This is a genomic window from Cyanobium sp. BA5m-21 (genome assembly GCF_024346235.1).
Classification (GTDB): Bacteria; Cyanobacteriota; Cyanobacteriia; order PCC-6307; family Cyanobiaceae; genus Cyanobium_A; species Cyanobium_A usitatum.
The window spans coordinates 1-55,107 of sequence record NZ_JAGQCO010000005.1 but is presented as its reverse complement, the minus strand read 5'-3'; the positions used below and the strand labels follow the sequence as shown (position 1 = coordinate 55,107).

Annotated in this window: 55 protein-coding genes and 4 pseudogenes (1 of these 59 only partly in view); 28 read left to right on the top strand and 31 right to left on the bottom strand. The window is 62.2% G+C overall.

All coding sequences use genetic code 11. The features are described from left to right. Positions 1–160, top strand: partial view of a cell division protein SepF gene (locus KBY72_RS02755; RefSeq protein WP_106501508.1) — the 3' portion only. 113 nt of this gene lie to the left of the window's left edge; 160 of the gene's 273 nt are visible here — the last part of the coding sequence; the start codon falls outside the window, past its left edge; the stop codon is at positions 158–160. 55 nt (positions 161–215) lie between these two features. Next, on the top strand, positions 216–1,067 hold the full coding sequence (locus KBY72_RS02750) for an acyl-CoA desaturase (RefSeq protein ID WP_254959582.1): 852 nt from the start codon (positions 216–218) through the stop codon (positions 1,065–1,067). On the opposite strand, the gene KBY72_RS02745 is transcribed toward KBY72_RS02750, so the two are convergent. The 3 genes from KBY72_RS02745 to KBY72_RS02735 all read right to left on the bottom strand — a co-directional run bounded on the left by KBY72_RS02745 (position 1,064) and on the right by KBY72_RS02735 (position 2,442). Beyond that, positions 1,064–1,285, bottom strand: coding sequence for a hypothetical protein (locus KBY72_RS02745; RefSeq protein ID WP_254959581.1), 222 nt, complete (start codon positions 1,283–1,285; stop codon positions 1,064–1,066). The genes KBY72_RS02750 and KBY72_RS02745 overlap by 4 nt on opposite strands. 98 nt (positions 1,286–1,383) lie before the next feature. Then, positions 1,384–1,980 (bottom strand): esterase/lipase family protein, encoded by a 597-nt coding sequence (locus KBY72_RS02740; protein ID WP_254959580.1) that lies wholly within the window; start codon positions 1,978–1,980, stop codon positions 1,384–1,386. 105 nt (positions 1,981–2,085) lie between these two features. Beyond that, entirely contained in the window at positions 2,086–2,442 is a 357-nt protein-coding gene (locus tag KBY72_RS02735) for an RNA recognition motif domain-containing protein (RefSeq protein WP_254959579.1), read from the bottom strand. A gap of 207 nt (positions 2,443–2,649) precedes the next feature. On the opposite strand from KBY72_RS02735, the gene KBY72_RS02730 reads away from it, so the two are divergent. After that, a complete protein-coding gene (locus tag KBY72_RS02730) occupies positions 2,650–2,814 on the top strand; it encodes a Nif11-like leader peptide family natural product precursor (protein ID WP_106501513.1) in 165 nt (54 codons plus the stop codon). A 16-nt stretch (positions 2,815–2,830) separates the two neighbouring features. Here the strand turns inward: KBY72_RS02730 and KBY72_RS02725 are convergent, their stop codons facing one another. Continuing rightward, positions 2,831–3,214 (bottom strand): hypothetical protein, encoded by a 384-nt coding sequence (locus KBY72_RS02725; protein WP_254993026.1) that lies wholly within the window; start codon positions 3,212–3,214, stop codon positions 2,831–2,833. Between the two features lie 169 nt (positions 3,215–3,383). Here KBY72_RS02725 and KBY72_RS02720 point away from each other — a divergent pair, with 169 nt between their 5' ends. Next, positions 3,384–3,602 carry a CP12 domain-containing protein gene (locus tag KBY72_RS02720; protein ID WP_106501514.1) on the top strand — a complete coding sequence of 73 codons (219 nt, stop codon included), beginning with the start codon at positions 3,384–3,386 and terminating at the stop codon, positions 3,600–3,602. Positions 3,603–3,639: 37 nt separating this feature from the next. Here the strand turns inward: KBY72_RS02720 and KBY72_RS02715 are convergent, their stop codons facing one another. Beyond that, on the bottom strand, positions 3,640–4,773 hold the full coding sequence (locus KBY72_RS02715) for a potassium channel family protein (protein WP_254959577.1): 1,134 nt from the start codon (positions 4,771–4,773) through the stop codon (positions 3,640–3,642). A 183-nt stretch (positions 4,774–4,956) separates the two neighbouring features. Here KBY72_RS02715 and KBY72_RS02710 point away from each other — a divergent pair, with 183 nt between their 5' ends. From KBY72_RS02710 to KBY72_RS02695, 4 genes are all read left to right on the top strand, one after another. Continuing rightward, a complete protein-coding gene (locus KBY72_RS02710) occupies positions 4,957–6,219 on the top strand; it encodes a ferredoxin:protochlorophyllide reductase (ATP-dependent) subunit N (protein ID WP_254993040.1) in 1,263 nt (420 codons plus the stop codon). A gap of 22 nt (positions 6,220–6,241) precedes the next feature. Continuing rightward, the gene (locus KBY72_RS02705; RefSeq protein WP_254959575.1) at positions 6,242–7,870 is read left to right on the top strand and encodes a ferredoxin:protochlorophyllide reductase (ATP-dependent) subunit B; all 1,629 of its coding nucleotides are present in this window, start codon (positions 6,242–6,244) and stop codon (positions 7,868–7,870) included. 146 nt (positions 7,871–8,016) lie between these two features. After that, positions 8,017–8,916 (top strand): ferredoxin:protochlorophyllide reductase (ATP-dependent) iron-sulfur ATP-binding protein, encoded by a 900-nt coding sequence (bchL, locus tag KBY72_RS02700; protein WP_254959574.1) that lies wholly within the window; start codon positions 8,017–8,019, stop codon positions 8,914–8,916. After that, the gene (locus KBY72_RS02695) at positions 8,916–9,626 is read left to right on the top strand and encodes a potassium channel family protein (RefSeq protein WP_254959573.1); all 711 of its coding nucleotides are present in this window, start codon (positions 8,916–8,918) and stop codon (positions 9,624–9,626) included. The genes bchL and KBY72_RS02695 overlap by 1 nt, the downstream gene beginning before the upstream one ends. Here the strand turns inward: KBY72_RS02695 and KBY72_RS02690 are convergent. From KBY72_RS02690 to pyrC, 8 genes and pseudogenes are all read right to left on the bottom strand, one after another. Further along, entirely contained in the window at positions 9,598–12,732 is a 3,135-nt protein-coding gene (locus tag KBY72_RS02690) for an efflux RND transporter permease subunit (RefSeq protein WP_254959572.1), read from the bottom strand. The two genes, KBY72_RS02695 and KBY72_RS02690, sit on opposite strands and share 29 nt — an antisense overlap. A gap of 40 nt (positions 12,733–12,772) precedes the next feature. Continuing rightward, positions 12,773–12,988 carry a DUF3136 domain-containing protein gene (locus tag KBY72_RS02685; protein ID WP_094561403.1) on the bottom strand — a complete coding sequence of 72 codons (216 nt, stop codon included), beginning with the start codon at positions 12,986–12,988 and terminating at the stop codon, positions 12,773–12,775. A 39-nt stretch (positions 12,989–13,027) separates the two neighbouring features. After that, positions 13,028–14,389 carry a cation:proton antiporter gene (locus tag KBY72_RS02680; RefSeq protein WP_254930624.1) on the bottom strand — a complete coding sequence of 454 codons (1,362 nt, stop codon included), beginning with the start codon at positions 14,387–14,389 and terminating at the stop codon, positions 13,028–13,030. After that, positions 14,386–15,879, bottom strand: coding sequence for a bifunctional orotidine-5'-phosphate decarboxylase/orotate phosphoribosyltransferase (locus KBY72_RS02675; protein ID WP_254959570.1), 1,494 nt, complete (start codon positions 15,877–15,879; stop codon positions 14,386–14,388). The genes KBY72_RS02680 and KBY72_RS02675 overlap by 4 nt, the downstream gene beginning before the upstream one ends. 26 nt (positions 15,880–15,905) lie before the next feature. Next, positions 15,906–16,172: pseudogene (locus KBY72_RS14385) on the bottom strand (acetate kinase); the annotation flags it as partial. Between the two features lie 83 nt (positions 16,173–16,255). Then, positions 16,256–16,300 (bottom strand): annotated as a pseudogene (locus KBY72_RS14380) (hypothetical protein); the annotation flags it as partial. 70 nt (positions 16,301–16,370) lie between these two features. Then, positions 16,371–16,958, bottom strand: a pseudogene (locus KBY72_RS14375) (acetate kinase); the annotation flags it as partial. A 131-nt stretch (positions 16,959–17,089) separates the two neighbouring features. After that, on the bottom strand, positions 17,090–18,148 hold the full coding sequence (pyrC, locus tag KBY72_RS02665) for a dihydroorotase (RefSeq protein ID WP_254930622.1): 1,059 nt from the start codon (positions 18,146–18,148) through the stop codon (positions 17,090–17,092). 141 nt (positions 18,149–18,289) lie between these two features. Here pyrC and KBY72_RS02660 point away from each other — a divergent pair, with 141 nt between their 5' ends. Together KBY72_RS02660 and KBY72_RS02655 are read left to right on the top strand one after the other, a co-directional pair. Then, the gene (locus tag KBY72_RS02660; protein ID WP_254930621.1) at positions 18,290–18,514 is read left to right on the top strand and encodes a DUF3136 domain-containing protein; all 225 of its coding nucleotides are present in this window, start codon (positions 18,290–18,292) and stop codon (positions 18,512–18,514) included. A 100-nt stretch (positions 18,515–18,614) separates the two neighbouring features. Next, positions 18,615–19,847, top strand: a complete 1,233-nt coding sequence (locus tag KBY72_RS02655; RefSeq protein ID WP_254959569.1) for an FAD/NAD(P)-binding oxidoreductase — start codon at positions 18,615–18,617, stop codon at positions 19,845–19,847. On the opposite strand, the gene KBY72_RS02650 is transcribed toward KBY72_RS02655, so the two are convergent. Beyond that, positions 19,844–20,863 carry a helix-turn-helix transcriptional regulator gene (locus KBY72_RS02650; RefSeq protein ID WP_254959568.1) on the bottom strand — a complete coding sequence of 340 codons (1,020 nt, stop codon included), beginning with the start codon at positions 20,861–20,863 and terminating at the stop codon, positions 19,844–19,846. The genes KBY72_RS02655 and KBY72_RS02650 overlap by 4 nt on opposite strands. An 89-nt stretch (positions 20,864–20,952) precedes the next feature. Further along, positions 20,953–21,171: a hypothetical protein gene (locus KBY72_RS02645; RefSeq protein ID WP_254959567.1), complete on the bottom strand. Its 219-nt coding sequence runs from the start codon at positions 21,169–21,171 to the stop codon at positions 20,953–20,955. A 323-nt stretch (positions 21,172–21,494) separates the two neighbouring features. Between KBY72_RS02645 and KBY72_RS02640 the strand changes: the two genes are divergently transcribed. The 5 genes from KBY72_RS02640 (at position 21,495) to pstS (ending at position 27,687) form a co-directional block, all read left to right on the top strand. Continuing rightward, positions 21,495–22,595, top strand: a complete 1,101-nt coding sequence (locus KBY72_RS02640; protein WP_254993025.1) for a magnesium and cobalt transport protein CorA — start codon at positions 21,495–21,497, stop codon at positions 22,593–22,595. 105 nt (positions 22,596–22,700) lie between these two features. Continuing rightward, positions 22,701–23,684 carry a PstS family phosphate ABC transporter substrate-binding protein gene (locus KBY72_RS02635; RefSeq protein ID WP_254993024.1) on the top strand — a complete coding sequence of 328 codons (984 nt, stop codon included), beginning with the start codon at positions 22,701–22,703 and terminating at the stop codon, positions 23,682–23,684. A 10-nt stretch (positions 23,685–23,694) separates the two neighbouring features. Next, positions 23,695–24,666, top strand: a complete 972-nt coding sequence (locus tag KBY72_RS02630) for a CHAD domain-containing protein (protein ID WP_254993023.1) — start codon at positions 23,695–23,697, stop codon at positions 24,664–24,666. 166 nt (positions 24,667–24,832) lie between these two features. Then, on the top strand, positions 24,833–26,503 hold the full coding sequence (locus KBY72_RS02625) for an iron uptake porin (protein WP_254993022.1): 1,671 nt from the start codon (positions 24,833–24,835) through the stop codon (positions 26,501–26,503). 209 nt (positions 26,504–26,712) lie between these two features. Continuing rightward, a complete protein-coding gene (gene pstS, locus KBY72_RS02620; RefSeq protein WP_254993021.1) occupies positions 26,713–27,687 on the top strand; it encodes a phosphate ABC transporter substrate-binding protein PstS in 975 nt (324 codons plus the stop codon). Positions 27,688–28,194: 507 nt separating this feature from the next. Here the strand turns inward: pstS and arsJ are convergent. Continuing rightward, complete coding sequence (gene arsJ / locus KBY72_RS02615; protein ID WP_254960664.1) at positions 28,195–29,451, bottom strand: organoarsenical effux MFS transporter ArsJ; 1,257 nt, start codon at positions 29,449–29,451, stop codon at positions 28,195–28,197. A 9-nt stretch (positions 29,452–29,460) separates the two neighbouring features. Then, positions 29,461–30,486, bottom strand: coding sequence for an ArsJ-associated glyceraldehyde-3-phosphate dehydrogenase (locus KBY72_RS02610; RefSeq protein WP_254960662.1), 1,026 nt, complete (start codon positions 30,484–30,486; stop codon positions 29,461–29,463). 78 nt (positions 30,487–30,564) lie between these two features. Here KBY72_RS02610 and KBY72_RS02605 point away from each other — a divergent pair, with 78 nt between their 5' ends. From KBY72_RS02605 to KBY72_RS02590, 4 genes are all read left to right on the top strand, one after another. Further along, a complete protein-coding gene (locus tag KBY72_RS02605; protein WP_254993020.1) occupies positions 30,565–30,891 on the top strand; it encodes an ArsR/SmtB family transcription factor in 327 nt (108 codons plus the stop codon). Beyond that, complete coding sequence (gene arsB, locus KBY72_RS02600) at positions 30,888–31,955, top strand: ACR3 family arsenite efflux transporter (protein ID WP_254960658.1); 1,068 nt, start codon at positions 30,888–30,890, stop codon at positions 31,953–31,955. The genes KBY72_RS02605 and arsB overlap by 4 nt, the downstream gene beginning before the upstream one ends. Positions 31,956–32,047: 92 nt before the next feature. Further along, positions 32,048–32,287, top strand: a complete 240-nt coding sequence (locus KBY72_RS02595) for a hypothetical protein (RefSeq protein ID WP_254993019.1) — start codon at positions 32,048–32,050, stop codon at positions 32,285–32,287. Positions 32,288–32,355: 68 nt separating this feature from the next. Continuing rightward, positions 32,356–33,033 (top strand): CPP1-like family protein, encoded by a 678-nt coding sequence (locus tag KBY72_RS02590; protein WP_254960656.1) that lies wholly within the window; start codon positions 32,356–32,358, stop codon positions 33,031–33,033. 60 nt (positions 33,034–33,093) lie between these two features. Here KBY72_RS02590 and hslO read toward each other — a convergent pair whose 3' ends face one another. Further along, a complete protein-coding gene (gene hslO / locus KBY72_RS02585; RefSeq protein ID WP_254960655.1) occupies positions 33,094–34,011 on the bottom strand; it encodes an Hsp33 family molecular chaperone HslO in 918 nt (305 codons plus the stop codon). After that, on the bottom strand, positions 34,008–34,688 hold the full coding sequence (locus tag KBY72_RS02580; RefSeq protein ID WP_254960654.1) for an ABC transporter ATP-binding protein: 681 nt from the start codon (positions 34,686–34,688) through the stop codon (positions 34,008–34,010). The genes hslO and KBY72_RS02580 overlap by 4 nt, the downstream gene beginning before the upstream one ends. Positions 34,689–34,749: 61 nt before the next feature. Between KBY72_RS02580 and KBY72_RS02575 the strand changes: the two are divergent. Both KBY72_RS02575 and KBY72_RS02570 read left to right on the top strand, forming a co-directional pair. Next, positions 34,750–35,193: pseudogene (locus tag KBY72_RS02575) on the top strand (DUF3531 family protein); the annotation flags it as partial. Between the two features lie 119 nt (positions 35,194–35,312). Then, positions 35,313–36,083, top strand: coding sequence for a 16S rRNA (uracil(1498)-N(3))-methyltransferase (locus KBY72_RS02570; RefSeq protein ID WP_254960653.1), 771 nt, complete (start codon positions 35,313–35,315; stop codon positions 36,081–36,083). Here KBY72_RS02570 and KBY72_RS02565 read toward each other — a convergent pair. Continuing rightward, positions 36,080–36,535 carry a hypothetical protein gene (locus KBY72_RS02565; protein WP_254960652.1) on the bottom strand — a complete coding sequence of 152 codons (456 nt, stop codon included), beginning with the start codon at positions 36,533–36,535 and terminating at the stop codon, positions 36,080–36,082. The genes KBY72_RS02570 and KBY72_RS02565 overlap by 4 nt on opposite strands. A 43-nt stretch (positions 36,536–36,578) precedes the next feature. Here KBY72_RS02565 and KBY72_RS02560 point away from each other — a divergent pair, with 43 nt between their 5' ends. Beyond that, positions 36,579–37,352, top strand: coding sequence for a DUF92 domain-containing protein (locus KBY72_RS02560; protein ID WP_254960651.1), 774 nt, complete (start codon positions 36,579–36,581; stop codon positions 37,350–37,352). Here KBY72_RS02560 and KBY72_RS02555 read toward each other — a convergent pair. The 5 genes from KBY72_RS02555 to KBY72_RS02535 all read right to left on the bottom strand — a co-directional run bounded on the left by KBY72_RS02555 (position 37,310) and on the right by KBY72_RS02535 (position 41,544). Further along, complete coding sequence (locus tag KBY72_RS02555; protein WP_254960650.1) at positions 37,310–38,209, bottom strand: sigma-70 family RNA polymerase sigma factor; 900 nt, start codon at positions 38,207–38,209, stop codon at positions 37,310–37,312. The two genes, KBY72_RS02560 and KBY72_RS02555, sit on opposite strands and share 43 nt — an antisense overlap. 105 nt (positions 38,210–38,314) lie before the next feature. Beyond that, the gene (locus tag KBY72_RS02550; RefSeq protein ID WP_254960649.1) at positions 38,315–38,995 is read right to left on the bottom strand and encodes a GDSL-type esterase/lipase family protein; all 681 of its coding nucleotides are present in this window, start codon (positions 38,993–38,995) and stop codon (positions 38,315–38,317) included. Further along, positions 38,952–40,538 (bottom strand): PhnE/PtxC family ABC transporter permease, encoded by a 1,587-nt coding sequence (locus KBY72_RS02545; RefSeq protein WP_254960647.1) that lies wholly within the window; start codon positions 40,536–40,538, stop codon positions 38,952–38,954. Before KBY72_RS02545 ends, KBY72_RS02550 begins: the two co-directional genes overlap by 44 nt. Then, complete coding sequence (locus KBY72_RS02540; protein ID WP_254960646.1) at positions 40,535–41,281, bottom strand: ATP-binding cassette domain-containing protein; 747 nt, start codon at positions 41,279–41,281, stop codon at positions 40,535–40,537. Before KBY72_RS02540 ends, KBY72_RS02545 begins: the two co-directional genes overlap by 4 nt. Positions 41,282–41,313: 32 nt before the next feature. Continuing rightward, a complete protein-coding gene (locus KBY72_RS02535) occupies positions 41,314–41,544 on the bottom strand; it encodes a hypothetical protein (RefSeq protein WP_254960645.1) in 231 nt (76 codons plus the stop codon). A gap of 173 nt (positions 41,545–41,717) precedes the next feature. Between KBY72_RS02535 and KBY72_RS02530 the strand changes: the two genes are divergently transcribed. Together KBY72_RS02530 and KBY72_RS02525 are read left to right on the top strand one after the other, a co-directional pair. After that, entirely contained in the window at positions 41,718–43,199 is a 1,482-nt protein-coding gene (locus KBY72_RS02530; RefSeq protein WP_254960644.1) for an arginase family protein, read from the top strand. Between the two features lie 46 nt (positions 43,200–43,245). Further along, positions 43,246–44,841 (top strand): urea transporter, encoded by a 1,596-nt coding sequence (locus KBY72_RS02525; protein ID WP_254993018.1) that lies wholly within the window; start codon positions 43,246–43,248, stop codon positions 44,839–44,841. Between the two features lie 121 nt (positions 44,842–44,962). On the opposite strand, the gene KBY72_RS02520 is transcribed toward KBY72_RS02525, so the two are convergent. The 3 genes from KBY72_RS02520 to KBY72_RS02510 form a co-directional block, all read right to left on the bottom strand. Next, on the bottom strand, positions 44,963–45,178 hold the full coding sequence (locus KBY72_RS02520) for a hypothetical protein (protein WP_261352332.1): 216 nt from the start codon (positions 45,176–45,178) through the stop codon (positions 44,963–44,965). A 70-nt stretch (positions 45,179–45,248) separates the two neighbouring features. Further along, a complete protein-coding gene (locus KBY72_RS02515) occupies positions 45,249–46,175 on the bottom strand; it encodes a putative selenate ABC transporter substrate-binding protein (RefSeq protein WP_254960642.1) in 927 nt (308 codons plus the stop codon). Positions 46,176–46,195: 20 nt separating this feature from the next. Then, a complete protein-coding gene (locus tag KBY72_RS02510; protein ID WP_254960641.1) occupies positions 46,196–47,386 on the bottom strand; it encodes a pyridoxal phosphate-dependent aminotransferase in 1,191 nt (396 codons plus the stop codon). A 122-nt stretch (positions 47,387–47,508) separates the two neighbouring features. Between KBY72_RS02510 and KBY72_RS02505 the strand changes: the two genes are divergently transcribed. The 3 genes from KBY72_RS02505 (at position 47,509) to KBY72_RS02495 (ending at position 50,886) form a co-directional block, all read left to right on the top strand. After that, positions 47,509–48,165 carry a uracil-DNA glycosylase family protein gene (locus KBY72_RS02505; RefSeq protein ID WP_254960640.1) on the top strand — a complete coding sequence of 219 codons (657 nt, stop codon included), beginning with the start codon at positions 47,509–47,511 and terminating at the stop codon, positions 48,163–48,165. 51 nt (positions 48,166–48,216) lie between these two features. Further along, positions 48,217–49,446: a (E)-4-hydroxy-3-methylbut-2-enyl-diphosphate synthase gene (ispG, locus tag KBY72_RS02500; protein WP_254960639.1), complete on the top strand. Its 1,230-nt coding sequence runs from the start codon at positions 48,217–48,219 to the stop codon at positions 49,444–49,446. A 93-nt stretch (positions 49,447–49,539) separates the two neighbouring features. Beyond that, entirely contained in the window at positions 49,540–50,886 is a 1,347-nt protein-coding gene (locus tag KBY72_RS02495; RefSeq protein WP_254960638.1) for a S41 family peptidase, read from the top strand. Here KBY72_RS02495 and KBY72_RS02490 read toward each other — a convergent pair. Then, the gene (locus tag KBY72_RS02490; protein ID WP_254960637.1) at positions 50,823–51,497 is read right to left on the bottom strand and encodes a DUF3598 family protein; all 675 of its coding nucleotides are present in this window, start codon (positions 51,495–51,497) and stop codon (positions 50,823–50,825) included. The genes KBY72_RS02495 and KBY72_RS02490 overlap by 64 nt on opposite strands. On the opposite strand from KBY72_RS02490, the gene KBY72_RS02485 reads away from it, so the two are divergent. Further along, positions 51,485–51,772: a DUF6737 family protein gene (locus KBY72_RS02485; protein WP_315859515.1), complete on the top strand. Its 288-nt coding sequence runs from the start codon at positions 51,485–51,487 to the stop codon at positions 51,770–51,772. The genes KBY72_RS02490 and KBY72_RS02485 overlap by 13 nt on opposite strands. A 35-nt stretch (positions 51,773–51,807) precedes the next feature. On the opposite strand, the gene KBY72_RS02480 is transcribed toward KBY72_RS02485, so the two are convergent. Further along, positions 51,808–51,981: a hypothetical protein gene (locus tag KBY72_RS02480; protein WP_254931841.1), complete on the bottom strand. Its 174-nt coding sequence runs from the start codon at positions 51,979–51,981 to the stop codon at positions 51,808–51,810. 98 nt (positions 51,982–52,079) lie between these two features. Beyond that, positions 52,080–55,107, bottom strand: a 3,028-nt coding sequence (gene mfd, locus KBY72_RS02475; RefSeq protein ID WP_254993016.1) for a transcription-repair coupling factor, incomplete at its 5' end; no start/stop codon positions are given.

Sequence of the window (55,107 nt, the reverse complement as noted above, 5' to 3'; positions counted from 1 at the left end):
GCACGCCGGGGCGATGGAGCGCAGCGAGGCCCAGCGGTTGATTGATTTCGTGGCGGGTGGTGTCAGCGCTATCGATGGACAGGCCGAATGCCTCGACGAGCTCACCTTCGTTTTCGTCCCAGAGATGGTGGCCTTGCGGCGGGATCCCGCACCGCCGTGATCCAGGCTGCACCGCTCTGCCTCCTAGGCTCAAATCCATTCTGGGAGTGGGCTGAGTGCCCCGTCTACGTCGCTTTCTGTACTCCCTCGGCCCCGTCCTGACGATCGCGGCCCACCTCGGCTGCCTGCTGCTCTTTTGGACCGGTCTCAGCCTCGGTGCGGCCCTTTGGGCTTTGGGGCTCTACTTGGTGCGCATGCTGGCCACCACAGCCATCTATCACCGCCTGATCACCCACTCCAGCTATAAGGCGCCCCGTCCCGTTGCCTGGATCGGTGCCTTTGTGGGGGCTTCGGCAGGTCAGATGGGCCCTAGCTGGTGGAAGGCCCACCACCAAACCCATCACCGCCACGTCGACACTTGCTCCGACCCCCACACCCCCCTTGCTCCTTCAGCGGGATGGCGGGGCCTGTGGCGCTCCCAGGTTGGTTGGGTGTTGTCTTCAAGTTTTTTCCCCACAACCCTGCCGGCCGATGTGGAGGCCGATCCGGTGTTGCGCCTGATCGACAGGCTCCATTTTGTGCCGGTGCTGCTGCTGGCCTGCCTGTCTTGGCAGCTGGGCGGACTGCCTTGGCTGGCGGCCTTCTGCCTAAGCACAACTGTGCTTTATCACGGGGTGGCCAGCGTTAATTCCCTGGCCCACCTGCAAGGCGATCAGCCCTTCGCCACCGGAGATGCCAGCCGCAACAACCTGTTTGTGGCCGTGATCACCCTGGGCGAGGGCTGGCACAATCTTCACCACGCTTTCCAAGCTTCGGTGCGTCAGGGAATCACCCTGCGGCAAGGGCGAGTGCGTCTATTGCCAGATCCCACCTACCGCTTTATTCGCCTGCTGGAGCGTTGTGGCTTGGCCTGGGATCTAAGGATCCCCAGTAATCACGCCCTGCTTGCTCGCGGCGCTGAGAGCTAAAAAGCGCAGGCCACAAGGCTCAACTGCAGCCAGCAACCTCCTGGAGCCAGCTTTTCCACAACCACATTCTGGTGCCGATCGTGGGCTACCAAATGGGCGAAGGTTTCTGCGTCGTCTCTGGTGTTGAAGCGAGCTGCCTGCACCTGCAGCGGCACGCTTTGCTCGCGCTCTACGGCAGCGCGTACGCGATAACGACCCGAAGCGATGGGATCATCCATAGGTGGATTCTGGATCCAATTGCTGGAAATTGCGCCAACCTTCAGAGTTTCAGAGAAATTGATGGCTGGGGTGAGTAAGCCAGGGTGTGTAAGCCAGTTCAGGGGCGCAGCAATTCGGCAACCAGTGGCTCCAGCGCTGCGGGATGTTGCAGCAGCTGCTGGTGGGTGCGCACGGGCAAGGGCTGCCGCGGGCCCAGCGGTAATACGGCGCGCCAACCAGGCAGCACCATCAGGTCGGCAGCGCAGTAAAAGCTGCAGCATTGCACGCTGTCTAGCCCCTCGAGATTTGTGTTGAGCTGGCGCAGCAGCGGGCTGCCCCATTTCATGTCGGCAATGCCAGCCAGCAGCCAGCTTGGCCAGGGCTGAGCTGTGAGAGTGCCCTGCTGGGGGCTACCGACGCTGATGAAGCGGCGGGTGCGCGATCGGCCGCCCTGAAGTTGGATCCAGGTACGGCCGATCACGCCACCCATTGAGAAGCCCAGCAGGTCTATTTGGGTGTGGGGACCAAAGGTTGCTTCGATTTGTCGGCCCAGCCGGTGAGCTAACTCCAGGATCGGAGTGGCACCGAGGCGATTGGGTAGGTAGGGGATAAGCAGTGGAGATCGCCGCTCATCCAGCTGGATTTTGAGGCGATCAAACAGACGTGGCGTGTCCCACAGACCGTGCACCAGCACCAAGGGGGGAGCGCTTGCCATGGGCTCAGGCTAAGAAGCTGGTTGGTTTGCATCAAAAAGCCGCCCCCGAAGGGACGGCCAATGGATCACCGGAGTGACCCGAAAATCAGCTTTTGCTAGCGGAGCTCAGTAGCGGCTGCCGCCACCGCCGTAGCCACCACCGTTGTAGCCACCGCCACCGCCGAAGTCGCGGCGACCGCCGCCACCACCACCGCCGCCGCCGCCACCGCCACCACCGCTGCCGCGGGGCTCAGCTTTGTTGACGCGGATGGCGCGACCCATCCACTCAACATCCTGGAGATCTTCAATTGCCTTGGTCTCTTCTGCCTCGTTGGCCATTTCGACAAAGGCGAAACCGCGCTTGCGGCCGGTGTCGCGGTCGAGGGGGAGGCTGCACTTGCTCACCTGTCCGTACTGGCTGAACAGATGCTGGACATCTTCCGCTTCCGCATCGAAGGAAAGATTGCCGACGTAAATGGTCATGAACTCAGAGACTATGAATTGATCCTTCGACGGCCCAACAGAAAGTGGTCAGCTCGCTAGAGAGAAATCTTTGAATCACTTGGCACCATACACGGCCGCCTAACGCTTCGGTCGAAACCGCCCCGCCTGGGATGTGCCTTGACCAGCGGTGTGATGCCAAATCATCAAACCCTGGCTAGGGATGGTTGTTCCAAGCCTTGCATCGCCATGTCGAAAGCCCAGCTCACAGCCTTTATGGTCAAGGTTGATGCCGATACGGCCCTAAGGGCCCGGGTTGATGCCGCCGACAGTGTCGACGCGGTCGTGGCGATTGCCCTGGAGCAGGGCCATGCCTTTTCTCCAGCCTCCTGGTCCCGCGCCCAGCGTCCCTGAGCGCAGTCGCGCCTGCTTAGGGCCAGGGCGTGAAGGCGGCGGGCTGGTATTTGACGATGCCGATCCGCCAGCGCCGCTGGGCCAGTTGCTTCAGGTTGGCTAGCAACTCTTCAGTTGTGCCACCGGCGATCCAGTCAGCCTTGATCAATGGCAACCGCTCGCTCATCACTTCGAGCGGCATCTCCAACAGCAACAGGCTGTCTTCACCAACGGCCCGCCGCAGGGCACCCTCGTCACTGCGCTGCCACAGCCTCAGCAGCAGCTCCAGGGCAAGGGTGCGGCCTGCTTCGCCGGGTTCGCCGCCGCTGTCTTCCCTCTGGGACTTGCCGGTTAGGGGCAGGGCCCGCTTGCCATCGAGTTCGACTAGGGCCAGGGCCACCAGATATGGAGCGTCTGCCACGGAAATTTCTTTGAGTTGCCACACCATGGCGAGGGGCGCGGATTCAGTGTGGAAACTGACACGTATTAGGTCTTCTGTTGCCGTTGGCGGATGGGGCTGCCCCACAGGCATTTGCCGGGACTAAATTCTCAGCCGTTCGTTTACAACTCCTTTCCAGGGAGCCAGCGCCATGTCGAGCATTGTTGACCAGTTGGTGACCTATCGCTCAGCTCTGGCGGAGGCCACGGAGCGGGGAGATCAGGCCGTTGCCCGCAAGATCGAGCAGCAGATCAAGGAGCTGCAGGATTTTCAGGTGCGCCATCCGGAGGAAACCGAGGCTCCAACACCGTTTGAGGTGTTCTGTGACCTCAACCCATCGGATGTCAATTGCCTCGTCTACGACGATTGAGCCCTGGCTAAGTTGTTCGTTTTTGTAGATCTAACGGTTAGGTAGACATCACGTCCACACTTTTAAGGGCGGTGCCAAGCAGCCTCGTGAATAGGTCCAGCTGCTCTTGACTGCCCATCACAACAAGCATCTGGCCCGGGGCCAGGCGAGTGTCGCTACCGGGATTTGCCAGCAACTCCGGCCGCTGTTGGGAGTATTGGGAGCCCCGGTACTGCCTCGGCACATCGTTGGCTGCAGGCTGGGGCGGCACGATCGCCAGCACTAGGGCACCAGAGCGCGAGCCGAGCTGGAGCTCCGCCAGGGATGCTCCATTGAGGCTGCCCAGGTCGGCTGGGTCGCTACTCAGCAGAAATTCCTCCACCTCGCAGCCAGAGCCAGCCAAAAGATCCATGAAGGTCACCGCCAGGGGGCGTAGGGCGGTGGCGGCCATGGTGCGCCCCCCACTGACGTACGGGCTCACCACTTGATCTGCGCCCGCTAGGCGCAGCTTGCGTTCCGCTTCCTCGCTATCGGAACGGGCTATGAGCCGGCAGTTGGGCGCCATCCCCCGGGCGCTCAGCACCACGTAGAGGTTGGATGCGTTGTTGGGCAGGGCCGCCACCAGGGCACGGCAGCGGTGGATGCCTGCATCCAGCAGGGTTTCGTCGAGGGTTGCGTCGGCCATCAGCACGGCCAGCCCCCGTTCTTCGGCGGCCTCCCGCCGTTCTACATCCATCTCCACCACCAGCAGGGGAACGTTCTCTCGGGTGAGTTGTTCGGCGATTTCACGGCCGATGCGGCCATAGCCGCAAAGGATCACATGGTTATGCATGGTGGATAGCCAACTGCGGAATCGGCGCTCGCGCAGGCGCCGGAAGTACCCGGATTCAGACAGACCCAGCACCGCTTGGATACTGATCTGCACCACCACCAGGCCGCCAAGTATCAGCAGGGTGGTGACGACACGCCCGCTGGCGCTAAGAGTCTGGGTGTCCCCATCACTGAACCCCAGGGTGCTGAGCGTGATCAGCACCATCCAGTAGCAATCCCCCCAGTCCCAACCCTCACTGAGGTGGTAGCCGATGGCGCCAGCATTCACCAGCATTGCCAGCGACAGGGGAGCTCGCCAGGATTTGCGCGCTCGCCGAGAGGGTGGTCGTCTGGGGACTATTGACAGGAAGGGCTTAGGCATGGGACCTGGACCCGGTGCTCCAGATCACGAATCCCAGATTATCGGCTGCAATTAGTTACGGCCTGTGGGCTGATCCCGAACATTTGTAGTCGTTGTCGACAGTTGGCCTGCCAGCTCCGTTAACCCTTAAAGGTTCTTTCCGCAGGGGTCGCCTGGATGGGCGCGTCTTCGGTGATTGGTGACATGACAACTGGTTTGGCTGAGCAGCCGCCCCTACAGCTGTTTAAGGAGAGCGGTCAGCGGGAGGTGTTCTGCGGACTCACCTCGATTGTCTGGCTGCACCGGCGCATGCCGGATGCCTTTTTTCTAGTGGTGGGCTCCCGCACCTGCGCCCACCTAGTTCAGAGCGCCGCCGGCGTGATGATCTTTGCCGAACCCCGCTTCGGCACTGCGATTCTGGGGGAGCGTGATCTGGCCGGCCTGGCCGATGCCAATGATGAGCTCGACCGGCTGGTGAAGGATCTGCTGGAGCGGCGCCCCGAAATCCGCACCTTGTTTCTGGTGGGCTCCTGCCCCAGCGAGGTGATCAAGCTGGATCTCGCTAAGGCTGCCGAGCGGCTCAGTACCCAGCTAGCCGGCCGGGTGATGGTGCTGAACTACAGCGGCAGCGGCATCGAAACCACCTTCACCCAGGGGGAGGACCAAGCCCTGCTGGCGATGGTTCCCCTGATGCCCAGCAGCGAGGTCGATCAGCTTTTGATCGTCGGCACCTTGGCCGATGCGGTGGAAGACCGGCTGGTGCAGCTTTTTGGTCGCCTGGGTATTCCGGTGGTCACGAGCCTGCCGCCGCGGCGCTCCACCGAGCTGCCCCCGATTGGTCCCGGCACCCGGGTGCTGCTGGCCCAGCCCTTCCTCTCGGCCACGGCAAGGGCCCTGGTGAGCCGCGGCGGCCAGCTGCTTACGGCTCCCTATCCGTTTGGGGTGGAGGGCAGTCGGACCTGGATGGCGGCGGGCGCCGCTGCCTTCGGGGTGGCCCCGGCCCTGGTGGCCGAGGTGCTCGATCCGCTGGTGGAGCGGGGCCAGCGTGCCATCGCTCCCCACCGGGAGCTGCTGGCTGGTAAGCGGCTTTTTCTGCTGCCCGATTCCCAGCTGGAGCTCTCCTTGGCGAGGTTCCTGCAGCGCGAGTGCGGCATGGAGCTGGTGGAGGTGGGCACGCCCTACCTCGATCGCCAGCTGCTCGATGCGGAGCTGGCCCTGTTGCCACCTGGCACCCGTATTACCGAGGGGCAAGACGTGGAACGCCAGCTGGAGCGGGTCCGCGCTGAGCGGCCAGATCTTGTGGTGTGTGGCCTCGGGCTGGCCAATCCCCTGGAGGCCGAGGGCATCGCCACCAAGTGGTCGATTGAGCTGGTATTCAGCCCCATCCACGGTTGCGACCAGGCCGGCGATCTGGCCGAATTGTTTGCCCGCTCCCTGCGCCGCCGCGCCGCACTCTCCTTTTCCTGACCACCCGTCCCATTAATCAGTCATGGAACTCACCCTCTGGACCTACGAAGGCCCCCCCCACGTGGGTGCCATGCGCATAGCCGCCTCGATGGAAGGGGTGCACTATGTGCTGCACGCTCCCCAGGGCGACACCTATGCCGATCTGCTGTTCACGATGATTGAGCGGCGCGACCGGCGCCCGCCCGTTACCTACACCACCTTCCAGGCCCGCGACCTGGGTGGCGACACCGCCGAGCTGGTGAAGCGTTCGATCGCTGCAGCCGTGGAGCGCTTCCAGCCCGAGGCGCTGCTGGTGGGCGAGAGCTGCACGGCCGAACTTATCCAGGACCAGCCTGGCTCCCTGGCGGCGACCATGGACCTGGGCGGCATCCCGGTGGTGAGCCTGGACCTGCCGGCCTACTCCAAAAAGGAGAACTGGGGCGGCGCTGAAACCCTCTATCAACTGGTGCGAGGCCTGCTCAAGGCCCAGGTGCCCCCGCCCGGCGAGCCCAAGCCCGATCCGACTCGCTGGCGTGCCGAGGGCCGGCGGCCCCGGGTGAATCTGCTGGGACCAAGCCTGCTGGGTTTCCGCTGCCGCGACGATGTGCGCGAGATCAGCCAGTTGCTGGCTGGCTACGGCATTGATGTGGAGGTGGTGGCGCCCTTGGGGGCCCGTCCGGCCGACCTCATGCGTATCCCCACGGCTGATGCCAATGTGAGCCTCTATCCCGAGCTGGCGGGCCCGGTATGCAGCTGGCTGGAGCGCAGCTTCGGCATGCAGACGGTGAAGACGGTGCCGATCGGTATCGGCGCTACGGCAGCCTTTTTGCGCGAGCTGCACGGGGTGCTGGGTTTGGAGCTGCCCGCTGAGCTTGAAAGCGCAGCCGATGGCACCTGCGCCGCTGAACGGCGCTCGCGGCTGCCTTGGTATTCGCGCTCGGTGGATTCCACCTACCTCACCGGTAAGCGGGTGTTCATTTTTGGCGATGCCACCCACGCCATCGCTGCAGCCCGCATTGCTAGCCGCGAGCTTGGCTTCAAGGTGGTTGGCCTGGGGAGCTACAGCCGCGAGCAGGCAAGGGAGGTGCGGGCGGCCGCCCAGGAGCTGGGGCTGGAGGCGTTGATCTCAGACGACTACCTGGCCGTGGAGGCGGCGATGGCGGAGGCGGCTCCGGAGCTGGTGCTGGGCACCCAGATGGAGCGCCACAGCGCCAAGCGCCTCGGCATCCCCTGTGCCGTGATCAGCTCACCGCTGCACGTTCAGGATGTGCCAGCGCGCACCTCGCCCCAAATGGGCTGGGAGGGGGCAAACGTGATCTTCGACAGCTGGGTGCACCCGCTGATGATGGGTCTGGAGGAGCACCTGATCGGCATGTTCCGCCACGATTTTGAATTCGTGGATGGACACCTCAGCCACCTAGAGGGTGCCAGTGCCCCCGCCAAGCACCCCACTCCCACTGCCACGGCTACTGCTACTGCCACTGCGCCAGCCAGCATTCCCGGCGATGGGGTGGTCGTTTGGAGCCCGGATGGTGAAGCTGAGCTGGCCAAGATCCCCTTCTTTGTGCGGGGCAAGGTGCGTAAAAACACGGAGGCCTACGCCCGCGAGCAGGGCCTAGCTCTGATCGACAGCGAAGCCCTTTATGAGGCCAAGGCCTATTTCGCTCCATGATGGGTTGGATGGCGATAGCAGGCCCGCGCTGCGGGGGTGACCCTGACGCTCCTTCACTGATTCCAAAAGCCCAGGTCTAAGTCTTACGGTCCTCAATTATTTAGCTAAGAGTTTCAGTTCCGATCTTTCCTGTTTCCCCAACTCCAATGACCACAACACTCAATCCTCCAGCCACTTCCAAGCCCGATGGAGAGGGCAGCGTGCAGGTACACCTTGATCCCACCATGGCTATCGAGGAGGGTGCCTTGGTGCTGGCGGTTTATGGCAAAGGTGGGATCGGTAAATCCACTACCTCTTCCAACCTTTCGGCGGCCTTCTCGAAGCTGGGTAAGCGGGTGCTGCAGATCGGTTGCGATCCCAAACACGACAGCACTTTCACCCTTACCAAGAGGATGGTGCCCACCGTGATCGATATTCTCGAAACGGTTGATTTTCATACTGAAGAATTGCGGCCCGAAGACTTTGTGTTTGAGGGTTATAACGGCGTGATGTGTGTGGAGTCTGGTGGTCCGCCGGCGGGTACTGGTTGCGGTGGCTATGTCACAGGTCAGACGGTGAAATTGCTCAAGGAGCACCATCTGCTCGAAGAAACCGATGTGGTGATCTTTGATGTGTTGGGAGATGTGGTGTGTGGTGGCTTTGCTGCACCGCTTCAGCACGCCCACTACTGCCTGATCGTTACAGCCAATGATTTCGATTCGATCTTCGCGATGAATCGGATCATGCAGGCCATCAATGCCAAGGCCAAGAATTACAAGGTGCGTCTCGGTGGTGTGATTGCCAACCGCTCTGAGGAGACAGACGAAATCGACAAGTTCAATGCCCGTACGGGTCTGCGCACCATGGCCCATTTCAAGACCGTGGACGCGATTCGTAAATCCCGTCTCAAGAAGTGCACCATCTTCGAGATGGAAAGCACACCGGAAGTGGATGCGGTGCAGGAGGAATACCTCAAGCTGGCCCGCCGGATGCTCGATGACGTCGAGCCCTTGGAGGCCGAATCCCTCAAGGATCGCGAGATTTTCGACCTGCTCGGCTTCGATTGATGGATGGGGGATCTACCCCACGCCAGCAGAGCTACGGCCATCTGCTGAGCATCTGCCTGCTGTTGCTGGTCACTTTCACCCTGCCCGAGCCATGGAATAACTTTTCCTCGCTGGGCTATCTGCTCTTGGCTCTGGTGATGATCCGGGGCCTGGGCAATCCCACCGGCAGCCTGCAGTTCGGCACCGTGCCGCGCCGGCTGTTCAAGGGGCTAGGTGTGGCGGCCATTGCAGTGGGCGTGCTCTGGTATGTCACCCCGCTCGAACTGCGTAGCACCGGCATCCCAGTGATTGCCCTCTGGGCCCTGTTCAGTGGTTGGAGTGCCATTCGCCTGATCCGGGGCCTGGCCCAGGAGCGGCGCGTGTCGGATGTGGTGTTGCGGGGCGCGCTGGCGGGCTACCTGATGTTGGGGTTGGCGGCCGGCTTGCTCTGTTGTGCACTGGAGACCATCGATCCGGCCAGCTTTAGCAACGTAAACCTGTCGGCGCAGGATCTGGGCCATAGCAGCCCGGTGTGGGGCCTCAATTTCGTGCGACTCAATTACTTCGCCTTTGTGAGTCTCACCACGATGGGCTATGGCGATGTGATTCCCGAGAGCCCCCAGGCCCAGATGGTGAGCGTGGCCATCGCCATAGCGGGCACGTTTTATGTGGCCGCAGTGATGGGGGTGTTGATCAGCCGCCTTACGGTGCAGGAAAGCCAGCAGCCTTAGGGTTGCCCCGCTCCCAGCCCTTGATGATGCGATACATCACGGGAACAACAAACAGGCCCAGGAAGGTAGACACCAGCAACCCAAAGAACACCACCGTGCCGATGCTTACCCTGCCGCCTGAGCCGAAGCCATTGGCGAAGAGTAGGGGTATGCCTCCTGCAAGGGCGGCGAGGGCGGTGAGCAGGATCGGCCGCAGGCGGGCGATCGCCGCTCCGCGGATCGCCGTGTCTAGATCCAGGCCTTCGGCCATGCGCTGGTTGGCGAATTCCACTATCAGGATGGCGTTCTTGGCGGTAAGGCTCACCAGCATCAGCAGGCCCATCTGGCCGTACACGTCCAGGGGCAGGCCCCGCAGCAACAGGCCGACGACCGCTCCCAACATGGCCAGAGGCACGGTCACCAGAATGATGAAGGGGTCGGCGAAGTTTTCGTAGAGGGCTGCTAGCACCAGCACCATCACCAGGATTGCCAAGGCAAACACCCGAATGTTGCCGCCACCGGCGCGCGACTCTTCCCGAGCCAGGCCGGCCCATTCCAATTCTGTGCTGCCGCCGAGCTGCCGCTGCACTTCCATCAGGCTGGCCATGGCTTGGCCACTGCTCACGCCAGGGCGGGGCAGGGCCCGGATGCTGATCGAACGCACCAGCCGGGTGTGGTTGATTGAGGTTGGGCCAGTGTTTTGTTCGATCCGCACCAATTGGGCCAGGGGGATCAGCTGGCCATCGCGGTTTTTCACCTGCAGAGCGAGCACGTCATCGGCGCTGCGGCGCGAGGCGCCGTCAAGCTGCACGATTACCTTGCGCACCTGGTCGCTCTCAAAGCTGTCATTGACGTAGTCACTGCCGAAGCTGGCTCCGAGGGTGTCGACCACGGTGCTGAGATCCACCCCGAGCGAGGCCATCTGCAGCCGATCTGGCACCAGCTGCACCAGGGGTGCACCGGCGGTGAAGCGGGTTGAAACCCGTTCAAAGCGATTGGTGGCTTGGGCGGCGCGGATGAAGGACTGGGCTTGCTGCTCGAAGTCAGAGAGGCTGAGTTGACCGTTGCTGTTGTCCAGCAGTTCAAGCTCGAGCCCCCCTTCTGAACTGAAACCCCGCACGGAGGGTGCCTCGCTGAGCTGCACCACTGCACCGGTAATTCGGCGGCGCAACTCGCCCTTGAGTCGCTCTCCCACGGCCCGTGTAGCTGCCTCGGGGCTGCGGCGCTGCTCGATTGGCGCCAGGCGCAGGTAGAAGATGCCCTTGTTGGGGCTGCTATCGCCAAAGGAGCGCCCCGCATAGAAATTGGCGCGGGTGATCAGGGGTTCTTCAGCCACCACCTGGCGCACCTGCTCCAGCACCCGTTGGGTCTGCTGCAGCCCCAGGCCATCGGCCAAGATCACTACCCCCCGCAGCTGACCGTTGTCTTCCTGGGGGATGAAGGCTTTGGGCAGGGCTTGCAGGGCCAATCCCGTGATCAGTAGGCCGCCCAGTAGCAGGGAAACCACCAGCCGTCGCCGCTCCATAGTCCAGGCCAGCCAGCGCCCGTAGGGCACCTCCAGCCCCTCGAGCCAGCGCCGCGGCGGGTCTATCCATCGCAGCAACCAGGCCGGTTCGCGTTGCTGGGGGTTTAGTAGTCGGCTGCTGGCCACCGGCGTGAAGCTCAGGGCATTGAGGGTGGAGAAGGCGATGGCGCCGCTGATCGTGATTGCGATCGGGGCGTACAGCCGGCCCAAGCTGCCCCCCAGGCCAATCACCGGGATGAACACCACCACCAGGGCTATAGAGGTGGACACCACGGCCCCGCCGAGCTCGGCCATGGCTTCGCGGGCGGCCTGCAGGGGTGGCTTGCCAGCCTCCAGGCGGCGGCCAATGTCCTCGCTCACCACGATGGCGTCGTCCACCACCAGCCCAGAGGCCAGCACCAAGCCAAACAGGGTGAGGGTATTTAGCGATTGGCCGGCAAGCTTCAGCACGCTCAACGAGCCGATCAAGGCCACTGGCACTGCGGCAGCGGTGATCAGAGCCAGGCGGCTGTTGCCAAGGCCAAAAAGAAGCACCAAGAACACCAGCAACACCGCATCGCGCAGGCTGTCGAGGGTGCCCTGGATGCTGCCGCGCACAAAGTCGGCCTCATCAACAATCAGCTGCTGATCGACCCCCGGCGGAAATTGGGGTGCGAGCTCATCTAGGGCTGCATTCACCGCTTTACTCACGGTGATGGCGTTGCTGCCGTCGCGCTGGTAGATCACTACGGCTACCGCTGGCCTGCCCTGCAGGTTGGTGGCGATCGTGTCGTAGCTCTCGCTGCCCAGGCTCACCCGGCCCACATCCCGCAGCAGGGTGACGCCGCCATTAGCGCTGCGGGCCACCACCAGCTGTTCAAATTCCGCTGGACTGCGCAGGCGCCCTTCCATGCGCAGCGGCAGGGTGAGCTCCTGGCCGCTGGGGCTGGGGGCTTCGCCCGTTTGGCCCAAGGCAGCCAGCACGTTTTGCTGCTGCAGGGCCGCACGCACATCGGTAATTGTGAGGCCTCGCTCCTCGAGTTGGGCCGGGTTTAGCCAGAGCCTGAAGGCCAGGCTGTTGCCACCTGAAAGGGTGACGTTGCCCACTCCAGGCACCCGCTGCAGCCTCTCTTTCACCACCTGATCGAGCCAACCGCTCAAAAAGGTTTCGCCATAGAGCTTGGGATCAGCACTGAAGCTCAGCACCATCAGCAGGTCGTCGGAGCTGCGCCGCACCTGCACCCCGAAGCGCGCCACCGGTGCCGGCAGCTGGCGGGTTATCACCGCCACTTCGTTCTGGGTGTTGATCTGGTTGAGCTCGGGGTCGCCGCCCTCGAATCCCAGGGTGATGGAGCTGCCGTTGGCTGAGCTGGTGGAGCGGATGCTGTCTAGCCGCTCGAGGCCGTTTAGCTGTTGTTCCAGCAGGGCGGTGACCCCCTGCTCCACCACCTCTGGGCCGGCGCCTGGGTAGGTGGCCCGCACCGTGACTCGGCCGGGAGCAATCGGTGGCAGGTTTTCCACCTGCAGCAGCGGTAAACACACCAGCCCTATCAACAGAACCAGCAGGCTCACCACCAGGGTGAGCACGGGCCGGCGCAGAAAGGGATCTGAGATCGATTTCATGGGAGCCTTTGCGTTGCGCTGCTCGGGCCGGGATGAATGATCAGCCGAGATCGCGCTTCAGCACAACGCATAGATAGTCAGGTGCTTTATAGCGACTAGGCAGGCAGATATGAAGTTGCTCCAAGCGGCTCCAGCAGACGGTGCGTTGAATGGCGGCTACGGTTTTTCCTTCCTTTAGGAGCAGCCTCAGGGCCTTGCAATAAAGCGAATAATTGGCTTCGAGTTCCCCGATGGTGAGTCCCTGACTGCTGCTCATCGCACGGGTGGGCGTCCAAGAGTTGCAAAGACGCACTTATTACCCTACGGCTTCAGGTGGCGCCGAGATCAGGTTGAGCCGCCGGCAGAGCCGCGGCAGGGTGAGGCCTTGGGCTAGCAGGTTGATCAGCACTACAACGAACACGATGCTTTGGGCGTTGTGGGCTAGAGCAACGACGGAGCCTGGGTCGACACCACGTAGGTGACTGATCTGATCGACCGCGTTGTAAGAGAGGGCCAAAGGCACTGCCCCCCTTAGGCCACACCAAGACACCAACACGCTGTCCTTCCAGCGGAAGGGGGAGAGGGGTTGGAACACCAAAACGCTTATTGGTCGCACCACCAGCATCAACACCGCGGCGGTTATCAAGCCAACAGGCAGGGCGGGAAGCAGGCTGCTTGGATTCACTAGTAGACCAAATATTAAAAAGATACAAATCTCGGCCATGGTATTGAAGGGCAGCAGCACCTCCTGAATCGATTCATGGTTGATATCGGCTTGGCGGTAGATCATGTTGGTCATCATCACTCCAGTGATGTACACCGAAATCAATCCGGATCCGCCTAGAAAGTAGCTGCAGCCATAGTCCACAAAGGCAATAGACATGGCCACAATCAGTAGCTGGGATCTGTCGTGGGCCAGCTCATTGATCACGAATTTGGCCACATAGCCAAACAGTGCCCCTATGACTAGGCCGCCGCCTACCTGTTGCACGAAGCTGCGCAGGCCGTTGAGCATCACCCCAACAGGTGCTGCTTGCTCGAGGCTGGCGCCGGCGCTGGAGGTGCTGAACAGCCCCACGATCAAGCCGAATAGCAGCAGGGCCGTTGGGTCATTGACCGAGGATTCGAATTCGAGCAGGTGCTTGAGCCGTTCTGGCACCAGGTGCCGCACCGAACTCAGCACGTTGATGGTGGCTCCGGCATCGGTGGAGCCCAGGCAGGCGGCAATCAGCAGGGCAGCCCCCAGGGGCATGGCGTCGCTGAGTCCTGGCGCTAGTTGGTTTCCACCAGCGGAAGAAAGCAGCCAGATCAGGGCGGCCAGCAGACCCGTGGCAATCGCCACCCCCCCTACCGCCAGGGCCAGGCCATATTCCAAAAAGCCTCGAATGGTTTTGATATCCGTTTTCAGCCCCGCATAAAAAAGCAGCAGGGCTAGCGCGAATACATGAAGGCTTTCGGCCTGTTCATGGGTGACGTTGAGGCTTTGGATGTTGATCGCTAGGCCCAGCAGCAGCACCCCGAGAATCGCCGGGATCCCGATCTGGACCGAGAACCGGCTGATCGCCAACGTGCCTATAAACAGCAGGCCGATGAACAGCAGCTGGCCCTCCAAGGGCACCCCATTAAGACCTGGTGCCTGAGCAAAGAGGGGTGCCTGGGCAAAGAAGTGTGCGATCACGACCGGACTGAGTCGTCGTGACTCGATCCGAGGCTCGCGGCCTGGGCTTCGCTGAGGCGGCCGGCCCCCTGCAGCACAGCGGTGATCTGGGCGATGTCCAGTACTGAATGGCAGCTGTAGCCCGCCGCCGCCAGCCGCTCCCGGGCGCGGCGGTCATGGTCGCCGCCATGGTCGATGAACACCACCACGTCCTGCACCGTCAGGCCCGAGCTCTCCAGCTTGCCGATGCCCTCCAGGACGCTGCCGCCTGTGATCAAGATGTCGTCTACCACCACCACTCGGTCGCCCTCCTCAAAGTCGCCCTCGATCAGGCGCCGGGCGCCATGGGCCTTCACCTCCTTGCGGGGATAGATCAGCGGCTTGTGCAGTTGCAGTGAAAGCCCAGTGGCGGTGGGCAGGGAGCCGTAGGGGATGCCGGCGATGCGGTCAAATTCGAGGCCCTGCAGCTTGCCGGCATAGGCGTGGAGCACTCGGTGGAACAGGTTTGGGTCGGAGATGATCTGGCGCAGATCGACGTAGTAGTTGAAGACCGCACCCGAGGCTTGTACGTAATCGCCGAATAGCAGGCAGCCGATGTCGAACAGATCAACAATCAGGCTCTCGAGCGGGTCGGCGCTTGGTTGCTTCTCAGGTAGCCAGAGGGCACAGGTATCTGGGTTGCCCTTGTCGTGATTTTCCAGCCACTGTTGCCGCTTGGCCGTGATCTGCTGTTTGAGCGCCTCGGCTCGACTGGCCATGTCGTCCTCTACCAGCAGGTTTTGAGGTAGGGGCAGCAGCAGCCCATCGGCGGCGGCCCCCAGGCCGGCCTGCAGCATGGCGTCGAGCTTTTCCTCTTCCCCCCAGAGGCTGCGCAGGATCAAGAAGCGCTCCGGTGCTGCGGCCCGCACCCGCGCCAGGATTTGCGGATCACTGGTTCCCACCTCCAGCAACAGCTGGTCGGGGGTGGCCCACAGCTGGGTCTCGCGCACAATCTGCAGGTATAGGGGTGTCTCCTCATTTGGGTAGTGCTGGATCTGGCGCGCCGCCTGGTTTGAGCTGTGGCAGGTCATCACCACGGCCTTGTCTGGATAGAGCAGGAAGGGGGCTGCGATGTCCTGGCCAGCCAAGGGGGAGAGGGTCACCGCATCGGCGCCCAGATCTTTGAACAGGTAGTGGGCCAGGGCCGAGGAGGAGTTGAGATCGCCGTGTTTGGCGTCGATGATCAGGGGGAGATCGCGGGGCACCAGGTCGCGCACCTCCAGCAGCAGCTCCAGTCCCACCGGCCCAAGGGCCTGATAAAAACCAAGGCTGGGCTTGTAGGCGCACACATGGGGCGCTGTGGCCTCGATCACCGCCTTGATCCAGTGGCGGGCCTGGCTGAGGAAGGAGCGGCCCGCCAGGCCCCGCCGCGCTGCCCAGCTCTGCAGCATCTCCGGGTTGGGATCAAGCCCGGTCACCAGCAGCGACTGGCGGTCGGCGATGGCGTCGGTGAGTTTGACGAAGAAGCCCATCGCCCGCAGGCTGTTAGGGCTCGTTGTTAAGCCAGCCGTTGGCCTGTCCGCCGGCTGGTGACACAGCTCTTTGCAATCAGCCGCACCATCAACCCTTCCTCATCGGCGGCCACCCGCAGCCAGCGCAGCCCCGGCAACCAGGCCAGGGCCTGCTCCAGTTCCGTGGCGAGGGCGTCGTCGTGTTCGCCGATGCCGCCGCTGAGAGCGATGGCCTCCACTCCACCCAGGCTGGCTGCCATGGCCCCAATCCCTTGCAGTAGCCGGTGGCGGAACACCGCGATTGCCAGCTGGGCGCCGCGGTGCCCCCGCCAGCCTGGAGGCGCAGCTCCCGCATGTCTCCGCTGAGCTCGGACAGCCCCAGCAGGCCGCTCTGGCGGTTAAGGCCCGTATCCAGTTCGGAGACGCCAATTCCCTGGCGCATTAGGTGCAGCAGCAGCCCTGGATCGACGCTGCCGCTGCGGCTGGCCCTGGGGATCGATTTCGATCGCGCAGAGGGAGCAGCCGGCGCCGAGCTGGCAGCTGATCAGGCGGCGGATGTCTGGATCTCGGGCCGCGACCGTTTCGCCCACGTGCTGGTGGTTGAGGCCGTGGAAGCCAAAGCGGCGCAGGCCCTGCTGGCGCCAGGTTGCCGGGATGGCGTAGGTGGAGGCGGCTTCGCTGAGACTGGCGTGGAAGGCGGTGTCGAAGCAGGCCCATTGCTGGATGGCGCTGCCCTCCAGATGACCCTGCAGCTGGTCTTGCAGCCAGTTGATGGCCTCCAGCGCTGGGCCGTTGTGCAGTGGGGCCAGGGGCACCAGGTTTGCTAGCTCCGCCAGCACCTGCGGGCTTAGCAGGGTGGGAGCGCTGAAGTGGGCACCACCGTGCACGATCCGGTGAATTACAAGCTGGGGTAGGGGCTCAAGGGCAGCGAGCAGGGGGGAGAGCCACTGCTCCAGCAGTTCAACCAGTTGCTGGCTGCCCGAATCGGCCTGGGAAAGCCCCCAGCTGCGCTGCTCTTGCCAGAGCCGTCGGCCGCTCGAATCGCAGAGGGCCAGCTTGACGCTGGAGCTGCCCGTGTTCACCACCAGGGCGTGGGTCATGCGATCGGGTGCAGGCCTGTATTGGCCATAGCGTTGCAAATGTTGCCTTAACACTGCCGGCAGCTGCTCGGCCTTCAGTTCTTCCTGGGCACCATCTTCGGCGCCAACAAAGCCTCTCTAAAGCCGGATTCTCAGTGCAGCAACAATCGCCAGGGTAGGGTTTCGCCGGCATGGAAGGGCACCAGTTCGACAGCGGTGCCGGCCGCATCATTGAGGTGGAGGCGGCTGGGCACCTCCAACGGCTGCCGCTCCAGGGTGACCTTGGCCTCGTTGAGCGGTAGCCCGTAAAACCGTGGCCCAAACTCTGAGGCGAAGGCTTCGAGCCTCTCCAGGGCGTTCTCCTGCTCAAACACCGCCGCGTAGCTTTCAAGCGCAAATGGGGCATTGAAAATGCCAGCGCAGCCGCAGGCCGCTTCCTTAGCTGTGCGGGCGTGGGGTGCGGAATCGGTGCCCAGGAAAAACTTCGGGTTGCCGGAGGTGGCGGCGCCCCGCAGGGCGATGCGGTGCAGTTCCCGCTTGGCCACCGGCAGGCAGTAGAAGTCGGGCCGCAGGCCGCCGGCAAACATGGCGTTGCGGTTGATGTGCAGGTGGTGGGGCGTGATCGTGGCCGCCAGGTTGGCCGGGCCGCTGCGCACAAAATCAACCGCATCACTGGTGGTGATGTGCTCGAGTACCACTTTCAGGCCGGGGTGGCGCCGCAGTAGGGGCTCTAGGTGGCGCTCGATGAATACCGCCTCCCGATCAAAAATGTCGATATCGGCGCTAGTGACTTCGCCGTGGATCAGCAGGGGCATGCCGATGCGCTCAAGGGCGTCGAGCACGGGCGTTATCGCCTCGATTGAGCTGACCCCGGCGGCGGAATTGGTGGTGGCATTTGCCGGGTAGAGCTTGCAGGCCACCCAGGCCCCAGCGTTGAAGCCCCGTTCGATCTCGCCGGGATCGATGGCATCGGTGAGGTAGGCCGTCAACAGTGGTTCGAAGCGACTGCCGTCGGGCAAGGCTTCGCGGATGCGGCGGCGATAGGCCTCGGCTGCCGCCGCCGTGGTTACCGGCGGGTTCAGATTTGGCATCACGATCGCCCGGGCGAACTGGCGGGCCGTAGCCAGGGCGACGGCCTGGAGCATGGAGCCATCGCGCAGATGCACATGCCAGTCATCGGGTTGACGCAGGCTCAGCTGCTGGCTTGGCATGGCATGGCGCGGGATCGGGATCGGTTGGGGGCGGAACTGGTAAGGATTCGTGTCTTCACGGCATTGTTGCCGCGGGCACACAGTCCTCTGTTTAGCGTTGTATTTAGCTCGTCGGCGGGCTTCCTTCCGAACTTTCCCAGCATGACCGTTGCCCCCAAACCCACGATCGGAGCATTGGAAGCTGGTTACTCCGGCTGCTGCAAGGCCCTGCGGCTACTGATCCGGGAAGGGCGCAGCTTGGAGGCGATCAAGCGCACCGTGGCCTGGGACCGACTCAGCCTGCTCCACTCCTGCCTACCCACCCGCTACAAGGCACCCGACTATCTCTACGCCCTACTCAAACGGGAGGTGACCGAAGCGGTGTGAATCCTTAGCAGTGTGAATCTTTCGGGCTTGTCCATTTGACGCTTCCCGTCTAAAGCGGGAGGAATGGCATCCAGCCGCTGCTCCACCAGCGGCCCTTTTTATGGCCCATCATCAAATTTTGATTGTCGGCGGCGGCGCCGCCGGCATCACCGCCGCCGCCCAGCTGAAACGGGCCCGTCCGGCCCTTGCGGTGACGATTCTCGAGCCCTCCAGCGATCACTACTACCAACCGGGCTGGACCCTGGTGGGTGCAGGTGTGTTCAGCCTTGAGGAGACTCGCCGCGCTGAAGCCGATCTCATCCCAGCGGGGGTGACCTGGATCCGCGATGCGGTGGCTGGTTTTGATCCGGATCGCAACCTGGTGAGCACGGCCAGCGGCCAGAGCCTCAGCTACGACGTGCTGGTGGTGGCCACCGGCCTGCAGCTCTGCTGGGACAAGATCAAGGGTCTGCCCGAGGCCCTTGGCCAGGGCGGGGTGTGCAGCAACTACAGCCAGCACCACGCCACCTACACCTGGGACACGCTCCAGGCCTTCAAGGGCGGCCAGGGGGCGGCTGGCAATGCCGTGTTTACTTGTGCGCCGATGCCGATCAAGTGTCCGGGGGCGCCCCAGAAGATCGCCTATCTGGCTGCCGATGTTGTTGCCAAGAAGCGACTGGCGGCAAAGGTGATCTATGCCACCGCCACCCCTGGCATCTTCGGGGTGCCCGTATATGCCGCACCGCTGCGGGAGGTGGTGAAGCGCAAGGGTATTGATGCCCGCTACAACCACGTGCTTACGGAGGTACGTCCCCAGAGCCGGGAGGCGGTGTTCAAGGTGAGTGAGGGCGAAACCAGCCGCGAAGAAGTGATCGGTTACGGGATGCTGCACGTGACGCCGCCGATGGCTGCCCCCCAGGTGGTGGCCGATAGCCCGCTGGCAGCGGCGAGCGGCTTCGTCGAGGTCGACAAGTTCAGCCTGCAGCACACCCGCTACGCCAACGTGTTTTCGCTCGGCGATGTCAGTGGCATGCCGAACTCCAAGACGGCCGCGGCGGTGCGGGGCCAGGCGCCGGTGCTGGTGGCCAACTTGCTTGCCCTGCTTGATGGCCAGCCCTTAATGGCGGCCTACGACGGTTACAGCTGCTGCCCCCTGATTACCGGCTATGGCAAGGCGATCATGGCTGAGTTCAACTATGAGCAGCAGCCGGTCCCCTCCTTCCCGCTCGACCCCACTAAGGAGCGCTGGAGCATGTGGTGGATCAAGCGCAAGCTGTTGCCTGGGCTTTATTGGAATCGCATGCTCACCGGTGCCCAGCACGAGCGGCGTTTTATCCCCGGACTGAAGGGCTAGCCGTGTAGGCGCCGCCCTTCACGCAACATCTCTGAGGGGCGAATGCCATAGGTGTTGTGGAAGTCGCGGCTGAAGGCGGAGAGGTTGCTAAAGCCCAGTTTTGAGGAGATGCCGGCCACGCTGTCGCTCGGCGAGGGGTTGAGCAGGTGCTGCCGGGCCAGGCCAAGGCGCTCGCGGCGGACCCATTGGATTGGTCCGCAACCGAAGCGTTGGCTGAAGGCGAGCTGCAGGTTGCGCCTCGAATAGCCGCTGCGCTGCTCCAGCTGCGTGAGGTTGATTGGTGATTGCAGATTGGCTCCAATCCATTCCAGCAATTCTTCGAAGATCAGCTCCCTGGAGAGCCCCTCGCCATGCCCGCTACCCCGCTGCTCGAGTTGGGGGCAGAGGGCCAGGGCCAGGATGCGATAAATGAGATCGTCGAGCTGCAGCACCTCCAGATCGCCACGGGCTTGCAGCTCCGGCGCATCTAGCAGGGCAAAGGCCCGACGCAAGGTGAGCAGCAATTTGGCCTGCCGCTCCTCGGTCGTTGAGAGCACCTGGGGACGCTGTAGATCGGGGGCAAAGCGCCGACCGGAGAGCCCCATGCCGCCGATGGCAGCGGCCGTGTTCTGCAATCGCTGTAGATCTACGTGCAGTACCAGTCCGTTGTAGTGCCCACTTGCGTAGGTGTAAGAGAAGCCTGGGTTGAAATAGAGGGGTGCTTCAGCGTGAATTTGGAAGGTGTTCCCGTCCACTCCGTAGGAAGATTCCCCCTGATAGCAGATGTTGATTGCGCCTACGCCGGGATTATCACCGATGCAGCCATGGATAGGGCTTGTATATCCACAGGTGAGGGTGAGGTCTCCCGCTACGGCAGTGCTGGCCCGGTGCCGAAACGGGTTGAGCAAGGGGTTGCGAGGGGCAAAATCCTGGAGAGGAAAGTGCTGGGCCAGCTTGGTCGCCAGGGCCTGGGGATCTAAATCCACCACCGCTTGCTGGTCGTGGAACACCAGGGGGAACTGGGAGACAGGATCCAAGCCAAACCAAATCGATGCTCACACCCTATGGAAAGCCGGCTGCAGCGCAAGTAGCTGGGAAGCAGTACTAATGATTAGTGATTTAGGGCTCAGCCCTGCTCCGGGAGATTGAGCAGGGTGTCCTTGCTTTCCTTGAGATCCTTCCAGATGCGGCGGATTTCGTCGTAGGCCTGCTCCTGACTCATTTTGCCATTGCTTTGCAGGCCCACCACTAGCCCGACCCTCTCGGCAAATGATTCGAGGTTTTGGTGGAACATCAAACGCTCGGGAGTCCAATCGGAGCCCCGGTAGGCGGAATGGGGTTCCAAAGGCGAGCTAATGCCGTTGGCTATACCTTTCGGATCGGATGGGGTGGGCCGGGGCCCTGCACTGGACACTTGAAAATCTTGAACTCCGGTTAATTTACAAGGGGTTGGATTAAGGAGTGTTGAAGGGCGCTTCGGTGTCGTCAGGAGCACATGCGGCATCAGGTCCGCGGCCGCAACATGCCAAATCATCCGATCTGCGCTCTCATGGATCAGTCCACGGGTGGTTGGTGGCCTCAGGTGGTGATGTGTCTGCTGATCCAGGCCAGCATCGTTGCCGGTGGCCAACTCTTGATCCGCTGGCAGGCTCCTGAACTGACCCCAACGTGCTGCGCCCCACCCCTGGTGCTCTGAATTCCCACCTCCTGGAGGAGCGGCCGGCCAATTTGCCAGTCCACCTCTACGTCTCTGGCGGGCGGCACCGCAGTTGCTTCAGTGCCGTGTTGTTTGAGCCAGACGGCCCCCGGCTGATATCCCTGCACAATCCTGCTGAACTTTTGCCTCTGCAGGCGCTCGGATATCCCATCTGGCTGAGGGTGATGGGCCTTGGGGATCCAGGGGCAGTCGAGGCCATGCTCGACATAGTCCAGGTGCCTCGCATGTTGCTGCCTCCCCTGCTGGAGGTGCCCCAGCGCTCGCGGGTTGACGGACTAGGGGAAGCCGTGATTGTGGTGCTGCATCGGCTCAGCTTTGCGCGTGATCCATTGCACCTACTCAGCTCCCAGGTGGGTCTGCTGCTGCTGCCCAACCTACTGGTCACCTTTGAGGAGGCGCCGGCGGGGGAGTCGTTTCCGGAGCTCACCGCTTGGCTGGAATCCAGGGTGGGTGCGGTGGAACATCGCGACCTAGATGACATTCTCCACTTCCTGGTGGATGAGTTGCTCGATGCCCTTTTCCCCATGCTTGAGCAGATCGCCAATCGCCTCGACGATCTGGAGGAAGCTGCCTTGCGGGACCCCAAGCCGAAGCTATTGGCCCGGGCTTTTGTGCATCGCAGCAACCTGCGCACGATTCGCAACCAGGTGTGGCCCCTGCGCCACCAGATCCGGGTGCTGCTGCGCCAAAGGCAGCAGCTACTAGGAGCCGATGCCCTGGTTGGCTTTCAGGAGATGGCAGATCTGGTGGAGTTGCTGTTTGAAAACTGTGAGTTGTTGCGCCACCAATGTGATGCCATCACCCAGGCCTATGCGGCCAGTGTGGGCAACAGGATGAACCAGGTCATGAAAACCCTTACCATCCTCACCAGCATCTTCGCGCCGCTCACCTTCATCGCCGGGATCTATGGCATGAACTTCGCCAACATGCCTGAGCTGCGTTGGCATCTTGGCTACTTCTACTGTCTGCTGTTGATGTCAATCGTGGCCGTGATCCAGACCTACTGGCTGTGGCGCCGTGGTTGGTTTGCGGATTGGACGGCACCGCGCTGAAGCCACAACCTGGCCTTAACCCCCATAAGCCCTCGGATCGCCCAGAGTTCTGTTGTGGTTGTGACCGTTATGCGCCCTACCTTGCGCCTTGCCTTGCTTGCCCCGATGGTGTCCCTCCTGCCGGTGGGCGCTCTTGCTGCACCGGAGCCGATCCGCATCGGCGGTTCGAGCACGGTGTTCCCGGTGATGAAGACGGCGATCGCTTCCTATCAGAAGGGCGGCGCCAATCGCCAGGTGCGCTTTGAGCTCAACGAAACCGGCACCTCGGCGGGATTTCGGCAGTTCTGCACCGGAAAGTTGCCCCTGGCCAACGCCTCGCGTCCGATCAATGCCAAGGAGCTCAAGGCCTGCGCGGCCAACGGGGTGACCTTCCTGGAGCTGCCGATCGGCTTTGATGCGATCACTGTGGTGGTGAACCCCGGCAACACCTGGGCTTCCAGCATCACCACCCGGGAGCTCGCGCGTATCTGGAGTGCGCGGGCGGCTGGATCGGTGAAAACCTGGAGTCAGGTCAACCTAGATTGGCCCAACCGGCCGATTCGACTGTGTGGCCCTGGCAAGGACTCTGGTACTTATGATTATTTCAATAAGGCCATAAATGGCGATGAAGACAATTCAAGGTCGGATTATTTTTCCAGTGAAAACGATAATGAACTAGTTGCTTGCGTAGCCAAGAATCCAGATGCCTTGGGCTATTTTGGATTTGCTTACTACCAGGCCAATGCCAAGCGTTTGAAAGCCCTCAGTATTGTTGGACCAAAGGGTTCTGTGCTTCCTTCGCTGGCAACGGTTCAAAAGGAAGCCTATGTCCCTCTGTCCAGACCCCTGTTTATTTACGTTAACGACAAGGCCTTGCGGCAACGCCCGGAGCTGCAGAAATTTGTGAACTACACCATCAAAAATGGTCTCACTCTGGTGAAGCAGGCTGGGTCTGTGCCCATCCCCTCCAGTACCTATAGGTTGGTGGAAAGTAAGTTGCATCAAAAAGTGAGCGGCACGGCTTTCGGTGGCGATATCCCCGTAGGACTCACCACCAGCCAGGCGCTGCAGCGCAGTCTCGACAGCATCAAGAAACCGGAATTCCGTTGAGCTCGCCATAGTGTTCCTGCCAGCCTCCCACCCCCTCAGCAATGGCCGGTTTGCCCGGGATCTGCTGCAGGGGCAGGTTGCCAAGCTGGTGCAGTTGCAGACCCCTGTTTCCGAGGGCAAGGGTGCCGAGCCGTTGCATCAGATGAGGGTCACCATGCGGAGGCTGCGCACCACCGTGCTCCAGTTCGAGCCAGCCCTGCAGCTGCCCTCGGCCATCAATGACCAGCGCCTGGCTAAATGGGTGCGGCGACTGGGTCTGGCCCGGGATCTCGATGTGCTGCGGGAGCGCCTGGAAGAGGGCTTCCTGCCCCAGCTGCCGGAGGCCGAGGTGAAGGCCCTCCGGCCCGTGCTCAAGCAACTGCGCCGGGAGCGGCAGTTGGCCTACGGCCATGTGGTGGAGGTGCTGCAGAGCCGCTCCTATCTGGAGGGATTGGCCCAGTTGCAGCTCTGGTTGAAGCAGCCGCAATACACGCTGTTGGGGGATCAGCCGGTCCGGGAGTGGCTGATCGAATGGCAGGGGCCCTGCCTGGCCAGCGTGTTTCTCCATCCGGGCTGGCAGGTCAGTAGCCCTGAGGGCGAGGTGGAGGTGCTGCACGAGCTGCGGCGCCAGATCAAGCAGGCTCGCTATCGCCTGGAAAATCTCTCCGCGCTGGAGGGCGTTCAAACTGCCGCCTGCATCGACCGCCTTAAGCAGGGGCAGGAGCTGCTCGGTGAATTCAACGATCTGCAGGTGCTGCAGTGCGCCATCAACGATCAGGTGCCAGGTCGGTTGGAGGAGGTGCTGCCCCAGCTGGAGTGGCTGCTGGTGCAGCATCAACGCCATTGCTGGGAGCAGTGGCGCGAGCTGGTCTGCGATGTACTGCCGAGCAGGCGGCGGCAATCTCTCTGGCGGGCGTTGCTGCCGCGACCGCGGCGGTGGCGCCCTTGGTGTTTACTGAAGGACAGGTTAAAGCGGGCTGTCGCCGCTTCGTCTAGGGGTTGAAGACCTGGCACTGACTAGCCACAGCACCTGAGCATCAGACTTGCCGCATGTGCTGTGTCCTGGAACACCCAATGCATGTAGTCCGCTTGCTCGTAGTTGCCAAGCGCGCTCGATAAGTTGCCTCCGACTTCCTCTGTGAAGTCACCCCTATCGGTGTGAGGACCCGATGAATCTTTCCAAAAAATTGCTGCTGGCTCTTGCCGGCGCCAGCATTTCAGCACCCCTAGCCGCTTCTGCCCAAGAAGTAGCCTCGTTGAACGGCTCGGCCGCCATCAACGACTACATGCAGCAGCAAGACGTTGATCGCTTCCGCGCCTGGGAATCGAAAAACCAGGTGACCAGCGTCAATCAATTCTCTGATGTGCAGCCCACCGACTGGGCCTATCAGGCACTGAGCAATTTGGTGGAGAAGTACGGCTGTGTGGCCGGCTATCCCAACGGCAAGTTCAAGGGCGGTAACGCTATGACCCGCTATGAAGCGGCCGCCTTGCTGAACGCTTGCCTCGACCGCATCTCCGAGGTGACCGACGAGCTGCAGAAGCTGCTCAACGAGTTTGACTCCGAGCTCACCGTGCTCACCTCCCGGGTGGACGGCCTCGAGTCGAAGGTGGGCCAGCTGCAGGCTCAGCAGTTCTCCACCACCACCAAACTGCGTGGTGAAGTGAGCTTCGTGATCGGGGGCACCCCGAACTTCAACAGCAATACTGGTGCGGTCGCTGCGGTTCGTGGTACCAGACTCAACACTGCCCGTACTGCTCTTGAGGCCTGCACTCCAGGTGATGCTCGCTGTATTGGTGGAACTGCGGCAACAAGCGGAACAAAGCCCAACGCCACAACGTTCAATTACGACGCTCGCCTAGCCTTTGACACCAGCTTCAGCGGCAAGGATCTGCTGCGCACCCGCCTGAGAAGCGGTAATTTCAGCAGCCTTCCCTTCGGTAGCAGTAGTCAGGTCTTCAAGCTTGATAAGGCTGAGACTTCACAAGGAACAGGTACTAGCAGCAACGTCTGGATCGATCGCCTCTTCTACACCTTCCCTGTGGGCGATGAGATCAAGCTTACCGCCGGTGCTCTGGTGCGTAACACTGAGATCCTTACCTTCATCCCCAGCGCCTACAAGGCCGACATTCTCGACTTCTTTAATCTGGCTGGTGTCTCCGGTACCTATAACAAGGCAACCGGTGCTGGCTTCGGCTTTAACTGGAAGCAGAAAGTAGCCAAGGGCAAGCCCTTCCTCGTCTTTGACGCAAACTACGTTGCTCAAAGCAGCTTCGACAATTCCACTATTGGCGCCTTCGATTCCGATAGCGGTATCAACTTCTTAACCCAGTTTGGTGTGCGCGGCCCCAACTACGGTGCTGCGATTGCCTATCGTTATGGTTCGGCTAACTCCGCTCTGAGGGATGCCAACCTGGCCAATTCCGTCGTGGTCAGCGGCAAGAGTCTTAATGGTGTCTCCATTGCTGGCTTCTGGGAGCCCCTAGATTCCGGCTGGGTTCCTTCGATCAGCGCTGGCTACGGTTATTACGATGGTGGTACCGGAATCGCCAGTGCAACCTCGACTACAACAATCACCACCCAATCCTGGATGGTTGGTTTGCAGTGGAAGGATGTGTTCCTGAAGGGCAACAACGCGGGCTTTGCCTTCGGCCAAGCACCCTTCTCGACCGACACGAACGTGGCAAGCTCCCAGTCCATGATGTACGAGTTTTTCTACAAGTATCAAGTCTCCGACAATATTTCCGTTACTCCAGCTATTTTCTGGGTTAACGATTATCAGCGCAACGCAGGCTCTTACACCTGGGGTGGCGTGATTCAAACCACGTTCCGCTTCTGATCCCTGGTTAGCTACTTAAGCTCCTCAGGCAGTCCTCTGCTGCCTATCTCACACTTCCCAAGCCTCCCCATTTCGGGGAGGCTTTTTTGTAGCTGGCGTTTGCCTATTCAGGGCGATCATCACCCATTGCTTTGCCGCCCCTTAATGGCCTCATAACGTTGAGCAGAGAGGCGGGTTGCTAATATTTTTTTGGAACTGTCTTCTACTTAATGACTTTCCTGAAGCGATCTTTTACTACTCTGGTCTTTGCTGGGCTCATCGGCGGAGCGGCTTCCCAGGCTGCCGTGCGCTTGGCTGGTGCCGGTGCCACGTTCCCCGATGCGATTTATACCCGCTGGTTTTCTATGCTGGCCAAATCGGGTGGCCCTAAAGTTAATTATCAGGGCATTGGCTCTGGTGGTGGCCGCAAGGCATTCATCAACGAAACCGTTGCTTTCGGTGCCAGCGATGACCCGATCAGCGAAAAGGATATCAAGAGCGTGTCACGCGGCGTGGTTCAGATCCCCACCGTGGGTGGCTCAATCGCTGTGGCCTACAACAAGTCTGGCTGCTCCCTGAAGCTCACCCAGAAGCAGGTTGTTTCGATCTTCATGGGGTCGATCAACAACTGGAAGCAGCTCGGATGCGCTGATGGCAAGATCACCGTGGTGCACCGTTCCGACGGCTCTGGCACCACCGCGGCTTTCACCGAATCCCTGCAGTCATTCTCCAAAGAATGGACTCTCGGTAACGGCAAATCCGTGAACTGGAAAGTGGGCGTGGGTGGCAAGGGTAATGACGGTGTCGCCGGTACTCTCAACACCACACAAGGCTCGATTGGTTATGTAAACCAGGCTTTTGTTAAGGGTAGTCTTAAGGCCGCTGCCGTGCAGAACAAGGCTGGTGAGTTCGTGCTCCCCACTGCCGCCGCCGGTGCTAAAGCTCTTGCCAGCATCAAGCTCGATAAGAACCTGGCTGGTGGCAACCCCAACCCTTCCGCTTCGGGTGCTTATCCGATCGCCACGCTCACCTATCTCCTCTTCTATGCCAAGGGGAATGGTGCCAAGGCTGACGCTCTGCGCGACATGGCGACCTTCATCCTGAGTGACAAGGCCCAAGCCATTGCCGACGACCTCGGTTATGTGCCCCTGCGTGACTCGATTCAGGCAACAGCTCAGAAGGCTGTGGCACGGATTAAGGAGTGATCGTCTGGATCTTGTGATCCATTTTGCAAGGGGGCTCAATGAGCCCCCTTTTTTGATGGGCTGCGATCGGCGTGGAACCGCCATTTCGGCTGGATTAATTCCCCGTCAGCGCAGGAGTTCAAAAGTTCTGCCAATGGGATTTTGATTTCCCTGTCACTTGACTGGCTATTGCTTAAATCCAGACTAAGTATCAATTGCAATCGATGCATTCTCTGTTGGTCGAATTATGCCTTGGCAACGCTTCGTCGGCCAACTCGCGCTTAGCTGCTTGCCTTGCCGCAATATAACCAATAAGGGATAATGAATCTAAATTGCTGCTACATATGTCCTGGCTGTCTTCTGCTATCGCGCAGGGAGCAAGTGCTGGGTTTATTCTTCTGAATATAAGGGCTGCATCCTTGCCTCCAGGCTGTTAGCCCTAGTTTGATATTTGTGCCGAAAAAGGTGCGTGGCTAATCCGCTGGCTTTTGGAGAAAAATTAATAAATCTGGTCAGTAGCCTTCAGAATTAGCTGGTTTCTATAAGCTGCCGCGGTGGCGTTGGCAGGCGAGTGCTCACTAAGGCAGCTAGAGCAACCATTATGGCCGAGCTCCACAGGCAAGTCTGAAGCCCTCCCAGCATAAATAGGGTTCCGGAGAGCACGGTGCCGAGTAGGCGACCTGCTGCATTTGCCATGTAATAGAAACCCACATTAAGGCTCACAGATTCAGTGTCGGTGTATGCCAGCACCATGTAGCTGTGAATTGATGAATTCATCGCAAACACCACGCCAAATACGGCCAATCCCCCCACTACTGCTACCCCAGGCTGGCCAACCTCTCGCCACAACGCAATTGCAATCAGGGCTGGAATAGCGGTGAGGACCGCACTCCAAAACTGCACTGCTGCTACTCCTGGAGGTGCGCTCTGGCCCCAGGCCCTGCGCAGGGCCGGGGCCGACCCCTGCACGATTCCGTAGCAGATCACCCACAGGCCCATGAAGCCGCCTACTTCCCAGGAGCGCCACCCCAGGGCGCTCTGTAGAAATACGGGTAGGGCCACCACAAACCATACGTCTCGAGCACCAAATAGGAAGAAGCGAGCCAGCGACAACACGTTGATGCCGCGGCTCTTGGAAAACAGCGCTGTGAAGCCAGGCTTCTGTTTCATCTTGCCGATTTCTGCAGGCAGCACCAGGGTCACTAGGAAAGCCAAAAACAATCCGGCCGCCATTGCTGCCACCGCGAGATTGAAGCCGATTGTGGTGAGCAACACTCCGCCAAGAAAGAAGCCCACACCTTTGAGGGCATTTTTGGAGCCGGTGAGAATCGCTACCCACTTAAAAAGTTGACCCTCTCCCTTGCTGTGGTTTTCCGGAGTTTCAGGTACCACGGTTTTAATGGCGCTCTTGGCACTCATTTTGTTGAGATCTTTGGCTATGCCGCTGATCGCCTGGGCCACCATCACATAGACCACGCTCCACCATTTGGGCCAGTCTTCAGCCACTGGGATCAGCATCAGTAGTGCCGCCACCTGCATTAAGGTGCCGCACCAGAGAGTTAGCCGCAGACCAAAGCGAGCTCCCAGCCAGCCGCCATAGAGATTGGTGATGATGCCAAAAAACTCATAAAAAAGAAACAGAAAGGCGATTTCAAGGGTGCTGTAGCCAAGCTCGTGGAAGTGGAACACCACGAGCATGCGCAGGGCGCCATCGGTGAGGGTGAAGGCCCAGTAATTGGCCGTCACGATCATGTATTGCTGCAGGGCTGAAAGGGCGCGGCTCATGGCTCTGGCTCAGCGCTCGTCGATCAGGGCTACATGGCTCACCAGATCGGCCATGCGAGAGCTGTAGCCCCACTCGTTGTCATACCAGGCGTACACCTTGAGCTGGGTGCCATTAACGACCATGGTCGAAGCGGCATCGACTATGGCGCTGCGATCATCATTTACATAATCAACTGAGACCAGCGGCCTGGTTTCGTAGCCGAGAATGCCGCGCAGTGTTCCGTTGGCAGCGACCTCAAAGGCGCTGTTTACCTCCTCCACTGTCACCTCGCGCCTTAATTCAAATACCGCATCGGTGAGTGAGGCGTTTAGCAGTGGCACCCGCACGGCGTGGCCGTTTAGTTTTCCTTGCAGCTCTGGAAAGATCATTCCAATCGCCTTGGCTGATCCCGTGGTGGTGGGGATCAGGCTCTGCATGCAGGAGCGGGCCCGGCGCAGGTCACTTTTGAAGCCATCCACCACTACCTGGGTGTTGGTGACGTCGTGGAGGGTGGTGATCGAGCCGTGCTTGATGCCAAAGCCCTCGTGAATCACCTTCACGACCGGTGCCAGGCAGTTGGTTGTGCAGGAGGCCGCCGTGAGCAAACGGTGCTGCTCGGGGTCGTAGAGGTGGTGATTGATGCCGAATACAACGTTGAGGGCTTCGGCCCCGGCGATCTCACCCTTCACTGGGCAGGCCACCACCACGCGCTTGAGGCCTACCTGGTCGAAGTAGGGATGGAGTGTTTCCGGTGTTTTGAACTTGCCGCTGCACTCCAGCACCATCTCCACGCCAGCTTCCTTCCAGGGCACGGCGGTGGGATCGCTCTGGCGCGTGTAGCTCACCGCCTGGCTGCCCACGAAGAAGCCGCGCGTATTTCCTTGCACCGCCTGTTGCCAGCGGCCATGAACGGAGTCGAAGGCGAGCAGGTGGGCGGCGGTTTGAGCATCACCGCCGCAATCGTTGACGTGGACAAGCTCAATGCCGGGACGGCCCCACAGGGCCCTAAACACCAGGCGGCCGATGCGGCCAAAGCCGTTGATGCCGATTTTCATGGCGCAGAGCCGACAATGGCGGCATGGGTCGCCAGACCTTAAATCAACATCAGTTGATAGATCAACTAAAATTGGTGCATGAGTGTTCTAGATCACCCTGTGGCGCTTGATCCCGCCAAGGCTCGGGCCCTGCTTAAGGCCATGGCCGATCCCCTCAGGCTCCAGGTGCTTGAAGCCTTGGGGGTTGGTGAGCGCTGTGTTTGTGAGCTCACCAGTGAGCTCGGCCTGGCCCAATCCAAGCTCTCTTTCCATCTCAAGGTTTTGCGAGAGGCTGGGTTGATTGAGGCACGAGATGAGGGCCGCTGGGTGTACTACAGCCTGCGCACCGATGCGATTGAGCAGTTGCGCTGCTGGCTAGGGGATTTGGCTGCCAAATGCTCAACTCCTGCCCCCTCTTGCCGATGACCTCCCCTGCTCAAGAGCCCGTTTTGGCTCGACTTTCTTTGCTTGATCGGCTTTTGCCGTTGTGGATCCTTTTGGCAATGGCGAGCGGTCTGTTGCTTGGTCGCCTATTGCCTGGTCTTCAGTCGCTGCTTGGCACCGTGCAGGTAGGCCACACCTCCCTGCCGATTGCGCTGGGTCTATTGATGATGCTGTATCCGGTGCTGGCCAAGGTTCGCTACGGGGAATTAGCGCGGGTGGCCAGCGACCGCAAGCTGCTGGGGCTTGCGCTTGGTTTGGTTTGGGGTTTGGGACCCTTGCTGATGTTCTGCCTGGCTTGGCTGTTTTTACCTGATCAGCCCGAATTCCGTACTGGCTTGATCCTGATTGGTATTGCCCCGTGCATTGCGATGGTGTTGATCTGGATTGATCTGGCTGGGGGCGATCGGGAAGCGGCTGCTTTGCTTGTGGCCATAAATTCCGTTATTCAGGTGCTCGCTTACGCCCTGCTTGGCAGCTTTTATCTTCAGATCCTGCCGGGCTGGCTTGGTCTTAACAGTGAGGTGGTGAATTTCTCGCTTTGGGAGATTGCCAAGGCAGTGATGATTTTTTTGGGAGTCCCTTTGCTTGCAGGCTTCCTTACCCGACGCATTGGCGTGCGAACCAAAGGTGTGCGCTGGTATGAAAAAACCTTTTTGCCACGGCTTGCTCCCTGGGCCCTTTATGGCCTGCTGTTCACGATTGTGGTGATGTTCGCTTTGCAGGGTCAGGCCATTACATCTGATCCGCTTCAGGTGTTGTGGATAGCCATTCCACTGTTCATTTATTTCGTTCTGATGTGGAGCCTGGCCTTTGTCGTTGGCCGCTGTAGTGGCCTCGACTATCGCCGCACCTCTTCGCTCGCCTTCACTGCTGCTGGCAACAACTTTGAGCTGGCAATTGCCGTCAGTATCAGTGTTTGGGGTGTCACTTCCCAGCAGGCTCTGGCCGGGGTCGTTGGCCCCCTGATCGAGGTTCCTGTTTTGGTGGGCCTGGTTTACGTCTCGCGGGCTTTGAGGCGCTGGTTTCCTGTGGTTTATGAAAATTGAGCGCTTTCCCATGTCATGGGCTTCATGGCAGGGGAACTCTCACGGCGGGGGAGCGGGCGCGCCAGACTGTTAGGTAACGAACCATCACAGTGATGCCCAAGCCTCTTTGGCTGGTGCGTCCCCGCCCAGACGGGGGCTGCGATTACGTGAGTTTCCTGCCCGCCCAGGGACCTATTGGTGCGACCACGGTTGAGATGCGGGAAGGTAGCCACTTGCCACCCCAGCTTCCCCTGCTCAAGCACCGCAAGCGACTCGGGGCTGAGGAAGCAGAGAGCTGCAGCCGCCGACTGCAACTCGAGTCTGGATTTCTCTCTAGTGAGCCCCTGTTTTAGTCAGGCCTCGATACGCTGACCTCTAGGGAACGTTTTGTGATCCCCCCTGTGCCGTTCCGCGGCTTGTCATGACCCAACGCTCCGACCAGCCATCACCGGCTGCCGACCCCTCTGGCCCTTACGAGCTGCTGGGCGTGCCTGCTGATGCTGGCTTCGACGAGGTTCAGGCCGCCAAATTGGCCCGGCTCGACGAGGTGGGTGACGACACCATGGCGCGCTCGCGGATCGAGGCTGCCTACGACGCTGTCTTAATGGAGCGCCTCAAAGAGCGTCAGCAGGGTCGCGTGAGTAGCGCGGCTAAGTCCGCCTCCCAGCGGGAGCAACTGGCGCCGCCGCCGCCCAAGCTGGCAGTACCGGCCCTGCCTCAGCTTCAGTTGCCCAGGGTTTCCGCTCCCCAGCTCAGGCTTCCTGGCTTGGCTCTAGCCACTGGTCGGGAGCTCTGGTTCCCCCTGGCCACATCTGGGGCTCTACTGCTCCTACTGCTGCTCGCTCCAGGCTTCCCCCCGGATCTGGTGCTGGCCTTTGCTACCGCAATGGTAGTTATCAACCTGCAGTGGCGTAACCGCCGCTTCCTGGCTGCGGTGGGCTGGGGCTTCGCCCTTCTCTGCGCCGGATTGCTGGTGGGTGCGATTTTGGCCGGTGCTCTCTCCAGCACCTTGCCGCTTGGGTTGCCATTGAGCCTTACCCAAGTGCAAAGCCTGCCGGCTCTGCTGCTGTTGTTGCTTGGGGCCCTGCTGATTGGTTGATTTGGTTAATGACTTAACCAGCTAATTGTTTGATTATTGGAACAGCTCAGGCATTGCTACCTACATGCCAGGAGCGAACTCTGCGATTAGTTCGCTAAGTTCTGCTGACCCAACCGTGTAGATCTCATTACAGAAGTGGCAGATAAGTTCGGCATGGCCGTCTTCTACTAAAATTGAGTTGAGTTCGACGTGGCCAAGCAGTTTCAGGGCGCTGACGCTGCGCTCCCGGCTGCAGGGGCAGTGGAACCGCACCGGCGTACAGGCCTCAGCATCTTCCAGGGGCTGGGGATCGAGGTCTGGGAAAATATCTTCGAGCAGGTTGTGTAGCTGGCCTTCGCACTCGGCTAGTCGTTGGCTGAAGTGCTTCACCTCGCGGCAGCGCTCCTCGAGAAGGGCCACTAGGGCTGGTTCGCGGGCGGCCTTTGGCATCACCTGCACCAGCACGCCGCCACTGCAAACCACACCACTCTTGTCGAGCTGCTCGCCCACGAATACCGCTGAAGGGGTCTGCTCGGAGTGCAGCAGATAGGAAGCCAGGTCTTCGCCGATGCCGCCGCTCACCAGCTCCACCGTTGAGCTGAAGGGCTCGCCTTCACCCAGATCTCGCACCACGTGCAGATAGCCGGTGCCGCAGGCGGTTTTGAAGTCAAAGTGGGCCAGGCCTTCTGGATCTTTCAGCAGCTCGAGCTCCAAGCCCGGATAGCCCACATGGCCGCGCACAGTGCCGTTGCGGCCCGCATCCACCATCAGGCCCTTCAGGGGGCCATCGGAGGCAATGCGCAGGTTGACGCGGCCGTGGGCCACCTTCATCGAGCTGGCCAGCAGCAGCCCAGCCGTCATGGCGCGGCCCAGCAGGGCACTGGCGAGAAAAGAGAGCTGGTGGCGCTCCCTGGCGGTGCGGCTGGCCTGGGTGGTGCTGACCGCCACCATGCGGATGCCGCCGCCGGCGGCTGTGGCCCGGAGAAGTTGGTCGCTCAAGGCTGGTTTTCCTGGGGTGTGGCCATCGTTGGGGCCATCGTAGGCAGCGCGCCGAGGGGTTCCAGCTGGCCCTGCTCCAGTCGCCAGCCACCATCGATCACGCCGCGAAATAGCTCCGGCTCGTGGGTGACCACCAGCACGGCCCGCTCCTGGGAGAGGACCGCCAATAGCTCAAGGATTTCGCCACGAACGGCCCAGTCGAGGCCTGCGGTGGGTTCATCCAGCAGCAGCACCCGGGGGTTGCGCAGCAGCTGCACTGCCAGGGCCAGGCGCCTTTGCTGGCCGCCGCTGAGCTGCTCCGGCGCCTGCTGCAATGACAACCCTTCCATACCCACCAGCTGCAGGGCTGCCTGGGCCTCTTCTGCTGTGAGCCGGCGGTGACCGAGCTTCAGCTCCTGCCCCACGCTGAGGCCGAGGAAATGGCGCTCCGGAAACTGAAACACCAGGCCGCATAGCCAGCGCAGCTGGCGACCATTGAGCCGCTCGCCTTCCCACAGCACCTGGCCGCTAGAGGGCTCGGCCAAGCCGCTGATCACCTCCAGCAGGGTGGTTTTGCCACTGCCACTGCGGCCGGCCACCAGGGAAGCGCGGCCCACGGCCAGGGTGAGGCTGACGCCGCAGAGCACCGGTGCCACCGCCGTGGCCGGTTGGTAGCTGACGTTGCGGAGCTCAAGCATCCCCCCAGCATGCCGGCGGGCGTGTTTGATTGAGCCAGTTCTCTGTTGCAGCCAATCCGCCATGGAGGTGCGTTTCCGCGAATTCAATCCCTTCAACTGCTGGATCTGGATGCGTTTCCCCCACCCGGTGGGTTCGGGTGAGCGCGGCTACTTGGAAACCGCCTTCGATAGTTGGTTTTACCTGGGCAAGTTGGGGGGCTTCAACGCCGAAAACCTCCAGGCCCACGAGGAGGGAGCGGAGCTGGGCTGGATGGACTACAGCCACGAGGCTGCTGCCGGCGCCCTGCCAGCCCTGATGCACAACATGGGCCCTATGGAATATCAGGAGGAGTGGGCGCGCTGCTGGGTGGATCTCGGCACCAGTGATGCCTTCGCTCTCGACGTGTTGATCAATGCCTTGGGCCAGCTCAACAACGACGTGCTCGAAATTGAGGAGTTGCTGATTGGTGGCCTCAACGACGACTGGCCGATCGAGGAGCAACCCGATGCCCTGTTCCCTGGCCTCGATGAGCTTGAGGATGAAGACAACGACGAAGACGACAACGATGAAGATGACAACGACGAAGACGATGGTGAAGCTGGCGAAGATTACGAAGACCCCCAGTCCCGCGACTAGGAAGCAGCGTGACTCGGGATCTGCGCCGTCTGCTAATTACCCCCGGTCGCTTGCCCGCCGGCCCCTCTGCTGGCGCTGAGCTGGAGCTGGATCGCCAGGAGCTCCATTACCTCAGCCGGGTGCTGCGCTTGCGCCCCGGTGATCGCTTTGCGGTGGTGGATGGGGCAGGCAGTCTCTGGACTGCCCTGTTGGGTCCTGCCGATCAGGCTCTGCTGGAGCAGCCCCGCAGCTCCCCCCTGGCGTTTGAGCCTCCACCGGCGCCGCCACTGCAGCTGGCGGTGGCCCTGCCAAAGCGCGATGCCGACGTGTTGTTGCGCATGGCCTGTGAACTTGGTGTGGATCGGTTCACCCCTCTACAGGCACAGCGCAGCGTTGCCGCCGACTCCCTGAAGCCGGAGCGAGCAGAGGCGATCCTGCGGGAGGCGGTGGAGCAGTGTGAGCGCCTGTGGCAACCCCAGCTGGAAACGCTGCGGCCAGCTGCCGAGCTGCTGGGGGCCAGGCCTCCCGGTGGTTCAGGCCGGGGGCTGCTGTGCACCGCCAGACGGCCGGGCCTGGCCCTGCTAGCCCAGGCGCTGGAGCGCTTAGGAGAACCTCCTGGTGCCAGCGAGCCGCTCACTGTGGCGATTGGCCCGGAGGGGGGCTGGACTCCAGGGGAGGAAGCCTTGGCGCTGGCCCACGGCTGGCAAGCCGTGAGCTTGGGCACCACGATCTTGCGTTGCAGCACCGCTGCAGTGTCGGCAGCAGGGCTGCTCAGCCACTGGCGTGCCCAGCTGAGTTAGTTGCGGAACATGCCAGAGGCCATCGCCTTATAACCAGCCAGGTTTGCGCCGGCTAGGCGACGGCGGCTTGGCAGGGCGTTGGTGGGGTTGAGGCAGTCGGGGGCGAAGGTGACGTTGCTGGGTGGGGGCAGGGCCTCCTGGGCGGCCCGTAATTCGGCAGCGATCGCTTCAGCAGTGGTGGGTGCAGTGCCTGCTGGAGCTGGGCTCGCTGGTGTTGCTGCATCAGCAGCATCTGGAGTGGACGAGCCAATTCCTATTTGGAAAGTTGCCGCTTGGCTGGCTTCCGGTTCGCTGGGATCGGGCTTGGCCTCGGCGATCGCCACCTGCGCTGGTGTGGCCCCTTCGCTGCCTAGATCTAAGAAGAAGGAGGCCTTGCGGTTGAACACCATCACGGCAGCAGCGTCGTAATGGGGATTATCCGTTGCTGCGCTGCCCTCTGACGCTGCTGCCACGCTGTGCAACACACTTTGTTGGCGCCGCTGCTGCCCTGTGCTGATGTCTGCCCAGGACCTTGTAGTGCCGGCCCTGCTCTCCCCTGCACTCGTCGCCCCCCAGACCTGGAGCCACTGGCTCCTGGCCGTGGCCCTCAATGCGGTGCTGATCTTCCTTGCCCAGCGCCTGCCCCTGCTCACCCGCGCTGGCTGGGTGCATGCGGGCATCCTCGGCAGCTTGCTGTGGGGTTGCCTCGGCCTGCGGGGCTGGCTGGCGGTGGTGATCTATCTGGCTCTGGGCTCCCTGGTGACGCGCCTGGGCTTTCGCACCAAGCAGGCGCGGGGATTGGCGGAGGCGCGGGGCGGGTTGCGAGGGCCGGAGAACGTTTGGGGTTCGGCCGCTACTGGTGCCCTACTGGCTGGCGCCGCCGCCCTGGCGCCAGCAGCGGCGCCGCTGCTGCTGGTTGGTTTTGCTGCCAGCTTCGCCGCCAAGTTGGCCGACACATTCGGCAGTGAAATCGGCAAGCGCTGGGGGCGCCACACGCTGCTGATCACCACCTTGCGTCCGGTGCCCCCCGGCACGGAAGGGGCGATCAGCTTGGAGGGCACCGCCGCCAGCCTGGCGGGCAGTGCGCTGATGGCGGCCCTGATGCTGGCCCTGGGGCTGCTGGCTGGCAGCGGCGCCTGGCTGCTTGTGACCCTGGTTGGACTGGGGGCCACCTTGATCGAAAGCCTGATCGGAGCCAGCTTCCAACAGCGTTGGGGCTGGCTCAGTAACGAGCTGGTGAACGGGCTTCAGACGGCGATCGCTGCGCTGCTGGCGATGGCGTTCTCCTGAAGCCAGGCCAGCAGGGCCTCGCCACGCTGCCGGGCTTGGCGGCTGCTGAGCTTGTGCTCAAGGGCCAGCTCGCACCAGCCCAGACCCTCGATCCAGTGACCCAGCAGCAACCGCTGCTCGATGCCGCCCAGCCGGCTTAGCTGAGCCTGCAACCAGTGGGCCTCTAAAACCCTTTCGCCAGCCGTCAGATCTTCGCCCAGATCGTCCCCTGCGCTGGTTGCGGCTGTTGAACCGGCTGCCAGCTGGTCGAGCAGGGTGCCCGCCTGCTCGCCTTCGCCGCTGAGCGGGGCATCGAGACTGCGCACCTGCAGTGCCCGCTGCACTGCGCTGGCCTCCTCAAGTTGGGCGGTGTTGCAACCGAGCTCTAAGGCCAGATCTGCGGCGGCAAGCGGTGCAAGGCCCTGGCTGCGGCGCTGCTCCTGTAGCCGCCTGGCCCGTTGCTGTAGTTCCCGCAGCCGCCGGGGGGTGTGCAGCGGCTGGCCGTGGTCGCGGACGTCGTGAAGCATGGCGCCGCGGATGTAGGGCACCGCATAGCTGCTGAGATTGCAGGTTTGGCGCAGGTCGAAGGTCTCTACGGCCCGGATCAGCCCCAGGCAGCCTGCAGAAACCAGCTCATCAAAAGGTTGACCCGTGCGTTGGCGCTGGCGCTGGGCCACCATGCGCACCAGGGCCAGGTTGTGCTCTACCAGGGCGTTGCGCCACCAGAGCTTGGTTGCGGCGTCAGGGCTGGCGGCCATGGCCTCAAGCCAGCTGCGGTTGCGGGTGTGCAGCTGGGAGGGGCCCAGCTCGGCCTGGGCTGGATCGGCTTGGCCGCTGCGGCGCTGGCGGGCAGATGTTTTCGAGTGGGCAGATGCCATGGGGTGGAGGCGTCGGTGTTTTTACCTTCGCCGCGGTGCCTATCCGGCTGGCTCCCCCAGGGTGGTGAAGCGCTCTCACCCGAATGGGTGATATGTAATTGCTGCTTAGTAGCCCAAGGGGGTGGGCTCTTGGCGCAGCTGCAGATCGGCCCAGTCCAGAAGGGCCGGCCAGGAGCGCACCCGCTCAAATACCCGGCGATGCCCCTCACTGTTGAGGTGCAGGCCGTCGTTGCTCAGCCATAGGGGCCAGTCGGAATCGGCCAGCAGCCCCTCCAGCAGGGGCAGGAACGGCACATTCGCCTCCAGGCAGGCCTCTTCCAGCAGGGCCTCGTAGCGCCGGATGTCTGCCAGGGAATACCAGAGCACCCCGGCATAGGGCATGGCGCTCTCCTCCACCGGGGTGAGGCCGACCACATGCACCGCAGCGATCTCCTTGGCCTTGTGCAGCAGCTGCTGCAAGCCAAACAAAAAGCCTTCTGCATCCAGTTGGGGTCGCCCATCAGGCCGTCCCACCCGGGCGGTGTCGTTGAGGCCTATGCCGAGCAGGATCCCCTGCGGCAGCTGGCGTCGTAGCTCACCGCGGCAGCCAACCTCAGCGCTGAGGCGGGCTGCCAGTCGCTCCAGGCCATCGCCACGCACGCCGAGGTTGTAGAGCACCGGGCCGCCCGGCAGTTCCATCCAGTGGCGCCGCAGCCGCTCGCACCAGCCCCCCTCAAGGGGATCACCCCAGCCCAAAACGCCGCTATCGCCAAGTGCCACCAGCTTCCTGGGGATGGCCATCACCATGGGGGGTCTCCAGCAGCCACTGGCGTGCGCGGTCGCTGAGATCTTCCCCCAGCAAGGTCAGCAGCGCATAGGCCAGCACAAGAGCCAGCAGTTGGTCGCCGGCAAACGAACTCAGGGCTTCCAGCAGCTGGCTGCCCAGGCCCGTGGCCCCAACCAGCCCCACTACCACCGATTCGCGCAAAATCACATCAGCCCGGTAGGCGCCATAGGCCAAGTAGGGACGGGCCAGGCCGCTGAAGCGGCCGTAGAGCAGGGCCAGGCGAGGACCCACCCCTGCGGCCAGCAGGGCCTGCTCCTTATTGCCGCCACTGGTTTCGGCGGCTTCTAGTAGCAGGCGTCCGAGAATGCCCAGGTTGTGGAAGCCCAGGGCAAGGGCACCTGTGAGCACCCCGGGCTGGAGCACAAACAGAAGCAACAGCGCCGTTAGCGGTGGCGGCCATAGCCGGCCCAGGGCCCAAAGCCCCCGCACCAGCGCGCCCGCCGCAGGCCAGGGCGTCGCTAGAAGCAGTAGCAGCGGCGCCAGCCCCACAGCTAGGGCCGCGGCTACGAAGGTGAGCACCAGGGTGTTGCCTATCAGGCTCGGCCAGGGCAGGGCGGCCACGGATCCCCAGTCGGACGCGCCCAGCGGTGGCAGGCCTTGCCACTGCAACAGGGTGGCGGGCTGCACCTCCAGGCGCCATGCCACCAGCACCAGCACGGGCAGCGTGGCCATTGCCACAGCCACCATCTCCTGGCCCTGGCTGCCCACCCCCCGCTGGCTCAGGCCCAGCCGTGCCGGCATGGCCCAGCGACGCCGCAGCCAGCCCATCAGGGCCTCCAGCAGCAGCATCACCGCCAGTAGTAGCCACAGGCCGCTCCAAAGCTCGTTGAAGGCCAGCGATTGCAGGGTGAGGCGCAGCTCGGTGCCCAGCCCGCCCAGGCCAAAAACTCCCAGCAGGGTGGCGCTGCGCAAGGCGCATTCGAGCCGGTAGCCGCTGTAGCTGATCACCTGGGGCAGCAGGGGCGGCCCCAGGGCCGTGAATAGGGCGGTGGGGGCGGGGCTGCCGCCGCAGCGCAGGGCCTCCAGGCTGGCGGTGGGCAGGGCATCCAGCAGGTCGCTGACCACCCGGGCTACCAGCGCTCCAAACGGAATGGCGATTGCCACTACCGCCACCACTGGTTGAAGCCCGACCACCTGAAGCAACAGCAGCCCCCAGAGCAGCTCGTGAATCGAGCGCGGTATGGCTAGTAGGCGGCGTATCCAGCTGGCTGGAGCAGCGCTGCCGTAACAGGTGCGCCACACCACCCTTGAACTAGCGATTCCCAGCACCAAGCCCAGCACCAGGCTGCCGGCCCAGCCCAATAGGGCCATGCCGGCTGTTACGGCTAGGCCGCCCAGCACCGATCCCAGCACTATGGGATCAAGGGAAGGCCGCAGGGCTGCGGCAGCAAATTGCCCCACCAGCTCCCAGCCACCGCCATGGCTGATTCCCGGCAGCAACGCCAGCAGCGGCAGCACAATTAGGGCGGGCAGCAACACCCACAACGGCGCCGCTGGTCTCATGCCCCTGGGGTCCCGGCGTAAAGCTCCGTGAGCTGGCCTGGCTCAAGGCTGGCCATGGGTTGGTCAAAGACAAGGCGCCCGGCCCGCAGCCCCAGCACCCGATCGAAACCAGCCAGCAAATCGGGACGGTGCAGGCTCAGCAGCAAGGCCCGAGGCGGGTTGGCGAGCTCCAGCAGGAGGGTTAACAGCTCGCCGGCCAGGCGGGGATCAAGGCTGGCTAAAGGTTCATCGGCTAGAAGCAGTTCGGGTTCCTGTCGCAGTAGTCGAGCTAGGGCCACCCGCTGGCGCTGGCCGCCGGAGAGGGCGGAGACGGGCTGGCTGAGCAGGGCTGGATCGAGATCAAGCCGCTGCAACATCGTTGTGCAGGCCTTGGTCTCTAGGGGCATCAGCAGGTTGAGCAGGGCCCGCGGCCAGCCCCAGACCGCTAGCCGGGCGGCGTTGAGGTTTTGCTGCACGGTGAGCTCCTCGATCAGGCGCAGGTCTTGCCAGAGGGTGCCGATCCGGGCTTGCTGTCGTCGCCGGGCCCGTCCGCTGCGGGCCCGTGCCTCCCCTTGCCAAAACACCCTGCCCTGCTGCGGGGTCAGCAAGCCATTGGCCACGGCAAGCAGGGTGCTTTTGCCAGCTCCGCTGGGACCCAGCAGGGCGATCCGTTCACCGGCATCAACCTGCAGCGACACCCGATCAAGGCGAGGCTGGCTGCGGCCCTTGACGGTGATGTCTTGGAGGATCAGTAGGGACGTCACATGCGGGCCTGGTTCATCCGGTCATTTGGCTTTTAGCCATGACCGCTCAGAATTTCTTGCAGTTTTGCCTGCAGGCTGTCGCGAACCTCCGGATCTCCCACCAATCGCAGGATTCCGTCCCGGGGCCACCAGTTGAGCTTCAGATTGCTGACGCCATCTTCAAAAACGGCGAGCTCAAAAGCCCCCTTGTGTTGCCATTGACACGGCACCCCTAATTGGGCAACCAACTCCTTGAGCTCATCCAGGGATCCCTTGAACTCCATGGCGAACCGGACGTCATCGCGACCCAGGCTAAGCCCCTGCAAACCGAAGGCTTTCTTATTTCAGTAGCAATGGGCACGTTTGCCGAGGGCTTGATCGACTTTTATGTTGTGTATAAGGCAGGATTTGCTGAAATCAATTCAGTCAACCTGTTCAATCATTTTGATCCTTCATAGTGTCAATATCCTCTCGTTCAGATGAATTCGTCGGTCTATTTAGTCTGTTTGATCAAGACGGCGACGGGAAAATATCTGCGCATGAGGTGGAGCATGTTCTCGCCAGCATGGCTGGAGTGGTTGCTATTGAAGATCGCCAAGCTCTGCGTGATCTGGTTGGCTGCGATGGGGAGGTGGAGCTGGCGGCTTTCAGTGGCTGGGCCCAAGGCCGGCCAGGTTTGGCTGTTGCCTCCTGCCTGCGCGAGATCTTTGAATTAGTAGATAGTGATGGCAGCGGCAGCCTCAGTTTCCAGGAGCTGGAGGTGTTGCTTGCGGCCCTGGCGCCCTCCTGCGCCGATCTACCAGAGGCAGATCGGTTGCTGGCAGCCCTCGATCGAGATGGGGATAATTGCATCAGCGTTGAAGAATTTCTGCAGCTACTCGAAGCCGATGCGGTGATCGAGCTTTCGCTGGCAGATCTGAAGCGACTGAAAAAGACCCTGGCCCAGTATGTAAGCGCCTCCAGCCGCTCCAGGGTTGCCTTGGTGGAGGTCGATTGTGACCTTGGTGCTGGCACGCCGGGAGCTGGTTCTGGCATTGATTTGCTCAAGCAGGCCGCTGCCCGTCAGCAGGGGCTGCGCCAAATCAGCGATCGGTTGATTGAGGAAATCAAAGGTCAGACAAGGCCTGGAGCACGAGCCGCGGAGCTGGGCTCCGCCACCTCCACCCCCCACGCACGCCATATCGAGACGATTGCCGGAGTGATGCGGGAGGCGGCCGCCTTGGTGGCCTCCACCCTGGAGCGCGGATTGTTCCCAATCGTGATCGCTGGCGATCATTCCACGGCTGCCGCCACCATCGCCGGCATTCGCCAGGCCCATCCCGATCGGCGCCTGGGCGTGGTGTGGATCGATGCCCATGCCGATATCCATTCTCCCTACACCACGCCCTCCGGCAACATGCACGGCATGCCTTTGGCCATTGCCTCGGCTCACGACAACACCATTGAGGCCATCAACGAGCCCGATTCAACGACCAGGTTGCTTTGGCAAGAGCTCCAATATCTCAATGGCACAGGATCGCCGTCGATCCTGCTTGAAGATCTAATTTATGTGGCAGTACGTGATACGGAGCCTGCTGAAAATTTCACGCTTGAGCATTTCTCCATCCCGGTCATTACGACAGACGATGTTCGGCGATTGGGGCCAGAGCAGGCAGCTCAGCGCTGTCTAGATCATCTCAGCCAAGTCGAATTGATCTATGTGAGCTTCGATGTGGATTGCATGGACTCCACTATCTGCAAGGGCACCGGCACGCCCGTGCCTGGTGGCCTTTGGGCTGATGAGGCTCGCCAGCTCACCCGGTCCCTACTGGCAGACCCTAGGGTTTGCTGCTGGGAAATCTGTGAAATTAACCCCCATCTAGATAGTCTTAATACCTTGGCAGAAGTGTCACTTAGCGTTTATCAGGATGTGTTAGAGGTGCTCGACGCCCGCCTCTAGGCCGATGGACAGGTCTGTGAAATCGGCCTTTGAGCTGCTTAGAGATTTGCTCGAGCCTGCTGTTGACCTGCCCTCCAGGCTTCAACAGCTGCTGCCCACCATGGGCACCCTGCATCAGCTGCATGGCCCTGTCGCGCGACTCAACCCCGGCCTGGTTTCGCTATTGGCAGGTTTACGTGGATTGGCCCAGGTGATCTTCATCAACAATCCCCTCAGTGGGCTGGTGTTGCTGTTCGCCTTCCTGGTGCAGTCGCCTTGGTGTGCTCTGTTGGCCCTGCTGGGTACCGCAGCTTCCCACTGCACAGCTCGGCTCCTCTGCTTGCCGGAGGGGTTGCGGAGCGAGGGCATCTACGGCTTCAACGGCGCCTTGGTGGGCTGCGCCGTCGCCAATTTCGCCCAGTTCGATCGCCCCCTCTCCAGCCTGATTTGGGCTGCTTTGGTGCTGCTTGGTGGTGCGCTGACCACCTTGCTGCTTGAGGGGCTGGGCAGGGGAATCAACCGTTCCCTGGGGCTACCACCACTCACCCTGCCGTTCATTCTTGTTACATGGGGCTTGCTGGGATTGGCTTCCCTTGCTCCGGGGGCGGCATTGGCGCTGGCCGAACCGGTCCCGATGCCCGAGCTTGCCAGCACCTCGCAGGCCCTCACCCATGGGCTGCTCCGATCCGCGGGTCAGGTTTTTCTCTGCGCCAACCCCTGGAGTGGCCTGCTGGTGTTACTTGCCACAGCCCTCGCCAGCCCCCTGGCGGCGGGACTGGGTTTGCTTGGTGCCCTGGTTGGCATGGCAACCGGCCTTCTGCTCGATGCCCCTTTGGATGCGATCGCCCAAGGCCTCTGGGGATACAACGGCTTACTGGTGGCGATCGCCTTGGGGGGGATTTTTTACGCCCCCAGCTGGGCCAGCTTGGCGGTGGGTCTGGGAGGTGCGGCTTTGGCGAGCCTGTTCCAGTGCGGTTGGAGCCTGACTCCAGCTCAGGGCTGGCCTTCGCTCACCTTGGCTTTTGTGCTTGCCACCTGGGTGATTCAGCTGCTGGTGCGTCGTGCCTTGCCGGCCCTGATTCCGGTTTCGCTGCACGCCACCTTGACCCCGGAGGAGCATCGCCAGCGCTTTGTGTTGGCCCGCACCCTGCTTGCCGATTTTCGTCAAAACCTGCACCTGGCAATCAGCGGCCAGCGCCGCGCTTTTTTGGCTGGACGGGTTCCGGCGCCGATGCGGCAGCAAATGTCGGCCCTGTTTCAGCGACTCGATCAAGACGGCAATAGCGATATCAGTGCGGCGGAGCTGCTCGATGGTCTGGGGATTGATCCCCAGCAAGACGGAGAGGGTGGAGTGCTGGCAGTCCAGCTGGCTGGGGTCTTGCAGGTCATGGACCTGGATGGGGATGGCCGGGTGGATGCCGAGGAGTTTGGTGAGCTGATGCTTCGCCTGCAGCGTTTGCACCTTGGCGAGGCTCGGCTGCTCAACTATTTGCTGCCAGTCGATGCCAATGGCGATGACCGGCTTGATCCGGCCGAGCTCAGGCGTCTGCTGGCCAGTGTGGGCGTACGTCCCCTTAATGCTGAGGAGGAGTCCTTCCTCTTCAGCCGCTCTCCCGATGGCCTCAGCTGGCTCCAGTTTGTAGACCAGCTGCTTCTTACATGAACCGGCCATCCCAACCTGAGCGCTCCTTCAGACCAGGGTGAGGCGGTAAACGATCAGCGCCAGGATCAGAGCCACTAAGGAAACCTCAATCAGATCAGGGCCGCGGGGATTCATGGACGTTTCAGGTGCGCCGCCGGTGCAGGCTGGCCGCTGATGGCAGGGCCAGGGCAAGGGCGAGGGCGGGAATCTCAATCAGCAGTTGGCCGTTGCCGAAGGTGATGAAGGCCAGATCAAGAAAGGCGATGCTGCGCAGAAACAGGGACCAAGCCTCATCGCCTTCATTATTGGCGCGGCTCCAAAGCACAAAGCCTGCCAGCAGCAAGACCAAATCAATCAACCAGACCACGGATCTGAGGCGCTGGAGAGGCTTGATTCTGAATGCTGCTGGACCCAAACGCCGGCCTGTGTCAGCGGATCTTGCCGATTTGCCGCCCCACCTGCTCGATCTGCTTGTATTCGTCCGGCTTCACCGTGGTGAATTGCTGGGCACCAAACAGGCTCAAGATCTGCTTTTGCTCTGGGTCAGTGGCTCGCCAGCTGATGATCGACTGGCGCAGCTTGGCGCTGAAGCCCTTGCCGAAGCGCTGGTCGAGGTTGGGCTGGCCCAGCCATAGGTAGTCGGGGTAGCTGGGGGTGCGCCAGATCTGCACCACCTTGCTGCGGTTGGCCTTCCCGCTGCGCAGGTTGCTCTTCCACACCTGCTCATTGACGGCGCCGGCGTCGTAGGTGCCGCTCTGCACCAGGGCGATGGTGGCGTCGTGGCTGCCACTGAAGCCGGGGGCTCCGCCAGCGAAATCAGCCAACTTGACGCCTGCCTGAGCGAGGAAGTACTGGGGCATCAGCCGGCCGGAGGTGGAGCTTTCCGAGCCAAAGGTGAAGCGCTTGCCCTTGAGTGCCACCAGCCCTTTCTGGTTCTGGATCGGCTTAAGGCCGCTGCGGGCATTGGCGATAAACACGGTGTAAAACTGCGCGTCGATGTCTCGCTGGGCAAGCATCTGGGCACCGGGTTTCTGCAGGCTGGCCTGCACGCCGGTGAGACCGCCAAACCACACCAGATCAAGACTGCCGGTGCGGAAGGCGCTAACAGCAGCTGCGTAATCGGTGACGGGCACGTAGCTGACCTTCACACCTAGTTGCTGGCTGAGCTCATCGGCCACCAGGCCGTAAAGGCGGTTCAGCTTTTCAGGGTTCTGGTCGGGGATGGCACCGATGCGCAGCACCTGCTGGGCTGCGGCCGCCGGCAGCAGGGAGGCGGGCACGGGGGGGAGGACCGCCGGTAGCAGGGCTAGGCAAAGCCCCGTCAATGCGGCGGTCAAACGTTCTCGGGTGGACATTTATTTGGAAAAGGTGGGAGTCAGAGGGCAGCCAGGAAGCGCTGCAGGCGCGCCAGGCCATCCTCAATCGTGGCAGGCCCGGCTGCGCAGGAAAGTCGAATGCAGCGGTCGTCGCCGAAGGCCACCCCTGGCACCACCGCTAGGCCCACTTCATCGAGCAGCCGGTTGCACAGGGTCATGGAATCGAGGCCAAAGCCGCTTACATCGGGGAAGGCATAGAACGCCCCCTCCGGCGGCAGCAGTTTCAATCCTTCGATTGCCATCAGCCCCGCACTCAGCAGGCTGCGGCGCTCGTTGAACTGGGCCGCCATGGCGTGCACGCAGTCGCGGGGCGCTTCGATCGCAGCCAGGGCGCCGAACTGGGCAAAGCTGCAAACGTTGCTGGTGCTCTGGCTTTGCAGGGCACTGGCGGCGGCTACCACTGGCTGGGGCCCAGCCAGCCAGCCGATGCGCCAGCCGGTCATGGCCCAGCCCTTGGCGAAGCCATTCACCGTGAAGACGCGATCGGCCAGGTCTGGCGCCACGGCGCCAAAGCTGTGGTGGGCGTGGCCTGGGGCCAGCAGGAATTCGTAAATCTCATCGCACACCACGGCCACCTGGGGATGGCGGCGCAGCACGGCGGCAATCGTCTCCAGCTCCGGCCGGCTCAGCACCATGCCGGTGGGATTGCCGGGGCTGTTGAGCACAAGCAACTTGCTGGCTGGAGTGATGGCTGCCTCCAGTTGGGCCGGATCGAGGCGGAAGCCTTGGGCCGCTGAGCTGGGCAGCATGGTCACCGTGGCGCCGGCGAGCTTGGCGATTTCTGGATAGCTGAGCCAGTAGGGCGCCGGCAGCAGCAGCTCGTCGCCGGGCTCGAGCAGCACCTGGAACAGGTTGTAGAGCGCCTGCTTGCCGCCGTTGGTGACCAGCACCTGCTGGGCGGTGGTGGGTATGCCGTTTTCAGTGCTGAGCTTGGCGGCGATCGCATCGCGCAGGGCAGGCTCGCCGGCGGCTGGGCCGTAGCGGGTATGGCCTGCCTCCAGAGCAGCCGTGGCGGCCTGGCGGATGAAGGCCGGGGTATCGAAATCAGGTTCGCCGGCGCTGAGGCTGCAGATGTCTTGGCCATCGGCCTTGAGGGCCTTGGCTCGGGCAGCAATGGCCAGGGTGAGGGAGGGCTGGAGGGCCCGGGCCCGGGCAGAGAGGGCCGGAGTGGTGGTGGGCGCGGCGGTCATCCCTGTGTCCGGCATCAGGACGCGCGGCATCAGCACTGGCTGGCATCCTGCCTTACGGATTTGCCGCGTACGGTTCAAAGGGGCACGAAATGGCCAGCTAGTTACACGTTGATGGTTTTGCCGTGACGACACCTACCCCTGCCCCAGCCGAGTCCCTGGGGCAGTTGCTGCTCGATTGCGCAGCCTGTCGCCGCTGTGGTCTGGCCGCGGAGAGGCAGCAGGTGGTGGTGAGTCGGGGCAATCCCGCCGCCCGGCTGATGCTGATCGGCGAGGGACCCGGCGCTCAGGAAGACAGCGCTGGCTTGCCTTTTGTAGGTCGCTCCGGCCAGCTGCTCAATCAGCTGCTGGCTGCCGCTGGCATCGACAGCAACCGAGATGCCTACGTTTGCAATGTGGTCAAGTGCCGCCCCCCTGGCAACCGCAAGCCCAAGCCCATGGAGCTGGCCGCCTGCCGCCCCTGGCTTGATCATCAGATCGCTTTAGTGAATCCGGCCGTGATCCTGCTGGTGGGGGCCACGGCGCTGGAGGGGGTGCTGGGAATTAAGGGCGGCATCACCAGCCTGCGGGGCCAGTGGCACGCCAGCGAGATTGAAATTTTGCGGGGCCGGCGCCTGATGCCGGTCCTGCATCCCTCCTATCTGCTGCGCTTTAACTCGCAGGCCGAGGGCTCGCCCCGCGCGCTCACGGCAGCCGACTTCCAGGAGGTACGCCGATCCTTGCTGGCCAATCCCGCCCGCCTTGCTGAACTGCTCAATCCGTTTGACACCCTCGTCGCTTAAGCGGCTTTTGTGACAGGCTTTGCCCTTCCCGGCCCCCCGCTTCACCCAGCCATGACCGGCACCCCGGCTCCCTACGACAGCGTGGCTCCCTACGTCACTCCGGCTCGCTACGACACCGTGATTCACCGGCGCCAGACCCGCAGCGTGCGGGTGGGAGATATCTGGATCGGCAGCGATCACCCGGTGGCGGTGCAGTCGATGATCAACGAGGACACCCTCGATATTGAGGGTGCCTCCGCCGGCATCCGGAGGCTGCACGAAGTCGGTTGCGAAATCGTGCGACTTACGGTGCCTTCCCTGGCCCACGCGAAGGCGGTAAAAGAAATTCGCCAGCGCCTTGAAGACACCTATCAGCCGGTGCCATTGGTGGCCGACGTGCACCACAACGGCATGAAGATTGCACTGGAGGTTGCCCAGCACGTCGACAAGGTTCGGATCAACCCGGGTCTGTTCGTGTTTGACAAGCCCGACCCAAATCGCACCGAATTCAGCCCCGAGGAGGTATCTGCCATCGGTGAGCGCATCGCCGAAACATTTGAACCGTTGGTTCAATTGCTCAAGCAGGAGGACAAGGCCCTGCGCATCGGTGTCAACCATGGCTCCCTGGCTGAGCGGATGTTGTTCAGCTACGGCGACACGCCCCTGGGCATGGTGGAGAGCGCCATGGAATTCATCCGCATCTGCGACCGGCTCGACTTCCACAACATCGTGGTGTCAATGAAGGCCTCGCGGGCGCCGGTGATGATGGCCGCCTACCGAATGATGGCCGACCGCATGGATGCGGAGGGCTTCCCCTACCCCCTGCATTTGGGAGTCACCGAGGCAGGCGATGGCGACTACGGGCGAATTAAAAGTACCGCCGGCATTGCGCCCTTGCTGGCTGAGGGTCTAGGCGACACGATCCGGGTGTCACTCACTGAGGCCCCCGAGAAGGAAATTCCTGTTTGCTACTCGATCCTGCAAGCCTTGGGGCTGCGCAAGACGATGGTGGAATACGTGGCCTGCCCCAGTTGCGGCCGCACCCTGTTCAACCTGGAGGAGGTGCTGCACAAGGTGCGCAACGCCACGTCCCACCTCACCGGTCTGGACATCGCCGTGATGGGTTGCATCGTTAACGGGCCGGGCGAAATGGCCGATGCCGACTACGGCTATGTGGGTAAAATCCCCGGCACCATTTCCCTCTACCGGGGCCGGGAGGAGATTCGCCGGGTGCCGGAGGCCGAGGGAGTGGCAGCCCTGATCGCCCTGATTCAGGAGGATGGTCGCTGGGTTGATCCCTGAGCGCCTGCTCACTTCCGGTAACCCGCCCCGGTTAAAACCAATCAGCGGCGCTAGTTTGAAGAGACGTTTCCCGCGCCGCAACGGCTTTTCCTGATGGCCAGCCCCCGCACCAGCCTGCTCGTGCTGGTCGGTATTGGTGCTTGTGCGGCCACTGCGGTCGTGGCCAGGGAATTGGTGACCCCTCCCGGTGGCTCTACCCGCATCAGCGACAGCCCCAAGGAAGTAATCGACCAGACCTGGCAGATCGTCTTCCGCGACTATCTGGATATCAACGGCAAGTACAAGCCAGAGCAATGGCGCAGCCTGCGGCGTGACGTGCTCGCCAAGAGTTACGGCAGCTCTAAGGAGGCCTATGAAGCGATCCGGGGCATGCTCGGCAGCCTCGATGACCCCTACACCCGTTTTCTCGATCCAAGGGAATTCAAGGAGATGCAGATCGACACCTCCGGAGAACTCTCCGGGGTGGGAATCCAGCTGAGCCTGGATAAGGAAACAAAAAATCTGGTGGTGGTTTCACCAATTGAAGGTTCGCCCGCATCGAGGGCTGGCGTTCAGCCCAAGGATGTGATTGTGGCGATCGACGGGAAGTCGACCAAGGGCATGAGCACCGAGGATGCCGTCAAGCTGATCCGTGGTCAGGCCGGCACCACGGTGACCCTCACCCTCAAGCGCAAGGCTCAGACCCTGGAGTTGCCCCTTACTCGGGAGCGCATCGAGCTCCATGCCGTCGACCACCAGATCAACACCAGTGCTGATGGCGTCAAGGTGGGTTATATCCGCCTCAAGCAATTCAATGCCACCGCCACCAAGGACATGCGCCTGGCGGTGAAGGACCTCGAAGAAAAGGGGGCCCAAGGTTATGTGCTGGATCTGCGCAGCAACCCAGGCGGCCTGCTGATGGCAAGCGTGGAGATTGCCCGCCATTGGCTAAACGAAGGCACGATCGTTTCCACCAAAACCCGTGATGGCATCCAGGATGTCAAGCGCGCAAACGGCCGCGCCCTCACCACCAAGCCCATGGTGGTGCTGGTTAATGAGGGTTCAGCTAGCGCCAGTGAAATTCTCTCCGGCGCCCTTCAGGACAACAACCGGGCTGTGCTGGTGGGCCAGAAAACCTTCGGTAAGGGCTTGGTGCAGTCGGTGCGGGGGCTATCTGATGGCTCAGGGATGACCGTGACCATCGCCAAATACCTCACCCCCAGTGGCCGCGACATCCACAAGCACGGCATCGACCCTGATGTGACGGCAAAAATGACTGAGCTCGAGTCCCAGCGCCTCAAGCTCGAGGATCTCGGCACCAAGAAGGACAGCCAATACCGGGTGGCGGAATCCACGCTGGTGAAACGGCTTCGCAATGCAAACAGCGTGGAGAAGGCCTATAACCCACGCAGCGCCAATGTGCCGGCGGCCGTGGCCCCCCAGGACTCCAGCGCGCCATAGGCGCTGTAGCTCCTGCGAATTTCCAGGTGAATACCCGGTTCGGGCTGCCAGCACAGGGCTACCTCTTCTGGCACCCCAGACTGCCGGCGATCCGCCGTTTGGAGTGTTACGCCTAAAGCTGCCAGCAGGCTCCAGATCAAGCCAGCGCTAGCGGGGGCCGGGCTAGCTAGGGCCTGGAGCGGCGCGGGAGGTAATGGTTCCTCCATCCCTGGCCTCGCCTCGCTTACAACCACCAGCGATTCGAGCCGTTCGCTGCCATGGCGAATCACGGCGCGGCGGCGCCGCTCTCCCCACACCAAGCAGAGCTCGCTCACCCAGGGCCAGGCACCGATGCGATCGGGGCCCAGGCTCCAGTGCCCCTCTGGGCTGATTTGCATTTCCGCCGGAGGCTCATCAAAATCCATTGAGCGCACCTGGCCACTGCTGACGTTGGTCAACGCAGCCATCACTTTGCCGCCTTGGTCTTGCACTGAGAGCTGGCTTTTGAAGCGCTCCTGCTCCAGGCCACGGCCATCACAGCGAATGAAGCAGCCATGCCAATCGCCAGAGTTGTGGGCGAGCAAGGTTTCTCGCCGCATCTGGGCAGTAAGCGGCGAGAATGGCGTATTCATATAGAAATTTGGTGGCTGTGCCGCTTGATTCGCCCCCACCTCAAATGAACCACCCTGCGTCAATTTGGGAGATGAAACCCTGGTGGTGCCAGCCTTGGAGCATCTTGCTCACCGGTGCAATTGTGGTGGCAGGGAGCTGGGTGCTGCTTCAGCGTTGGTGGATCACCGCGCCTGTAGCCCTAGGAGTGCTTGCTTGGTGGCTGCTTTTTCTTGTTGTGGTGCCAGCTGGCTATCAGGCTGAACTGCGGGCTGGACAAGGATCAGACAAACTTTGAGCTGGTCTTGATTTCAAGCGCCTAGCTAGGCGGAATCAGGCGACCGGCTGCATCAGTCCACCGCCGGGGCCGGAATCGTCATCATCGTTGTTGTTGCCGGCACCTGGTTGAAGCATGGCGTACATGCCGATCGCCAGGAGGCTCACCACTCCAGAAACGAGGCTGAACCCGCCCCCTAAGCCCGAACCTGCTCCGATCACTTCGCCCATGGATCGCCGTTACACAACTTCTCATGAATGTAACGGATTTTTGCGGAATCTGGTTGGTTAAGGGGCCCTTGGGCCCAGGAGCGGCTCGCTGGCGGCGCCTACACCGCCAACACCTCTTCGTTGCGGGCCTTGAGCTGCTCGCGCCGCTGGGCTTCGGTGAGGCCATCGCTGCCTGGGATTTGCTCCGCCATTTGGTTGAGCCAGCCCATCAGCTCCTCGAGCTGCTTCTCAGCAGGCAGCACCCCCAGGCCCCGGGCCAGCACCTTGGCGGTGGCGCCCGATCCGGGCTGAAACACCAGGCGGCCATGGAGGTGCTGGGGCAGGCCCTGGCGCAGTAGGCGGAAGGCGGGCTCCTCCATGGGGGTTTCCAGGGCGATGTTGGGTTTTTCCGGCTTGATGCGGGAGAAGCCGCAGCGCTTGGCCACCAGCTTCAGCTCCATCAGCTGCAACAGCGAGATAACCGGCGCCGGAATGGCGCCGTAGCGATCCACCCAGCCGGTGGCCAGCTCCAGCAACTCCTCCTTGCCGCCGCACTCGGCGGCGGCCCGGTAGGCGGCGATCTTCTCGTCGTTTTCCGTGATCCAATCGCCTGGGATGAAGGCGGTCACAGGCAGGTCGATCTGGGTGTCTTCCACCACTGGGATGTCCTGGCCTTGGATTTCAGCCAGCGACTCCTGCAGCATCTCCATATAAAGGTCGAAGCCGATGGTTTCCATCTGGCCGCTCTGCTCCACCCCCAGCAGGTTGCCGACGCCACGGATCTCCATATCGCGCATGGCCAGCTGGTAGCCCGATCCCAGCTGGGCGAATTCCTGAATCGCCCGCAGCCGTTGCCGTGCAGCTTCGCTCAGGGATGCATTGCCGGGATAAAACAGCCAGGCATGGGCCTGGATACCGCTGCGCCCCACCCGGCCCCGCAGCTGATAGAGCTGGGCCAGTCCGAACTTGTGGGCGTCCTCGATCAGGATCGTGTTCACCCGGGGGATGTCGAGGCCGCTCTCCACGATCGTGGTGCAAAGCATCAGGTCGGCTTCGCCGGCGTTGAAGGCCACCATGGCGCTCTCCAGCTCGCCTTCAGCCATCTGGCCGTGGGCGACCAGCAGCCGCAGACCCGGGATCATTAGCCGCAGGCCGGAGGCCACATCCTCAATGCCCTCCACCCTCGGCACCACGTAAAAGATCTGGCCGCCGCGGTCGAGCTCCTGGCGGATAGCGCTGCGCACCGCCTCCTCGTCGAGGGCGGCCAGGTGGGTCTTGATCGGCCGGCGCAGCGGCGGTGGTGTGGTGATCAGGCTCATCTCCCGCACGCCGGAAAGGCTCATGTAGAGGGTGCGGGGGATCGGTGTGGCCGAAAGGGTCAGCACGTCTACGTCTTTTCTCAGCGCCTTGATCTTTTCTTTCTGGTTGACGCCAAAGCGCTGCTCCTCATCCACCACCAGCAGACCCAGCTGCTTGAAGCCGGTGCTTTTGGAGAGCAGCTGGTGGGTGCCCACCACCACATCGACCGTGCCTGCGCCCAACCCTTCCAGGATTGTTTTGCGTTCGGCGGTGGTGCGGAAGCGGTTTAGCAGGCTCACCTTCATTGGGTAGGGCGCAAAGCGCTCCGAAAGGGAGCGCCAGTGCTGCTGCGCCAGCACCGTTGTGGGGGCAAGCATCGCCACCTGCTTGCCCGCCGTGACCGCCTTGAAGATGGCCCGGATCGCCACCTCCGTTTTGCCGAAGCCCACGTCGCCGCACACCAGCCGGTCCATTGGCTGGGGCTGCTCCATATCCCGCTTGACATCGGCGATTGCCTTCACCTGGTCGGGGGTGGGCTCGTAGGGGAAGGAGTCTTCGAGTTCGTGCTGCCAGGGGCCGTCGGCGGGGAAGGCGAAGCCCGGTGCCTGGTGGCGCTCGGCGTAGAGCTTGACCAGATCCACCGCCACCTTGCGCACGGCCTTTTTGGCGCGCTCCTTGGCCTTGGCCCAGGCCGTGCCGCCCATGCGGTTTAGGTCTGGAGGCGCATCGGTGCTGGCGCGGTACCGGCCGAGGCTGCCCAGCTGGTCGGCGGCCACCCGCAATAGGCCGTCGGCGTATTGCACCACCAGGTAGTCGCGGGATTCGCCGCCGATCGCCAGCTTTTCCAGCTTCAGAAACTTGCCGACGCCGTGGTTGCGATGCACCACGAAATCGCCCGGCTGCATCTTGCCCGGATCCACGGTGCGGCTGGCAGCCTTGCGGCGCCGGCGCACGTAGCCGCTGGCGGCCAGGGCGTGCTGACCAAAGAACTCCCGGTCGGTGATCAGCACCAGCCGCCAGGCCGGTAGCTGCAGCCCTTCGAGCTCGGCGGTGCCCTTGGTTTTCAGGGCCACCGGCGTGGCCTGCTCCACCAGTCGGTCGATGGCCGGAAAGTCGGCCGGATTGGGCACGAAGCGGGTGACGCAGTCGTGTTCCTCCAACAGGGCTACCGCCCGCGAGGGCTGGGCCGACAGCAGCCAGACCGTGGCTTTCTCGGCCACAAAGCCCTTCACCAGGCCGGCCAGCTTGCCGAAGGCGTTGGGGTAGGCCGGCACCGAGCGGGAGGCCAGGTCAAAGCTGTTCGGGTGCTGGTCGGTTTCGTGCAGCTCGGCCAGATCGAAACCCGCAAACACCTCCGCCTGCTCCAGGGCGTCTGCCGCGGGGCGATGCAGGAGCGGCGGCAGGATGGTTGGCGCCGCGCTGGCATCTAGTTCCAGCTCCTTCACCACGTCGGCGTAGTGGTCGCAGGCATGGTCAAACCACTGCTGGCCATGGGAGAGGCAGTGGCGCCGCTCATCGATGGCGATCAGGGTGTGGGCCGGCAAATAATCCAGTAGGGAGGCCGGCTGCTGCCAGGCCAGGCCCATCAGCCGCCGCATGCCCTCCGGGGTGCCCCCTTCGAGTAGCTGCTCGAGGGCCTCCGGGCTGAGCATTTGCGCGAGCCCATCCGGCATCGACTCGCGCAGGGCATCGGCGATCAGGGGGCCGTAGCCGGTGGGTGTGAGTCGCACCACCTCGATGGCGTCTAGGGAGCGCTGGGAGGCGGGATCGAATTCCCGCAGTTTCTCCAGTTCTTCGCCAAACAGCTCCAGCCGCACGGGCAGCTCGGCACTCACCGGAAACACATCA

Coding starts and splice junctions, on each gene's coding strand:
- KBY72_RS02655 (WP_254959569.1), top strand. CDS start 18,615: ATGGCCCATCATCAAATTTTGATTGTCGGCGGCGGCGCCGCCGGCATC.
- arsB (WP_254960658.1), top strand. CDS start 30,888: ATGACCTCCCCTGCTCAAGAGCCCGTTTTGGCTCGACTTTCTTTGCTT.
- KBY72_RS02555 (WP_254960650.1), bottom strand. CDS start 38,209: ATGGCATCTGCCCACTCGAAAACATCTGCCCGCCAGCGCCGCAGCGGC.
- KBY72_RS02685 (WP_094561403.1), bottom strand. CDS start 12,988: ATGAGCAGCAGTCAGGGACTCACCATCGGGGAACTCGAAGCCAATTAT.
- KBY72_RS02495 (WP_254960638.1), top strand. CDS start 49,540: ATGGCCAGCCCCCGCACCAGCCTGCTCGTGCTGGTCGGTATTGGTGCT.
- KBY72_RS02550 (WP_254960649.1), bottom strand. CDS start 38,995: ATGGTGATGGCCATCCCCAGGAAGCTGGTGGCACTTGGCGATAGCGGC.
- KBY72_RS02740 (WP_254959580.1), bottom strand. CDS start 1,980: ATGGCAAGCGCTCCCCCCTTGGTGCTGGTGCACGGTCTGTGGGACACG.
- KBY72_RS02635 (WP_254993024.1), top strand. CDS start 22,701: ATGGTGTCCCTCCTGCCGGTGGGCGCTCTTGCTGCACCGGAGCCGATC.
- KBY72_RS02605 (WP_254993020.1), top strand. CDS start 30,565: ATGAGTGTTCTAGATCACCCTGTGGCGCTTGATCCCGCCAAGGCTCGG.
- KBY72_RS02705 (WP_254959575.1), top strand. CDS start 6,242: ATGGAACTCACCCTCTGGACCTACGAAGGCCCCCCCCACGTGGGTGCC.
- KBY72_RS02610 (WP_254960662.1), bottom strand. CDS start 30,486: ATGAAAATCGGCATCAACGGCTTTGGCCGCATCGGCCGCCTGGTGTTT.
- KBY72_RS02710 (WP_254993040.1), top strand. CDS start 4,957: ATGACAACTGGTTTGGCTGAGCAGCCGCCCCTACAGCTGTTTAAGGAG.
- KBY72_RS02510 (WP_254960641.1), bottom strand. CDS start 47,386: ATGACCGCCGCGCCCACCACCACTCCGGCCCTCTCTGCCCGGGCCCGG.
- KBY72_RS02480 (WP_254931841.1), bottom strand. CDS start 51,981: ATGGGCGAAGTGATCGGAGCAGGTTCGGGCTTAGGGGGCGGGTTCAGC.
- KBY72_RS02485 (WP_315859515.1), top strand. CDS start 51,485: ATGGCGTATTCATATAGAAATTTGGTGGCTGTGCCGCTTGATTCGCCC.
- ispG (WP_254960639.1), top strand. CDS start 48,217: ATGACCGGCACCCCGGCTCCCTACGACAGCGTGGCTCCCTACGTCACT.
- pyrC (WP_254930622.1), bottom strand. CDS start 18,148: ATGCCAAGCCAGCAGCTGAGCCTGCGTCAACCCGATGACTGGCATGTG.
- KBY72_RS02720 (WP_106501514.1), top strand. CDS start 3,384: ATGTCGAGCATTGTTGACCAGTTGGTGACCTATCGCTCAGCTCTGGCG.
- KBY72_RS02660 (WP_254930621.1), top strand. CDS start 18,290: ATGACCGTTGCCCCCAAACCCACGATCGGAGCATTGGAAGCTGGTTAC.
- KBY72_RS02675 (WP_254959570.1), bottom strand. CDS start 15,879: ATGGGCTTCTTCGTCAAACTCACCGACGCCATCGCCGACCGCCAGTCG.
- KBY72_RS02545 (WP_254960647.1), bottom strand. CDS start 40,538: ATGAGACCAGCGGCGCCGTTGTGGGTGTTGCTGCCCGCCCTAATTGTG.
- KBY72_RS02625 (WP_254993022.1), top strand. CDS start 24,833: ATGAATCTTTCCAAAAAATTGCTGCTGGCTCTTGCCGGCGCCAGCATT.
- KBY72_RS02735 (WP_254959579.1), bottom strand. CDS start 2,442: ATGACCATTTACGTCGGCAATCTTTCCTTCGATGCGGAAGCGGAAGAT.
- arsJ (WP_254960664.1), bottom strand. CDS start 29,451: ATGAGCCGCGCCCTTTCAGCCCTGCAGCAATACATGATCGTGACGGCC.
- KBY72_RS02560 (WP_254960651.1), top strand. CDS start 36,579: ATGTCTGCCCAGGACCTTGTAGTGCCGGCCCTGCTCTCCCCTGCACTC.
- KBY72_RS02490 (WP_254960637.1), bottom strand. CDS start 51,497: ATGAATACGCCATTCTCGCCGCTTACTGCCCAGATGCGGCGAGAAACC.
- KBY72_RS02695 (WP_254959573.1), top strand. CDS start 8,916: ATGGATGGGGGATCTACCCCACGCCAGCAGAGCTACGGCCATCTGCTG.
- KBY72_RS02590 (WP_254960656.1), top strand. CDS start 32,356: ATGACCCAACGCTCCGACCAGCCATCACCGGCTGCCGACCCCTCTGGC.
- KBY72_RS02745 (WP_254959581.1), bottom strand. CDS start 1,285: ATGGATGATCCCATCGCTTCGGGTCGTTATCGCGTACGCGCTGCCGTA.
- KBY72_RS02580 (WP_254960654.1), bottom strand. CDS start 34,688: ATGCTTGAGCTCCGCAACGTCAGCTACCAACCGGCCACGGCGGTGGCA.
- KBY72_RS02595 (WP_254993019.1), top strand. CDS start 32,048: ATGCCCAAGCCTCTTTGGCTGGTGCGTCCCCGCCCAGACGGGGGCTGC.
- KBY72_RS02730 (WP_106501513.1), top strand. CDS start 2,650: ATGTCGAAAGCCCAGCTCACAGCCTTTATGGTCAAGGTTGATGCCGAT.
- pstS (WP_254993021.1), top strand. CDS start 26,713: ATGACTTTCCTGAAGCGATCTTTTACTACTCTGGTCTTTGCTGGGCTC.
- KBY72_RS02690 (WP_254959572.1), bottom strand. CDS start 12,732: ATGAAATCGATCTCAGATCCCTTTCTGCGCCGGCCCGTGCTCACCCTG.
- bchL (WP_254959574.1), top strand. CDS start 8,017: ATGACCACAACACTCAATCCTCCAGCCACTTCCAAGCCCGATGGAGAG.
- KBY72_RS02515 (WP_254960642.1), bottom strand. CDS start 46,175: ATGTCCACCCGAGAACGTTTGACCGCCGCATTGACGGGGCTTTGCCTA.
- KBY72_RS02715 (WP_254959577.1), bottom strand. CDS start 4,773: ATGCCTAAGCCCTTCCTGTCAATAGTCCCCAGACGACCACCCTCTCGG.
- KBY72_RS02535 (WP_254960645.1), bottom strand. CDS start 41,544: ATGGAGTTCAAGGGATCCCTGGATGAGCTCAAGGAGTTGGTTGCCCAA.